Origin of the sequence: Sphingomonas sp. PvP018 (assembly GCF_017876865.1) — a bacterium.
GTDB classification, from domain to species: Bacteria; Pseudomonadota; Alphaproteobacteria; order Sphingomonadales; family Sphingomonadaceae; genus Sphingomonas; species Sphingomonas aerolata.
Map to the genome: position 1 here is coordinate 1 of NZ_JAGIOU010000002.1, position 57,671 is coordinate 57,671.

Consider the following 57,671-nt stretch of genomic DNA (forward strand, 5'->3'; position numbering starts at 1 on the left):
ACCACAAATAGTTGGGATGGAGAAGATAGCGGACATTGCTGGGTGAAAGTAAAATAGGCTTGGGGTACCATGCTGACATGCACCTACTCATCTCGAAAGGGCGATGCTTTGCACCTCGCCGGTTTCTTAGTTGCGCTCCTGCGCTCGCCTGAATGCTGATCGGGCTCGCTCTCACGTTTGCCGCCCAGGTGTCTTCATCTCTTCCAGTGCTGGTGAACGAGTTTCCCGCGACCAAGACGGACCAGGCGCTCACAAATTCAATCTCATGCAAGCCGAACGGCAACTTTTCGGTCAATCTGCGATGGCGCTTCCGACAGGGTGTGGTGAATGCCCTGGTCAAGCGCAACGGCGTAGCATTGCCGCAGAAGGAGAGCAGCAAGCTTGTCGCGGCTCTAACCAGGGCGACCGACCTGCTCTATGTTCAGATGGGTTGTTCCGGCTCACTCGATGCGCAGATTAACGTCGTATACGTGGGACGAGAGAGTGGTCATCCTTCGCCGATGATGTTGCCGGTAACCATCCGGGCAAACACCATCGAACTGCTCCCAACCGTTCAGGTGCCGTTGCTTTCATAACGGAGCATATGCGCACTGTTGGGCGTTCCCGTCGTTGCAAAAGTGACCGCTTTTGCGATGCGACACAGGCCGTCATCGGTCTTGAATGTCGCAAAAGCAGCGACATTCGAGACGTTCGAAACTCAGCACTTCCGCGACGAGCGGCAGTTCGCAGCCACAGCCGCTGTTTGGAAGGCAACCGTTGCCGCCTATCGTTCTCACTACGGTGAGGTACTAAAGGGGCACTGCTGCGGCGATTTGGAGGGAGGGCTACCGCCCATGCACACGTTGGATCGCCGCTTTCTTCAGCTGTGGGCAACCGTGACCGCGGGAGCGGGGTGCGCAATTTTCCTCGCGCCGATCCTAGTACTGCTCATTCTATCGATTATCGGCATACCGCTGGCGATGCTGCTCGGCATCCTGCCTGGAGTTTGGGTATATCTTACCCCCACTCTCGCTCTATACGGGCTGCTGCGAGTGTCGCGGAGGAGAGCCCGCCCGCTGTTGCTGCTGGTAGTCGCAGCCATACCGCCGCTTGCGGCCGGCTTCTTTGTTCCCTTGCTTGCCAACAGGGCAACAGAGGAGCGCGTCGGTGCGATCCTGGCGCAGGACCATGGCGAGCCACCAATGCTGCCGCGCGGCCTGTCGATCGTCTACGCTGTCGATCGGGGACTAGGATCTCCGGACAAGTGCTGGGACACCTGCCAGCGGCTGTTGTTCTCGCAGACCGCGGCCAGCTTTGCAGAGGTGTCTTTGAAGCATGTGCCGCTGCTCGCTTCGTTGCCGAAGCCTGTTCGTCGCTTCTCGCTTGGGCCGATAGGTACAGGGTGTGAAAACTCACGCATGCAGGCGACGTATGCGAGCGAGAAGGAGGTCGGGAGGATCCATCCGGCGCCGCTGCTGTGGGACAAACTACCCCAACTAGCACGGCAGGGATTGTGCCTTCATGATGACGCGGTGCGCGATGCGCGGCCTGATGTGCTAGTGATAAATCGGTGGAACTACGATCCCGCCTTTCGCGGCTTCCGCTTTGATGGGTCAGGCTGGCGTCTTTCGCTTCATCCCATCGCCCCCTTCCGGCGACGCGAAGTGTTTCGCCGCCGCACGCCGGAAGGTTGGACACGGCTGATGCGTCGTACGGAGGTCCAGTACGCGCGCCTTACCGCGCCACTTTGGCTTGTACCGGGATTTTCATTCGACACGGCCTCGCCGACGCATTGGCAATGGCGTAATCAGCGCACCGTCGGTAGCCCGATTGAACACTATCAACCGACGAATTGGAACGGGATCATAGCCAATGATCTCGCTGTGCAGGGACTGCGCTGACGAAAGCCGCTGCCTGTCGAAGGGGACCCGGACCGCGGCGATATGGCGCGAGCTAAAATCTGGGCATACGTGCGCGAACAATTGTTTCTTTTGCGATGTGCTTTGAAGCGGACCGGCAGGTTTCCGCCCACTCTCAGCCATCCCGCTGTCGCAAAATCGGCGACATGCGCGACGTCCGAAACTCAGCATTCTGCGGCAAGGCTGTGCCTACCCTCACTCAATCGCAGACGTCCGGTCGGCCGGTGACGCCGGCCTAACGTTGCTTGGGATAACCGGGCGAGGCGGTTGCTCCAGGCATGGGTGCGGGCTAGCCTCTGGGCGATACAAGGGGGCGAATATGCTGGCACGGTGGACAGGAATCGTGACGCTGGGTTTTGCCCTGATCGTGAGTCAGGGGGCATCAGCGCAGATCGCCAATCCGGTACTGACCGCGCGGGCCAACGGCATTCGGGACGAGGCCCATGCCCGGCCGCTGCAATTACGGCGGCTGGACCTGTCGGTTGAGCAACGCGGTGGCGTGGTCGAGACGACCGTCACCGCCGCCTTCGCCAATCCAGAGCGCGAACAGATGGAAGGCGACTTCCGCCTGACCCTGCCCGAGGGAGCGGTCGTGACCGGCTATGCGCTGGATATCGGTGGCCGGATGGTCGACGGTGTGCTGGTCGACCGGCCCCGCGCCAAGGCGGTGTACGAAGCGCGGGTCCGCCAGCGCGTCGACCCTGGCCTTGCTGAGGTCAGTGCGGATAATGTCTTTTCGACTCGTGTCTTTCCGATTTGGCCGGGATCCGGGCGGACGATCCGCGTGACCTTTGTCGCCCCCGTCGGTGCCAAGGGTTGGCGCCTGCCGGTGAGCTTCGATGCACCGGCCGAGGGGTGGTCGATGCGTGTGCATGCGACAGGCATGGCGGGTGCGCCAGTCGTGACGCTGGGTGATACGGCAATGGCGATGACGGCGCAGGGCGATGGCTTCCTGGCCGAACGCGCGGGTAAGGGCGCACTGCCGCCCGGTACCTTGGCGATCGCCTCCACGCGCATCGCTGATCTGGTAGAAAGCACTCATCGCAATGGCGAGCGCGACGTCCAGCTCGGTGGCGACCTTCCGGCCTCAGCCGCCAGTGCGGTGGCCCCAGCGCGGCTGCGCATCTATTGGGATCGTTCGCGCTCTCGGCTGAATGCCGACACTGCGCGCGAGATCGCGCTGGTCAAGGCGGCGATCAGCGACTGGCGGCCGGCTACGATCGAGTTGGTGGCGTTCAACAGCAGCGGGGCGCTTCGCCAAACAGTCGGCACCGCCGAACAGGCCGCTGCGTGGCTGGCCACGCTGTCCTATCGCGGTGCGACAAGCTTTGCGCCGATCAGCCGCGACGGCCTGGCCGATCGCTGCCTGATGTTCACCGATGGCCGAGCGACGCTTAATCGAGGTGCCAAGATAGGTGCATCCTGCCCGATCGACGTAGTTAGCAGCGCGAGCGGTGACGACCGGGCCTGGGCTGGGCATCTGGCCCGAGCGCAAGGCGGGCGTCTGATCCTACTGGACGGCGAACTGGCTGCGGCGTTGGCGCAATTGCGCGCGCCGGCCACGGGCGTGGCGGCGGTGATCGACCGCGATGGACGCCCGGTCCCCTTCATACCGCTGCCCGCCCCCGCCGGGCGCTGGTCAATCCTGACCCGTGCGCCCGCGTTCGGGCCGGTTATGGTGCGACTGAACGGTGGGCAGGCAATCGTCTGTGTGGTCGAGGGCAATGGTGTCGTCTTTGACGGTCCCGGTGCGCTGCTGGCGCAGGACCAGTTGGCCGAGCTGGGCGGCACCGACCAGCGTGAGGCCTATGTCGCGCTCAGCCGCCGTTACGGCATCGCTAGTCCCAGCCTGTCCTTCCTCGTCCTGGAAGGCGTGAACGACTATCTGGCGGCCAAGATCGACCCGCCCGCCACGCTACCCGCCGGGTGGCGCGACGATTATGAGCGGGCCCGCAAGGCGGCGGACAGCAACGACGCCTCGCAAGCACAGCGTCACCGCGAAACCCTCGTGAACGAATGGCGGGATCAGGTCGCCTGGTGGAAGACGAAGTTCGATCCGGCGGCGGTGCCCAAACGGATCGCTACCTCGCGCAGCTTCGATCGGACGGCACCGGGCGAGGCGCCACCACCTCCTCCTCCTCCTCCTCCTCCTCCGCCACCGGCCCCCGTGGGAACGGCGACGTCACCACCGGCCGTCTATGCACCCACTGCGCCGCCCGCACCCCCGGCCCCTCGGGGCAGCCCTGCGGCGGGCGACATCGTGGTGAGCGCCAGCAGGGCGGGTGCCGAGTCCGGCCCCGCCGCGCCGTCGGTCCAGATCGATGCCTGGCAACCCGACCGCCCCTATCTGGAACTGTATGACGGCAAGCCCGCCGATTTCGTCGAACGCTTCCGCGAGGCCGAGGCGCGGCATGGGACGCTGCCCATCTTCTACCTCGACACCGCCGCCTGGCTGGCGAAGCGCGGGCAGATGGCGGAGGCGCAGGAAATGGTTCTGTCGGCGCTCGAACTGCCCACCGCCGATGACACGACGCTGGGCATGGTCGCTGACCGGCTCGAGCGCTACGGCGCCTGGGACCCCGCGGTGGAGTTGCGCGAGCGACAGGCGGCGCTCGATCCGGATCGACCGCAGCCGCGCCGCCTGCTGGCGCTAACTCTCGCCCGCCGGGCCAAGGCGCAGCCCGCCACGGCGCGCGCCGATCTGACCCGTGCGATCACGCTCCTGTACGATGTCGCCATCACGCCACAGTCGGAACTTTGGGAGGGGATCGCGCTGATCTCACTAAACGAGGCCAATGCCATGCTGCCGCGCCTGCGCACGCTGGGTGGCACCATCGACATGGACCCGCGTCTGGTCGGGCTGCTCGACGTCGATGTGCGCGTTGTCATCGACTGGACCAGCGACGGGTCGGACATGGACTTGTGGGTCGACGAACCGACCCGCGAACGGGCGATCTACAACAACAATCGCACCGTGATCGGCGGACGGTTGTCGAACGACATGACGCGTGGGTACGGGCCGGAGGAATATATGCTCCACATCGCGCCAGCGGGCACCTACACCGCACAGGCCAATGTGTTTGCGCCCGACCGGATCGACCCCAATGGCGCGACCATCCTGACCGCGCACCTGTTCCGCAACTTCGGTCGTAAGAACGAAACTGTCGACAGCGTCGATATCGAGTTGAAGCGTGACGAAAAAGGCGCGCGGATGATCGGCCGGGTCGTGGTGCCTGCCAAGCAGGTGTCGACCAAACGATGACGGTGGCTGACGTTCGAGTTTGGTAAGGGATCGCACGTCAACGAGCGGCAAGGTAGCCACCTTGCTACCGCAACGCGGCCGCGCCGACTCCTAACCCAAAGCAGGCAGTCTGCTGTCGCAAAAGGCGGGACATACGAGACGTTCGAAACTTAGCAAATTCGCGACACTGGGCGGTGGTGGCCCTACTTGGACGACGAGTGCCGCTTTTAGCACGCACTGGTGGTCATTCATCCTGGCGCCTACCAACAGGATCGTACCATAAGGTCACGCTCCTGTTTTTAGGATGCAGGCGTTGCTGGAAGGATGTCCTTGCTCACGACTTTCGAGAAGCTTCTTGCCTCGCGCTTCCTGGTCCCTGGCGCAGGTGGGCGCTTAGCACTGCTAATTGCGGCGATCGGGTGCGCCGGCATCATGATCGGCGTCGCGTCGTTGGTTTTAGTCGTGAGCTTCATGAATGGCGCCGAGGTCCGACTTGCAGGGCAGATCGCGTCGGCGGACGGCCACCTGTTCGTCAGTGGTCCGAGGCTTCGAATTGCTCGCCCGGGCAAGGTGCAACGGACGCTTGAATCCATTCGCGGGGTGCAGGCGGCAACCGCATCGCTAGACGCTTCCGGTCTGATTACCGCTGGCGGAAGATCGTTTGCGGCTAACCTGCAAGGTGTGCAGCCGTCGCAGATAAGCGTCAGCCCCCTGTTTAACGGCTCAGCACACAGCATTGCAGGCGCTGCTCCCACGAGCTCAGGAACCATGGCCTTGGGGAGCGATCTCGCGGACAGGCTTGAGATTGCTCCTGGCGATCACGCAGCGATAACAATGGTCCGCTTCGATCGTGATGGACTTGCTGTCGATAACCACGATCTCGCCGTCTCCGGCGTCGTAAGCACGCAAGTACAGTCGTTCGACAGTCGCCGCGTCATAATGCCGATCGCCGACCTTCGAGCGATCCTGAGAACGGACAGTGTCGCCAGCAAAATCAATGTACGACTCAGCGATCCTGAACACCAAGATGCGGTCGTAGCGGCTATCAAGGAACGACTGGGGCCGGGCTATACGGTTGCTACCTGGCAGAGCATGAACGCAACTCTGTTCACGGCGCTGGCGCAGGAACGGCTGGCCATGACGTTGATCATATCGTTGGTAACGCTTATCGCTTTGTCGAACGTGCTGTCATCGATGGTGATGCTGGTTCGCTATAAGGTGCGCGAAATTGCTATTCTTCGGACGATGGGCATGTCGCGATACTCCACGGCGAAGGTGTTCATTGTCGTTGGCGTGGCAATCGGCCTCGTCGGCGAGCTGGCTGGTTTGGCACTCGGGTTCGGTCTGAAAGCCGCCAAAGATCCGATCACCGCCGGAATCAGTGCGATGATGGATCACCCGCCTATCGAGCTCGAAGTTCTGCTTTCTCTTCCCTTGGTAATCTCTCCCACCGAGATTGCCTGGATCGTAGCGCTGGTTTCGATCGGCGTTGTGACCAGCACAATTTACCCAGCTCTACGGGCAGCTGCTGTGGATCCAGCTTCTGTCCTCAGACACACCTAGCTCCGTCGCAAAAGGCGGGACATACGAGACATCCGAAACTCAGCACTTCTGCGACAGCGGCTTGGCACGGCGCAGAGCGAATGCAACATTCATTACGATAGGAGAATGTCTGTGGCGTTGAACTGGGTAAAAGCGCGTCGAGCTCCCTCCCGCTCGTGGTGTGTTAATCCGAAATCTATTAGCTTGATCGCCTCTGCGTTAACGGCGTCTCAGATTGGAGAAAGCGATTCCGCATCGGCCCAGTACAATCCTCAGTAGGAACGTCGAGTAATTAACCAGCGGATATCTCCTACTGGCCGCTACCGTAGTACCTGCCCGACTTTCATCCGTGGTGAACGGGTCACTGATAGAGAAATGGAAAGCTGACGCGGCAATACAGGCTGCGCAGACCAATTGCGCGAGTACGACAATAAACACCGTAAGCCGGTTAAAGAAGATTGCTAAACAATATTTTTCGTTCGTTATTGATTCATATTAGATATCCAGGCATTAAACTCGGCTTGACGGATCCAACGTGTTGCTATCCACTTAATACCGCCAGTAACCGGCAAACCAGCATGACGCGATAACAGATCCAGAGCGCCGTCTACCCCAGTGCTTGTGAATGCGATGATGTCCCCGGCACGGGGAATTATTCGGAGGTTGGCCAAAGGAAAGTCTGTCTCACCTCCACCGAACCCGTCGTTCAAGTACGCGATCGCCGTTACGGTCCTCTGGTTAGTTGCACCTGGCAGGGCGTCTGAATGCAATTTGTACTCCTGGCCAGTTGCATACTTCAATATCTGCAAAGGCTCACCATTCTGTAACGGTGTCTGGGTCAGTGCAGCAAAACGGCGGTTCAACGCGGCTACTGGCAACGTCTCCTGGGCCGGACCAATAGTTGCGCTGAAAGATGTCCGGATAGGATGCGCGATTGGGCGATGTGTCACGGGATCCACGACGACGCAGGGTTCTAAAAGAGGATGTCCTACACCTGCGATGTGGAGGCATTCGGCCGGGGTCACGGCACCTCGGAAACGGACCACATATGGAGATTGAGAAAGCACCTCGGCCGGAGGCAGTCGCCGCGGATAGCCGTCGGAACCCAGATTCATCGCATGGATGATCTCGATGTGTTGCCTTGCTACCGGATCCGTCTTCGCCGCGGTCTCCAATAGACCGAGTGCGCTATGCCAGTTGCAGGGACCGCCTGTGCCATTGGCAGTCAACGCTACTTCCAGAAGAGCCGCATCAACATGCCCGATCTCCACCGCCCGGCGCAACGCAATGCGAGCACGCGATAGATCACGCGGTATCAGGTCGCCACGTAGAAGCCATGTGGCCAGCTCAGCCATAGCAGAAGCATCGCCGAGCTGCCCGGCCTTCTCAAACGCCGCGATCGCCGGCTCAGGCTGACCGTTCTTAGCAAAGCGAAGAGCCGACGCGAATGTATCGGCATGCATCATGTCGTCACCAGTCGGTGAGGGGCGGGAAGAATCCCGCCCCTCTTCAGTTATCAGAATGTTGCCCGGACGCCGGTGAAGAAGCTCCGCCCAATGACTTCGTAGATGGCGCTATCAGCCCCAGTTGCAGTCGAACCCAGCGGTGGCTTTCGATTACCGAGATTGTCGATACCGACGAACCACTCCATCCCCTTACGATTTGCCGTATCCGAGCCGAGTTGCACCGAAGCGCGCACATTGTGGTACACTATGTCTGGATAGCGTCGGATATCATTTGCATCGACGTTTTGCGCGGGGTTGCCATTGATTGGGTATAGGTTGGCATAGGCAGTCGTAAGCATCGGTCCAATATAATGTGCGCCATACCCTACGGTGAACTGACCAACGGTTAAATCGGCGTTGAACGTGAACTCATCTTTGGGAGTGCCCAGCTGACCAAGAATACGCGTTTCAAAGCTAGGACGCGTCGGGTCGGTAAAATTGCTGTTTCGAAGCTGGTGGGTGTAGTAACCTCGAACGTTAAGGCGAGCAGCTTCGCCAATTGAATGATTATAGTTCGCCTGTACGTCAATACCGCGGCGCTTAAGCGACGCGAAGTTAAGACTTGCCTGGGTCAGTGATCCTTGAAGAATCTGCCCAGGTACCTCACCGTTTGGACCAGCTCCGCTCCCAGTGTAGCGCTGGAAGAGATTGCAGAACTGACTGTTGTCATAGCATAGATCAACAATCTGCTGCGCAGTCGCCGCTGTAATGACGTTTTTAACGTCGATGTCAAAATAGTCGATCGTCAAATCGAAGCCTGGCAGGAACCGGGGGGTAAGCACTGCACCCACCGTCAGCGACTTTGACGTTTCCTGCTCGAGCAATGGATTGCTGCCACTCAGGATCTCAAGCGAGTAGCCGAGATTGGTTAAGCCCTGGAATTCCGCGTTGTTTATCAAAACGCCGAGGGCAGCCTGGCAATTAGTGTTGCGCTGCGGAGTACCCGACCCAATACGACCTGCGTTGCATGGATCCAAGAAGCCAGGTGCAAAGTCCTGATTCGTTGGCGAAGCAGTGTCGGTATAATTGGGCGCACGAACCGCTTTGCCGTAGTTGGCACGGAAACGGATATCGCGGACCGGCGACCACTCACCGCCAAAGTTCCAAGCCCAAACGCTGCCAGTGGAGCCATATGCTTTGTTGTAGTGCGAATACCGTGCGGCACCACTCAGGCTGAGGCTATTGAAGAAGGGCATGTCCTTCAAGATGGGCACGTTCAACTCGCCGAAGCCTTCAGCGACTTCTAGCGTCGGTGGATCAAACGTCTGAAGCGCGTTTAGGAAGGTCAGCCCGTCTTGGACGTCCGGGTCCGCAACGAAGTTTGCATCCTCCCGGCGGTACTCGCCGCCGAGGACTACTGCGATAGCGCCGCCCGGAAGATTGAAGAAACCACCGCTGTCGACGTTCACAAAGCCAGTAGCGTCATACTGTGAAAGACGACCGCGGCTTCCTGAGTTGCTGACGATGTAATTGCGCGCGGCGGTGTTATCCAAGCCGCCGAACGCATTGTAAGGTACGCAAGCGGCGATGTCGCTAGCCAAGCGTGCAGCAGCAACGGCATTGCCGTCCAAGTCTGCAACCCCCCCTCGGGCCGCAGGGTCAAATTTGGAGCGACATTGAATGCCGGCGCCGGGGTTGTTCGGATCTATGCCAGCATCCTGCGCCAGCAGCAGCCGCTGCTGATTGACGTTACCAAGAATCGTGATCTTCTGATTTGCACGGCCGTAGTTGCCGGAAATCTCATAGTTCACATGCGGCGTTAGGTCCCCACGCACACCTGCAACGATGCGGTAAACCTCACGTACCGTGTCCTCGTCACGAATACCCAGGTCAGAGAAGTTTCGAGCGTTGGTAAAGCGATAGCTTCCGTCGGCAATCGCAGCGCGGTCTGCAGCTGAGAGCGCACCGGCACCGCCCGTCAAACTGGTATTACTTCCCGATGCGAGAATAGCGTTCGTGAGCGTCGTACGCGCCGCGCTGTTTAGGAACGGATTATCAAGGCGATAATTAGCTCGATAGTCGCTGAAGGTCTGGTTAAATCCCTGATTGAACGCCGGCCCCGAATTCGAGCCGACTGTATGCGCCCGAGCGTACTTAGCTTCAACGAAGAAATCAGCCGCATCGCTTACCTTAAAGTGTCCTAGCAAGTTTGCGCTGAAGCGTTCGTTCTTCGGCAAAACCGAAAGCAGACGATCCTCACGGTTGTTGTCGCCATTACCGCCAAGGAATGTACCGGTAGGCCCGGTGCTGATCCGGTTGCCGGTTTGCGGCACCAAATTACCGGCTGAATCAAAAAGATAATTACAATTGTAGTTAGTACGGGCTCCCGTGCCGCCAGGGATACCCGCGCCGCAGGGTGCTGCGGTGTTGCGGGTCTGTACGACTGGTACCAAGCCGAACCGAGCAATCGTTGAGGACCGTATGTTACGCCCAAAGACGACGTCCGGAATTCCGTCGCTGCCATTCGTCAGTCCGGCACCATCGACGTCGTTGGTCACAAAGCCGTTAGATTGACGGAAATACGGGATCTGCGAACCGAATAACCGATCCTGCTTCGAGTACTCCAATGCCGCCGTGAGATTGCCTCGGTCATCGGCAAAGTTCTTACCTGCAATACCGGATATGTAACGGTTGCCGCCCGACCCAAACTGAGGAATGCTGTTGCCCGCGCGTAATTGCAGACCGTCAAAATTGTTCTTTAGAACGAAGTTGACAACGCCAGCGATAGCGTCGGAGCCATAGACGGCCGAATTGCCGCCGGTCACGATGTCGATACGTTCGATTAGGTCGGTTGGGATGGTGTTAGTATCCACCGCCGCTGCCGTATTCTGGATATCCGACGGCACGTGCCGGCGACCATTAACCAGCACCAACGTGCGTTGCACCCCAAGCCCACGAAGATCGAGAAGGTTGAGGCCTGCAACGCCAATTCCCGAGCCAGGATTCTGCTGCGAGAATGTGCTGCGGAGCTGCGGAAGATCGTTTAACGCTTCACCGACGTTTGGATCGGCCCTGCTGTAGATATCTTGAGACCGGATAGAGGCAATTGGAACAGTTGATTCCAGGTTCGGTCGCCGGATGCGCGATCCCGTCACGACGATCTCTTTGCTTCCCCCGCCAGGAGGAGTTTCGTCTACGACTGTAGGGTCGCTACCAACTGCCGTGCTGACTTGAGTATCAGTAGCGCTCGCATCTGCAGCGCCGGCCGCGGGAGAGCCCGCGTTCTGCGCCTGCACATATGCTGGAAACAGGCTTAACGAGCTTACCAACGCCGTCGCTGTCAAAAACCGGATCATCACTACATCCCTGTAACGTACGACACCTTATGGTGCTCAGCCGCTAAGCTCGCCTAACCGCACGGGTTTATAAAGCTCGGAAAGTGCTGTCGGTAATTTATTCCGACCGGTGTCATCTAAATGACACATGTTGACCAAACTCGGCAACATCTCTTAATATCGTGACAATGCTGAGACACTTAGTGATGTTATGTAAGGAAAATCTGGTATTTTGTGTTAATTCGCTCAGGCACTGCCCACCTGCTCATAGCGAGCGTCAGAACGCTATACCAGAATGGCGATCATCCCGCCCCTTTCTAGGCCACTTTGAATGGATCAGGCCTGTTGAAGACGCATTGTGTTCATGTTGGACCATTAGAAGTACGCGACCCCTGATCGTAACCCAGGCTTGGCCAGGCATGGTTCTCACTTGTGTATCTTATGATAGTGTCGGGACGATTGGCCGAGCGTGGCGCCGTATTGATCGTTTTTGCGCGTGGGCTGCTCATTCTATCGCGCTGCAACGCCTCTCTGAATTAGAGAAATGTTCATGGAAAATCCGCGACTCGATGTTAAGTCTGTAGATGTTAATTTGCGAGACTCGTGTTCTAACCACGTCAAAACTGTGTTGATATGCAGTAAAGTGGACGATTGCGAGCTGCTTAAAAGCACATTAGGTCGATATGGTTTTATTGTTGAACATACCACGGACATATCATATGTTGAAAGCGTCGCTTACTCGTTAACAGTTGATATTATGATCGTCGACGGTCCGTCTCTATATTCAGATACGGCGTCGGTGATTGGGCGCCTGTTATTAGTCAACGATCGGCCCGGTATAATTGTGCGATCGAGTTCAAACGATGACGTAGATCGGATAGTTGCGCTCGATATGGGAGCGGACGATTGTGTCGATGTATCGTGCAGCGCTCGTGAGATCAGTGCGCGAGCAGCCGCCATTACTCGCCGGACCTCAGTAAGACCCGAGGTAAAGCGTAAATTGGGAAGCCTTGAGTTCGCTGGCTGGGAGCTTCAGGCGGACAGGCGACAGCTGCTTACGCCTACTAAAAACATAATACACTTAACAAGTGCCGAATACTCAATTCTAAGGTGTCTTTTAAGCAATCCTGGGTTCGTTCGAAGCCGGTCAGACTTACGTTATTTTCCTAATAAGAGTAATGATGATGACGGTCGTCCGCGAACTATGGACGTATTGGTAAGTCGTCTTCGTAAAAAGATGATGAGTTATGGTGATGAAAACGTCATTGAGACTGTTCGGGGACTTGGATACAGGTTGATTACGCGATAGCGGCGCATCGCTACATTTATATAGGCGGTGTTCGAAGAGGGGGTAAGCAAACTGCTTCGCTATTGATCATCTCCAAAATTCACCACGCAACCGACGAAGCATTGCCAGGCGTCAGTATTGATTCCGGTTGAGTGGGAAATAATATCTTAGACTCTGGGGCCGCCAGCCGATCCGGTCGAACTCGCGAGACATGCCTGCATCATCCAGCACGGCCTGTCTGGTTGCGAGAGCTGGCGCTTCACGCACGGTCAGACCGGTGCTGCCGTTGCCGTTTCCGCAAAGCTCTCGATCAACTCAGCGCCAGGCGTGCTGGCAGCGGCAGTTGCGGGCATGGGTATCGCGCTCGCGACTCACATCATGGCCGGCGAGCAACTGGGAACCGGGCAGCTCCCCCAGTTGCTCGAAGCCTGGCAGCTCGCGCCAGCCGAGGTCCATGCCATCTTTCCGGCTGGTCCACAGCTTTTAGCAAAGGTCATGGCGATCGTAGATCACCTCGGCGAGGCACTAAGCAAACCATGGCGTCTTGGCGAGGTGCCGCCTGAGAAAGGAGCGTACCACATTTCTGGCAGATGCTGCCTTTCTCGAAATAGCATCCTTTATGGCAACGCCGGCCGCGCTCGGCTACGTCAGCTATCCGCCTCCGCTTGCCCGAAAGCGGACGGACGGCTCTCCACTAATTCCGGTCATTCCGCTTACGCCCAAATCCGGGCGTTTGGGCGTGCGGTCAGATCTTCCGATAGCCGCCATCCGTTAAGCTAGCTTACGAGCAGTAGTAGAAATCGCAGCGAGCGTCGCGCATCCATACTATCGACGTCGCTGGGTTAAGACAAATATACTGTTTCTATGAGCTCCGATAAGCCGCTGACGGCCCAAGATTTGAAGGACGAATTGGAAGTGTTACTACAACTCGCGGACAACCTCGGCCTCACGGTCGTTGGTGCGTTGCTAGCGTCCGCAATCGACGTGATCCCGATCGTTCGACATTGATATCATTCCTCCCCATCTCGACCATTTCGCCTCTAACCAATAAGCTGTGTCGTTGATCAAACCGCCTTTTTAAGCGGCTCCGGCAATTTGTTGTCCGGGAGCATATTCCGCAAATGCTGGTGCACCATTTGCTTGTTGAACGGCTTGGAGATGAATGTGGCCTTTTCAGGCATCTCGCCCGCTTTTGGTAGAACATGACCGGACGCGATCACGATTTCGATCGCCGGCCAGCGTTCGGCGACATGCCGTGCTAACGCAAAGCCGTTGGTGTCGCCGGGCATGTCGACGTCAGAGAACAGCAGTACTATGCTTTCCCAATTGTTGGCTAAGACCCGCTTCGCCTCGTCGCCATCCATGGCCTCGTAAAAGCGGAATCCGGCGTCTTCGAGGATAGCAGTCGTATCCATCATGATGAGCGGATCATCATCGACAACGAGGGCGTAAGGTACGGTTGAAAGGGTCATGGAGTTCTAACCCGCCCGCCATGGGCCGAGTTGCGGCCCGCGAGGATTTCGGCTCGTTTTTCTCGGAATACAACCGCGGCCTAACCGTATTTGCGGGCCATACCGGCGTCGTTCGCAGGCTGTTAACCCAGTAGTTTTGTCGCAATAGCTATCTTAGCCTACTGACATTAAAGAGTAAAAAACATGCAGCGTCCAACGACATAAGGCCCGTTGAGCGCGCGAACGGAGTGACGTGTGCGAGATATCCAGGAAGAAGCGCGGATCGTCCGCGAACTGACGCGCGGCGATAGCGGGTCTGACCCTTTCGCCTCGGCGGTGCGTGCAACGCGCATGCCGATGATCATTACCGACCCGCGGTTGCCTGATAATCCTATCGTGTTTGTGAACGATGCCTTCGGGAAGCTGACTGGCTATGCCCGCAGCGAGATCATGGGGCGCAACTGCCGGTTCCTGCAAGGACCGAACACGGACATGGCCGATGTCGGCCGCGTCCGAGACGCGATACGTGCGCGGGAGTCGATCGAACTCGACCTGCTGAACTACAAGAAGGACGGAACGCATTTCTGGAACCGGTTGCTGGTTTCACCCGTGTTCAACGACGATGGGGTGCTGCTTTATTTCTTCGCCTCGCAGTACGACGTCACTCTCGAGCGCGAACGCCTCGTTAGCCTTCAGCGCGATCGCGATGCCCTCGAAGCAGAGGTGGAACGGCGCATTGCCGAACTCCAGGAGAGCGAGCAGCGGCTCCAATTTGCGCTCGATGCCGGCCGCCTGGGGTCCTGGAGCATCAATCTCGATACGTATAGGCTGACGGCATCTGCCGAATGCAAGAGGATATGCGGTCGTGCACCGAACGATCCTCTGACCCTCGACGAACTGCGAGAGTCGATCCATCCCGAAGACCGGCAGATGCAGGTCGACGGCATAGAGCGCGCTGTGCGAGACCGATCGCTGCTGGACCTCGAGTACCGCTTGCGGACGCCGGCAGGCGAGGAGCGCTGGGTACAAATCCGGGGACAGGCGAGCTACCGCGCCGATGGCACACCCTTGGCAATCGTCGGGACGACCCAAGATGTGACCGCACGAAGGCGCGCTGAGGAGCATCGGACCCTTCTGGCCAACGAGCTAAGCCACAGAGTAAAGAATACGCTCGCGTCCCTGCAGGCGATCGTCTCGCAAACGATGCGCCGGGCAACCTCTGTGCAGGAGGCCGGAACGACGCTGGAAGCACGCATACACGCGATGTCGGCTGCGAATGACTTGCTAATCAGTGGCCGGTTCGAGAGCACATCCCTGCATGCGCTGGTTGAGCGCACGCTTTCCCCCTTCGGGGTGGAAGACGGTCAACGGTTTAAGCTTTCCGGGGAGGACCTTCAGCTCCCGCCCCGCCTTGTTGTCGCATTCGCGCTTGCCCTCCACGAGCTTGCAACCAACGCGGCAAAATACGGCGCGCTATCGACCGCCGATGGCGTGATTGATCTGAGCTGGAAGGTAATGGACGGCTGGCAGCCGCATGATCTCCACCTCACTTGGGTTGAGTCAGGAGGCCCATTGGTTGAACCGCCAACGCAAACCAGCTTTGGCACAAAGCTCATTCAGCGTGTTTTGGCACACGAAACCGGTGGAACGGCTCGTATCTTATACCTTCCTGGCGGCGTCGTGTTCGAAGCCGTCGCACCGTTGGTCGACAGCGCCGACAACGACAACGAGCAGCGTAATAAAGCCGAAGAAAGGAACTAAGGGGCTGGCCTCTCACAAAGCACTAAGCACAGTGCTTTCGGCTTGGCGTTATAGCCCCTATCCGTTTTGCCACTGAGGGTGAACAACAGCCCGTCCCCACAGGGTAGCAAGAACGGACCGGCCACGGCCGGAGGACGACAGCGGCAAGGCATAAACGATACCCGTCATATTAGGCTCCGGCGGTTTTTGCCGTTTTGCTTCGACTTCCCAACCCGGCCATTTCCAAAATTCGATCCTCTTTGGGAAAGCCGACAGTTGCCCAATGTCTGCTATCGCCGCCCGCCTTCCCGAAAGCAGCCTGTCCGCTTTCCACCAGTTTTACCTAAATGCGGACAGTCCGCATGCAGCTTGATCACGCAGATGCCGTAAAAGCCGTACGTTCTTGCCGCTTCGACATCTGCCAGAACGCGGTGCTGTTCTTCATAGGACAACCCTCTTTCGCTTGAAGGTTAGCGAACCTCTTTGCCAAACGACCTCAGCCAATCGGCCGCTAGTGCCCCTGCCGCCTCCGCGACGTTTATGATAGAAGGCCACATGCTCAAGACAAGAATGAAGCGGGTCGCCGATCGCGGCGCTCACGCAGTGCGGCGCCTTGCCGATATCGAAGGCTCGATCGCGAACCTTTCTAACGAAGATCTGCTCGATTTGGCTGACATCTTTAAAGCCGAACCCCGTTCACCAATCGGGGACATGGCTTTCGTCGAAATGGCGCGGCGTAATATCAACCTTTGAAGGCCGCTCGGGAACGGATTAGCAGTATAATGGGGCCAAGCGAGGCACGTCGGTTACGCGCAGGATCGCCCGTAACTTTAATCGATCATGATTGAGTGACGATGCAGCGATGGTAGCGATTGGCACCCGTATCAATGGGATAGGCACTCTGGTCCGCGATGGCGGGGCCTTCTATCTTCGCCGCGATGTCGGTGGACGCTACGAGCTGGAACTACACCGTACCCCCGTAGACCTGGTAGAAAAACGCGTCCGGCTTATCAGCACATTGGTTGGCCCGGATCCGGTAAACGCTGACGGCCTTGCGCCAGCTTAGCGGATCAACAGTGCCTTTGGTTCAGTCGTCAGCCACTGGGCGCAATTCTGATTCAACCTGACTCATTGCCGTTGCGCACAAACCACGAACAGCCATCATCCCGGCCATGGAACAGCGGATCATTCACGCCTGCGGTCATGAGCAGGGTCATTATCTTACCGGTTTTGACAGCCAACAGGAACGCAAAGCCAAATGGCTGAAGACCACTACCTGTCGAGACTGCTTCGTTGCGGAAAAGCGAGCAGAGGAAGCCGCTGCCGCAGCGTTCAGCAGCGCTGCCATCTCCCACCTCGATCTTCCCCCGCTAGCCGGCACCGATCGGCAAATCAGCTGGGCGTCGACGATCAGAACCAAGCGGCTGGCAGCGCTAACCAATCCCGACAGCGACGCTAACTGTTACGCTTGCCTTCAGGTAACTGACGCCAAATGGTGGATCGATCACCGAGATTTGACGGACGTCGATCTGATGGCGGCAGCGGCGCAGGCGACCGACATCCCAGGCGTTACAGGGGTTACCGCTTAATCCGGATATGCCTCGGACGGTAATCGCTCACGTGGTCACCCGTTCCTAACCCGTTTCGCAAGTTCCACCAGGTTCAGGCAATCCGCTTCAGCTCGATAGCATATGGCTTGTCATAACATTGCTGTATCTCACGTCATTACCGCTCTTGCAGCATCGCGCTCCCGATGCTCGAAAGCGTCGGCGAAGCTATCAAGGTCAGCGCCGGTCATGCCAAGCGCACGTCCCTCGTCCTGCCAACCCGCGACGGCCTGCTCAATTTGCGACAGCATTTCCTTCGCGCGCGATTGTGTCAGCCGAAAGTAAGGTAGCACGGACATCAAAGCGTCGATCGTAGCTTCAGGGCCGACCTCTTCCGAGACCCAAGTTTTCAGCTCGCGCAGGCGCTCGGGGAACGGATTGATGTCGAAGGCGGGCGCCAGCCGCCACAGGCCACGGTCGACGTGCAGGAAGCCGTGGTTCATTAGATGGTCGTCGACGTTGGTGATCAGGATCGAAAAGGCGATCCTACGCCATAGCTCCTCGATATCAGCAGTGGGGTTGCTTCCGTTCACACGAAGCGCGTCCACGATCTCGGTGTAAGCGTGTTCCTGTGCGTCTCCTGGTTCCGCGCCAATCATCGTCGCCGCGGAAACGTACATCAACCGCCCGCCCCCGGCGGGCCGATCGAACCGCCGGATCAGCGCGACCGCGTCACCATCGCTGTCGATCAACCGGGCGTTGGCGGCGTCGATGCCGGCGCGACGGGCTAGCCGCATCGCCAGCACCTCCCCTCGCGTCACCGAGCGCTCGTCGGAGACGCTCGGAAACTTGCCGATCGACAAGCGCCCCTCGTCATCGACGACGGTACATTTTGGGCGCAGGCCGCCGAGCGACGTACCGCGACCACGTAGATAGGCAAGATCCGCTGCGGTTTCGGTGTTCGTTTCAACTGCCCGACTGGCGGCCAAGAGATGACCCAGCTCGATGAGGGGTGGTGTGGTGCGGCGACCATCCTCGGTTGCGCGCTGAGCGGTCCCTTGTTCGTCAACGAGACGCAGCGCGCCGACCCGGCTGACGTCGTCGACCGCCAACAGATAATCGAGGCCATTCAGTGCCCGAGCATCGACCTCCTCACCGCGGCGGCGGGCATCTTGCCGCCGCTTGGCATGGTCGCGTTGGATGACGCGCTTCCCCCAGCCGTCCGGTTCGGTGTCAGCGATGGCGGCATGGAAGACGGAGCCGGTGCCCACCTTGCGGTGAAACTGCGGGCCGGCAACGAGCGGCAGCGCGGGCTCAAGGGCGAAGCGGTCGGGGTTGGCCAGCCAGCCGTCATCATATTCGAACCCCGTACTCTCGCGGTTCCCTTGCTGATTGTAGTGCAGCAATCCGACGGCGCGCGCCTCGTCGCCAATCTGGATGCCGATCGTCCGCCTCACAGCGCGGCAGGCGGCTTGGGTCGGCGGACCCGCTGGGGCATGCGCTCCACGTCGAGCAACAGACCCTGCTCGTCGTTCCTGGCGTCGAGGATCTCTCCGAGGCTTTCACCGAACCCCAGGACGAAGAAGGTCATGGCGTATGTGCCCAGTGCGACGCTGGGATCGCCTTTCTCCAGTTTGAGATACGTGCTCTTGGCTACACCGATCCGTTCGGCCATCATGACGACCGTAAGGCTGCGCTTTTTGCGCGCCAGCGCGATATCGGCGCCTAGCTTCGTCAAGCTCCGCCTCACGCGCGGCGGAAGAGTATCACCGACAGTCGATCGCATCTAGCGTCTCATATAAGCGCCCATATGGACAATACGGTGTGTTATACACGACCTTGAGATGCCAGTCGAGATAGCCGGTTCGAGACGCGTTGCCCCGGGTTCTACAGGAGCGGATGCAAGCGCCTGCTCGGGCGGCATCGACAGAACCGACAATCTCAAACAGATCGTCGGCCGTCGCGGCTAGCTCTTCAGGTAGCCGGCGCCGCAGGCGTGGTACGTGCAAGTCGCAAGTCGCAAGTCGCAAGTCGCAGGGCGCGGGGCGCGGGGCTATTGTCGCTAATCTACCGATCATACCGCGCAACCTTCAAGAGGCAGAATGGAAGCTTTAGACGCCCTGAAGACTGCACCCCCCGAGGTGCGCGCAGCGGCGCTCGCCCTTCTCGATCAGGTGTCAGCGCCTCTGACCGAGCGACAACTCGCCGGCGCCTTTCGCGCGCATGGCATCGGGCTGCTCGATGCCAAACGCATGGCGCGAGCCCTGCGAAAGCTCGATATCATCGCGGTCGCACCTCGCGGCCCTTGAAGCTCGAGCATTGTGGGCTTCGGACTGGCACGGACGCGCCCTATCGGGCTACATTCACGATTGCGCTATGCCAAGAACCAGACGCGAGAAGGTAGACGATCATGACAGAAGCGACCTGGGGTGAAAGCGCGAAGACGCCCGAGATCAATTGGCGGATGAGCGCGTCGCTCGAAAACGTCTCGCGCGGCGATAGTGACGTCGCTGAAGTCACCAACCTCGAGCGAGCAGTTCGCGATTGGCGCGGATTGGACCCCGAGCATCAAGCCGCGGCCGTCCTGACGGTAGAGCATCCTGTCCAGATCGAGGGTGCCTCCAGCACGACATTTACCGGTGAGGGTATCGCAGCACTGGCGGAGCAACTGCCGGCTTCCAGCACAACCGAGGAGTAAGCCGGCATGGCCAATCCCAGCGTCCGTTTCGAGATGGGGGACTATTACTGGGTTGCCGAACGCGAGAGCGTCGGTTTCACGGGTACCACCAACTTAGGGGTCGTTGAGTTCCTCATCACCAGCGAGGCTCTGACACAGCTTCTCGATCCTGATCGCGATACGCTCGATTCCGAAACTGCCCTGGAGGTCTTCATCGAGTTCGAGAGCGACATTCACCGCATAGCACAGCGCGAGTTCGTCAAGCGGCTCGGCGGGGAGCCCCCGATCCTGCTGACTGCGGCCGACGTAGAAGGCTGAAGCCGTGGCGGAAGGAACCGCCAGCCGGATCGATCCGTCGCATCCAAACGGGCGCCACCCCCCGGCGTTTTAGCCGACGATGCGGGCGGCCACTCCTTCTCACTGATCGAGCACTTCCTCATATCGGCCCGCACGGCGCAGCTGACGGACAATGCCGTTGAACGCAGCGGTCACCCCCTGTGCCCTGCCGATCTCATTCTCCTGGCGCGCCGCATCCCAATAAAGCTCGAGCGGCCATCGCTCCGGGCAGTGCGGCAGCAGGCACCGAAGCGCCAAGCGAACCTCCGCGCCGTCCACGCGTGCGTCCGAGCAGCGGGCGACGCCGCTCCGCAGGATATGGACCGATAGCGCGATGACGACGCGCTGGTGGCGAGCGAGCTTCGCCATCGCTCAACGAAAGTCATGCGATTTGAAGCGCACCGCGTCCTCAGGGTCCATGCCCTCGGCGTGCGGCGGCCAGTAGCAGTTGCGCGGCTCCGGCTTCCAACCCGCGTCACCCCGGTCAGGCGATCCGGCATGCCTGGCCCCATCGCCGCGGCCGGTCCGATGAGGGAATGACATCTCGCCCACGCGGTGCAGCAGGTCACCATGGTCGACGATCCGGTCGCAGATGACGTGGATCACCTCGCCCTCTTTCTGCACCCTGCCCTTCATGCCGACCATCGACGCGGACATGAGCGTGCGGCGTTGCCGCTCGAACCGGTCCGGCCACAGGATGCCGTTGGCGATTCCGGTCTCGTCCTCGATCGTGATGAACAACACCCCCTTGGCAGACCCGGGCTTTTGCCGGACCAGGATGATGCCGGCGACCTCGACGTGCCGGCCATCCCGGATGTTCGTGAGTTCCGCGCATTTGGTCACGCCGCGTCGCGCAAGTTCACCCCGGACGAACGTCAGCGGATGCGCCCGCAGCGACAGCTGCAGCGAGCGGTAATCCTCGATCACCTCGCGCCCGTCCGTCAACGGACGGAGAGCGACGGACGGTTCGATCCCTTCGGCGCTGATCGTCTCTGCAGCGCGATCCGCAGCCGCGAACAGCGGCAGCGGCGCCTCGCCAAGCCCCCTTACCTTCCACAGCCCCTGCCGGCGATCGGCACCGAAGGCGTGAAACGCATCGGCATCGGCCAGCTTCTCGATCGCCGCGCGCTGGACACCTGACCGGCGCCAAACGTCCTCGACCGAGTCGAACAATGTCGTGCTGCGCGCGCCTACGATCGCAGCCCCGTCGGCGTTCGACAGCCCACGCACCTGGCGCAGGCCGAGCCGCACCGCGAGGTAGCGGCCGCCTGTCGGCTCCAACGTGCAGTCCCAGCGGCTCGCGTTGATGCACGGGGGCCGAACCTCAACATCGTGTGCCTGGGCGTCGCGCACGATCTGCGCGGGGGCGTAGAACCCCATCGGCTGCGCGTTCATGAGCGACGCGCAGAAGACGTCGGGATGGTGATGCTTCATCCAGCTCGAGGCATAGGAAATCTTGGCGAAGCTCGCCGCGTGGCTCTCCGGGAAACCGTAGGAGCCGAAGCCCTCGAGCTGACAGAAGGTGCGCTCGGCGAAGTCGCGAGGATACCCCCGCGCGACCATGCCCTCGACGAGCTTTTCCGAGAAATGCGACACGCCGCCGGTGACCTTGAAGGTCGCCATGGCGCGGCGCAGCTGATCCGCCTCGGCCGGCGTGAAGCCGGCGCCCACGATGGCGACCTTCATCGCCTGCTCCTGGAACAGCGGCACGCCGAGCGTCTTTTCCAGCACGGCGCGCAGTTCGGGCCGGGGATATTCCGGCTTCTCCAGCCCCTCACGCCGGCGCAGATACGGGTGCACCATGTCGCCCTGAATTGGGCCTGGCCGCACGATCGCGACCTGGATCACGAGGTCATAGAATCGGCGCGGCTTCAGCCGCGGCAGCATCGACATCTGCGCACGGCTTTCGATCTGGAAGGTGCCGAGCGTGTCGGCTTTCTGGATCATGGCGTACACCGCCGGATCGTCATCCTGAAGGTCGGCCAGACCGATGCGGATGCCCTTGTCCTGCTCCAGCATGTTGAAGGCGCGGTTCATGCAGCCGAGCATGCCAAGGCCGAGCACATCGACCTTCATGAACTTCAGGGAGTCGATATCATCCTTGTCCCACTCGATGATCTGCCGGTCGACCATTGCGGCAGGCTCGATCGGCACAAGGTCGTCGAGCCGGTCGTGGGTGAGCACGAACCCGCCAGGATGCTGCGACATGTGGCGCGGCACGCCAATCAGCTTGCGGGCGAGTTCGAGCGTAAGCCGCAACCGACGATCGCCCATATCTAGGTTCAGTTCATTGACCTGCTTCTCGCCGACGCCGTCGGCCGACCAACCCCAGACCAGACCCGCCAACGACGACGTCAGGTCCTCGGGCAACCCCAGCGCCTTGCCGACGTCGCGCACGGCGCCCCGCGCGCGGTAGCGCTGCACCACAGCCGTCAGCGCGGCGTGGTTGCGACCGTAGGTTTCGTAAATCCACTGGATGATCTCTTCGCGCCGCTCATGCTCGAAATCGACATCGATATCGGGCGGCTCACAGCGCTCGCCCGAGACGAACCGCTCGAACAGCAGTTCGTGCTTGATCGGGTCGATCGAGGTGATCGCGAGCACGAAACATACGCACGAGTTCGCGGCAGACCCCCGCCCCTGGCACAGGATTCCGCGGCGCCGTGCTTCACGCACGATCGCGTAGACGGTCAGGAAATAAGGGGCGTATGCAAGCTCTGCGATGAGCTTCAGCTCGTGTGTGATCTGATCGGTGTACGCCTGGGGCACCGCCCCATCGAACATCCGGTCGACGGCCTCCAGCGCCAAGCGCTCGAGCGCTTCCTGTGCGCTCAGCCCCTCCAACAGCCGCTCATGCGGGTATTGGTACGCCAGCTCGCCGAGATCGAAGGTACAGGCGCGCGCAATATCGACGCTGGCGCGCAGTGCGTCCGGGTAGGCCTTGAACCGTCGAACCATCTCGGCCGGCGACTTGAGCGCGCGGTCGGCGTTCACCTCTCGGCGATAGCCGAGTTCGTCGACAGTGCACTTCTCTCTGACCGCAGTGACGACGTCCTGCATCAGCCGCGCCTCGGGCGCGTGATAGAGAATGTCGCCGGTGACGACCGCGCGTACGCCTGCGGCCGCGGCTTGGCGGGCCAGTGCATCGATACGGACCGCGTCGTTCGGCCGGCGCCGCTGGTACAGCGCCATATAGCCGCGCTTGCCATACACCGTTTTCAGCTCGGCGAGCGCGACCGCATTATGGTCGCTGGCTTCCCCGGCGAGCAGGATAGCGACCGTTCCTTCGGACCAGGCCACGAGATCGTGCCAGTGCAGCTCGCACTTGCCCTTGCCCGCTCGCTTCTTGCCGACCGTCAGCAGCCGAGTAAGCCTGGACCAGGCGGGCCGATCAGTCGGATAGAGCAGCAGCCGGCGCCCACAGGCGAGATCGACACGGGCACCGGCGATCATCCGCACGCCGGTCGCCTTCTGCGCCTCCCAGCCCCGCACGACCCCGGCGACGGAACCGATGTCCGATAGCCCCAGGGCATCCAGGCCGAGCAGATTCGCGGCCGCGAACAGCTCGTCCGGGCTCGACGCGCCGCGCAGCAGTGAGAAATGCGTGAGCACCTGTAGTTCGACATAATCGGTCATGCGAACACGCCGTGCATCCACCAGCTGAGATCGCCGGTTTCGCTCTCGAAGCCATCACCGCGTCGGAACACCCAGTAGCGGCCGCCCTTGTCATCCTCGACGCGGTAGTAATCGCGCACCGCCCAGACTTCGGCGTCGCGTCGCCACCATTCGCCGTGAATGCGCTCGGGGCCGTCGCCCGCGACGATCATATAGGTCGTGCCGCGCCATTCGAAGCGCCGGGGCGGCTGATCCGGCAGCAGGGCTATCACGCGCGCCAGCGGCTCTGGCCTTGCGAACAACCGAACGGGGCGAACCCATTCTGGCCAGCCGCCGGGTGCGTCGACAGGGTCCGAGCGAATCACTGCGCGCTCGGGCACATGGCTTTCGACGGGCGAGAGGCGGTACACCGCGCTTGCGCCAATCCTGCCGGCGACGACGTCGACCAAGCGGGCAGGATCGCGCACCAATGTCTCGCCTGCCAGCACGGCTCCCAGGTTGATGGCATCAAGCGGTTCGGTGTGGGGTGCGACCAGCGTGAACTGCTCAATGCCGAGCCCGGGATCGATCCGGTCGATGCGAAGCTTCAGAAGGCGTAGGAGATGCAACACTTCCCGCGTCGGGCGGGACGTGCCGACAGCGACCACTTGCTCGCCTCCATCGATCCGCAGCCCTACCAGCCGTAAGGCGCGAGCGCCGAGCCCTCTCGCCTGCAGCACCTCGGCGAGATCGGCGAGCAGGTCTCCCATGACGCGCTCTATCGCCTCCGCGGTGCAGATGGGCTCCAGCAGGCGCCGTTCGACGATCGGCACCTCGGCATCCTGGCGCGGCGTAATTGGCTCGGCGACGCCGCCCAGCGCCTGATCGAGCCGCATGATTGCGGCTAGGCCGAGACGGCGCGCTAGCGGCCCCCGGGCGACAGGCAGAAGATCCGCGACCGTCTCGAACCCGAACTTGCGGCCAGCGGTCAGCGCTATGCTGTTCAAACGAAGTGCTGCGATCGGCAAAGGTCCGAGCGCTTCAACGGTACGCCCCGACGGCACGATCGTGAGAGCGGCGCGCCCAAAGCGAGCGACCGCGTGCGCGGCGCCTGGCGTGTCCGCTACCGCAACACGGGCCGTGAAGCCGGCGCGCTGGCAAAAAGCGCGCAGCCGCTGGCAGAAGCGCTCCTCGCCGCCATGAAGATGCTCGCAGCCGGTCAGGTCGAGCCACAGCCCGTCGGGTGGTGTTGCCGCAGCGATCGGTGTCCAACGACGCACGGCGCGCAGAGCCAGATGGTCGAGTAACGCCGCATCTGCTTCCGGCTCAGCGGGACGGAAATCGAGGTCCGACACCAAAGCGCGGGCGTGCGTTGCAGCCATGCCGACGACGATCCCGAGGCTTGCAGCCGAAGCGCAGGCTGCCACGACCTCTTCCCGCCGACCGACCTTACCGATCAACGCGAGCGGCGACGCATGGAAGGCGGCGACCGTTGCTTCTACCGACATGGCTTGATCTGCTGGCGCATCGCCGCGGTACGGGTGGACCGCCGCTTCCGAGCGCCGGCCGAGTTCGCGCATCGGCGGTTTCGCATGTGCCGGGAGCGCTGCGATCTGACTTTCGACGTCGGTGCTCTCCGGCGCGTCCGTACGGGCCCAGCGCGCACCGGGTCGCCATCCGTCACCACGCGGAACGGAACAGGCGCCGGGATTGTCGTCGACAGGAAGCTGGAGCGCGATGGGCCTAGGCCGCGGCATAGCGTGCCGGTCCAGCCGTCTCAGCCGTTCGATGGCCAAGTGCGGCAGGAACAGCGAGACAACCCGTCTCATCGCACCCCTCCACGATCATAGAAAACGATGTGCCACTACGCTGGCGGGCAAGCTCGATCGACCAACGTGGCCGCCCTACCCCGGCGACGCTCAGGCGTTCGGACGGCGCACTGGCAATCCGCCAGCGGGTCCACGCGGCCGACGGCTCGCCAAGCGGATCCTGCTCGCGACCGCGTCGTCGCCGAAGGAGGAGCACAGGAATGTCTGCGTCGGCCGCAACCAGTTGAAGCCGGCGCGTCGCCACCATCGAGACCTGCCGTGCTTCCGCGATAACCGCAGACGGTGTGCCGTCACGCACCGCGTCTTCGATGACGGCCAGCAGCGCTGCGTCATCGAGCGGCTGCGCATAGATCACGTTCGCGGAAAGCAGGCCTGCCTGATCGAGGCCGGGGGCGTAAAGATCGTTACGGCAACTTGCCCACAATACCGGCCCGCCGGTTCGGGCTGACTCGCGTGCTGCAATGCCGGCGAGGAACAGCGTGGTCGCTGCGTCGTCGACCAGCGAGCAGCTATGCGCTGCGGCCTCGTGGAGCGCTCCCGTGCGCAGGCCCCCGCCACTCAGACGGCTATCGATGCTCTTGATTTCGAACGGCAACACCCGGTAGTCGGCGACGGGAACCGCAATCGTTCGCAGCTGCGCGAGACTTTGCTGAAGGTTAGTGGGCGCGGCAAACATAATAAACTCAAACTCGATTCGTTCTCTCTATGTTCCGCTCATGGTAGCGCTCCGTCAAGGCGATTCCGGCAAGCGGTTAGACCAAATCGGGATTCGACGGATGACTGCGGGACGGAACGGCTGCGCAACATACGGCAAACAAATCAGGAAGATTTCTCTTTCGTTCTGCCACCGGCTGACTCATAGAATCGAGATGCCGATCCGCCCCGAAAACCGCTGGCTTTACCCGATCGATTGGCGGCAGCTATCCGACGTGATCCGGTTCGACCGAGCCGGCGCGCGCTGCGAGCATTGCTCGAGACCGCACATGCGACGGGTCGCCCATCTCGGCGACGGTCGTTGGTGGGACGCAGAGGCCGCATGCTGGCGATCAGCGCGTGGCAAGCGGATCACGCTGAAGGGCGACTTCATCCTCAAGTCGGTGCGAACGACCTATGTCGTGCTCGCCTGCGCGCATCTCGATCACGATCCGGGCAACAGCATGCCCGGCAATCTCGCGGCGCTCTGCCAGCGCTGCCATATGATCCACGATGCGGCCGAGCATCGATGGCAGCGCTGGTGGAACGTCTTTCGCCTGCGCGCGATCCGCGACCTGTATGAGGATCCGCGCGTCACCCGGGAGCGGGGTGCACGGTAGGTGGCCACGCCAAGGTTTCGCGTCTGCCGAGGCGCCCGTTGGGCGGACGCTCCTGTCCGCACGCAGTCCGATATTCTCGACGACGTGATGATGTGCCAACGTTCGAACAGTCGAGCGAAAGACCGCGACGTCGGCCGCGTTGCGCAGCGTCGTTGAAACGTTGCTCGTCATGGCTAAGGTCGTGTGAGTTTCACAAGGGAAGTACACGAGCATGAATATGGGTGAACTGGTCAAGGCCGTCGCTGGTACGACGAGCACGAGCGAGGCAGAAGCCAAGGCCGCGATTGCCGCCGTGTTCGAGCATATCGCAGGCGCAGCCGCAAAGGGCGAAGAGGTCTCGATTGCCGGCTTCGGCAAGTTCTCAGTCAAGGATCGTCCCGAGCGCCAGGGCCGGAACCCGTCGACTGGCGAGGCGATGACGATCGCGGCGTCCAAGAAGGTCTCGTTCACGCCCGCCAAGGGCCTGAAGGACAAGCTCTAAGACCAGAGTGTCGGCGGGCAAGCTCGCCGGCACCACGATAGGGTGCTCGGATGTGCAATCGATACAGGCTGACGGCGAAGCAGGCGGAGATCGCCGCGACGTTCGGCATCAGGCCGCCTTATGAGCCCGACGAGACCTATCCAGCCCCCGACATCTTTCCGACGGGCAAGAAGACGCCGTTTTACGGCCAGGTGGTCGTCCAAGACGGCGCCGACCGGAAGATCGAGCGGATGGAGTGGGGTGTACCGACGCAGGTGCCGAGCAAGCGCGATCCAGCGGTCAAGCTCACCAAGTACGTGACCAACGTGCGCAATCTCAACTCGAGCTTCTGGCGGTCGATGCTGACAACGCCGGCGCGCCGTTGCCTGGTGCCGGTAACAGCGTTCTCCGAGTTCGGGATCGCGCCTGGCGAGGACGGCAAGAAGCCGCTGCACTGGTTCGACGTGCCTAGCCGCTCGATTTTTGCCTTTGCCGGGATCTGGCGACCGACCGAGCGCGGGAATGCCTATGGGTTCTTGACCACCGAGCCGAATGCGATCGTCGCGCCGATCCATCCAAAGGCGATGCCGGTGGTCCTTCACGACGACGACTATGATCGCTGGCTATCGGCACCATGGGACGATCTGAAGGGGCTCGTCGCCCCCTACCCTTCCCAGTTGATGCGGCTCGGCTGACACGCCCATGATCCGCATAATTCAGCTGCCGCAGTTGCGGTTTCATGCGCTCCGCTGGTGCGCGCGCCAGGCGTCGTTCCAGTCGTCATGATGCTCGGGCACGCGACTGATGAGCTCGCGCCCGTTCGCTGCCAAGTGATCGCGTGCCTTTTCCAGCAGGCGGTCGGCCGCGCGGCCTCGGTCACCGTAAACGATCACCCGGCGGACCTTCTCCGGGATCGCGACGAAGGCTAGCCGTTCTACACCGCCCAGCGCCCATGTCGGCGTCCCGAACCATTGCGTCGCCGATCGGGCGTCCTCGATCCCTTCGGCAAGGCCCAGCTCGTCGGTCGCAGACGCAAGACGGATCGCTGCTGTGCCGAGCAGTCCGAGCGCAACCTTCGGCTTTGGGATGGGCTTGCGCAGCACATCGACAGGATCGAGGAAGGTCCGCTGGACAGCAACCAGTCCGACGTCGTTTTCGACTGCGGCGATCATCGCGGGCATTACGCGTCTGTCGGCACCGGAGCCGAATATGGTCGCCGGGTTGAAGCGCAAAGCTTTGGGATAGGGCGCGGAGAGGCCGCGGGCGACGAGATAGGCTTCGGCGAGCGTGCCCGCGACCGGCACGCTGGCATTCCAAAGACGCAGGGCGAGCGCGCCCATGTCGCGCTTTGGTTTTCCCTCCGGCATTGCCACCGCAGAACGGTCGTGGAGCTTTTGGCGCTGAAGCGCCTTGAGCACCTCGGGCACTGTACAGCCAGCAAAACAGTGGAAGAGGATCGCCGAATCGCCGAGGCGGACGGACAGGCTGGGTGAGCCATCGTCATGGGCCGGGCAACGGCATTCGCCGCGAGTGCCACGCCATACCCCGCCGAGCTGTTCGACAATGTTCCTTGCTCGAACTTCGGCATCGAGCGGTAGTCTCGCCATCGGCCACGTCCTGTGAAGCTGATAGGTTTCGGTCACTTTTGGCCTCCGGAAAATATCACCGAAGGCACAGGCGGCATCCTCCACTCTGGATGGTCGGCAGGAGCCGATCGGCAGCGCGCTGCGCGATGATCTCTTTCGTCCGGGTGGCGACCCAAGCGAGGATCGTCACCCAACCGGGCCGAGACTGCTACGCGGGCTGGATCGCAACGCGGCGGAGGTGGAGCCGTGCCGCCAACCCGCTCCCGCCCCCAATCAGCTATGCTCGGCTTCGGCCTTGGTCAGGATCGAGAAGGTTTCGGCAATCAGCTCGGTGCGGTAGGAAACCTCGTTGCCTTCGCCGTGGTTGCTCTCGCGGACCCGGCCGGTGACATGCACCAGATCACCCTTCCCGGCTGCTTCGACCTGGGGTCCGACATTGGAGAAGCACACGACGCTGTTCCACAGCGTGTCGGTCTTCCAGTCGTCGCCGTCGCGGCGGTTATAATTGGCGGCGACGCTCACATAGGTGACCTTCTCGCGCGCCGTGATTTTGCCGATGCGACCGATGATCCGGAACTCGGCAATGTTCTGTGGCATGATTTCCTCCTTCGTTGATGTTCGGATCGGATCCGGCGGGCCTGTGCGCGCCTAGTCGCGCTCCTCTTGGCGGTGCGCAAAGTGGTAGCGCGCCACATTCTCGGGCGTCGCGTATGTGTCGTAGGCCTTCGTCCAGTCGCGCCGGATGGCCCGCTGCGCCATCCGAAGTGCCACGCGGCGCTCGCAAACCAGTCGCCACAAGACATAGGCCAAGGCGTTCTTGTCGGCCGCGTTCGCCTGGCCGCGCCGGGGCTGGAGCCACAGATCACGCAGGTCGAGCGGCGCGCCGCCAAGCGAGATCGGGATCAGATGGTCGAGTTCGTAATCAGCGAAGGACTCGCCCGGATGCTGCGCGTCCATCAAGCGCCGTTTGACGGGCGCGGTAACCGCGAAGGAGGGGCGGACCGATCGCGCATAGCCGGGTCGGCAGATCGTCGTGCCGATGTTCGCCTGAGTGATAGAGGGATCGACGGCCCCTGGCGTATCGCGGGGCGGCAGGATGCTGGTTCGGTCCACCCGCAAGAAGGGATTGCGGAGCGCCGTCGATAGGCCGGAAACGGCATCGCAGAAGTCATGGGTCGCAGCGACGCTGCAGGCCGAAACCTCACCGCGCCTCCCAGCCCGCTTGTCGTCGAACGGCCGATACCAGAAGCCGATGGCGATCAAGAGCGCCAACCCGCCCGGTATAGCTTGCAGCTTCAAGAGCGCATGGCCCGTATATCCACCATCGTCCCAGTCCACTCGAAACCACTCGACAACTGAATCAGCTAGGTGCTGGCCTAGCTAACAATTGCCTAAAGCCGTTTGAAACGAATCTCCCGTGATCATGGTGCAATACCGCACCTCTAGCCGCAATAGATTACGCCTTATCACTCCATAATAGCGAATGGATCGCTCCAGATGTATTGTTGTTTGCCTTATGCTTCAGGTTTAGTCTTTTGATGTCGATGTCCTCTAGTCGCTGACATCTGCTTTGGTTCAATTCAGCAATGGTGCATTGGTGTGCTTCCGGCGAGTATCGTAGCGAAGGCAATTCAACTCTGTGCCGCCGGGCTAGCCGGGGCCGGAACGCCATCTCCCGCGTCGCTCGCAATCTCCGTTCGTTCGGGTGCGGTCCTCGCTCGGCAGCCCGGCAACGCAGCTGACGCAGAGGCGACGGTGCGTGATCTGATCGCGTTGGGCGCGGACTTCGAGGCGGGGCCGCTGGCGATCCGCGGCCGTGATTTCGCGACTTACGGTATCACGCTGGCAACGGTTTTTGATGCCTGCGCGCTCTCGCATATCGACGACGACCGGTCTTCTATCGGCTCCGTGGGCGCGCTCTCGGCGTCGAACGTCGCAGCCCTCGTTCGTCGCGCCTTTGGCTCGCGGATCACCGATACGATCCGCCCGATGAACGCCAGCTACGGCGCGCGGTATAGCTGGCACAAATTCGGCCAGGCGGTCGATTTCGTTCCCGCAGGCGGCGTCCACGCGATCGACCGCGAGCAGATTCGCGCCGTCATGGCACACAGCGGTATCCGTATCATAGAGCTGCTCGGGCCGGGCGATCGCGGTCACGCGAACCACTGGCATGTGGCGTTCGCGAGGCCCGGCCAGATCATCGACCGGAGCCGACCAATCGAAGGCGACGAGGACTGGCTCATAACCGTCGCCCAAGGCGACGGGCCGTCCTCGCCGACGCCGGTCAGAGCCGAGGCGTCGACCGCGCCCGCGTCGACCCTCGCCTTTGACGCGAAAGCCCCGCGGCAATGGGACGTGTTCGCAACCGAGGAATGGCGGGCAGCTCATGGAGGTGGCTCATGATCCGACATTTGATAACCAAGTGGGTCGGCGCTACTGGCACCATCGCGCTGTGCGCGGCCGGCGTCGTGGCGGTTGCGGCCCCGCAACCCGCCTACGCATCGAACTGGGGGTGTCAGGTGGTCCTCTGCCTCGCGACGCCCGGTTCGCCGACGAAATATGCCCAGTGCGTCCCCCCGATCACGAAACTCTGGAACGCGCTCGCTATCGGCGGCTCATTCCCGACCTGCTCCGGGGTCGGCGTCAAAACGAAGAAGGCCAAGCACGGCTACGACCTGACCGTGACACAGGCCAATGGCAGAACGTCGCGGTACACGCTCGACACCCGCTCTCAGACGGTGACGCCGCAATGATCCACACCGTCGCCGCGATCACCATGTTTGCGCAGCAATGCGCGCCTGAAATCGCGGCCGAGGCGGTTGTTCCCCTCGTCGTGACCGAGAGCGGCGGCAATGATCTTTCGATTAATATCAACAAGGGGCCGCGCGTCCGCGCCGCGTCTATCGCCGATGGCGCTGCGCTGGTGCGCCGGTATATGGCGGCAGGCTATACGGTCGATGTCGGCCTGGCGCAGGTGAACTCGGCCAATTTCGCGCGATTGGCTGTCACCGTCGAGCAGGCCTTCGACCCTTGTACGAACCTGCGGCTCGCATCCTCAATACTGCGGGCGGGATATGGCCTCGCGATCCAGCATTATGCGGGGCTGGACGCGATCTCTGCGACCTACTCGCTCTACAACACCGGCACGTTGACGCGCGGTTTCCGCAATGGTTATGTCGGTCGCATCTGGTCGGCCGCGAGCCACATGGGGACGATCCAGACACCCCCGCCCATCCCGGGCTCGGCGCCGATCGCCACACCCGCCCCGCCCAAGCAAGCGATCTCCGAAGCTAGCTGGGTGTTGGGGCAGATCGATTCCAGCGCGGTTCAGGTCTTCAAATGAGCGCGGATAACAGCGTTGCGCGAGCCGGCCTCGACGCGGAGGCGCAAGCCGGACAGGCGGCGTTCCAGATTCCGCCAGAGCTGGCGACACGTTATCAGGTGCGGATCATCGAGCCGTCCGACGGCAGCGAGCGCCGCGTCGGCATGTTCCTGCCGACAGATCGTGAGAACCCGTCGATCGAGATCGCCGGCGATCGCATCATTGCTCGAAACGAGGATCCCGAGACCGTCTCGGCCCTCGTCACGATCGCCAAGCACAATGGCTGGGAGGGGATCGACGTCGAAGGTTCGCCAGAATTTCGTCGGGCCATGTGGACGGCTGCGTCGCGCGAAGGCCTGACGGTGCGCGGCTATCAACCGAGCTTCGACGAACAGGCGCGAATGGAGGAGATGCGTCGCGCCGAAGCTGCACGACGCGACCGCGGCGTGGCGGAGAAGCCGGCTCCGACCGTCGAACCCGTCGCTCCGCCGGCGGCTATCGGAACGGTCGCCTCGACTATCCTGGCGCCGACTACCCAAGCGGACAAGTGGGCCGCGCCACCGGCGTTGCAGAGCGAAAACAGCACCGAATTGTCCGACGCGGACAAGCGGCTCCTGTTGACGGTGAGCGTCCACACGCAGGATCACAAGGCACTCCACGCGGCGGTCGGCGAGGACATGGAGCCCTTGCGGAGGGAGGTTCAGGCCGAGCGCATCGATCTGAACAGGGATGCGCTGAACGGGGCGCTGGAGCGAGCCTTGGAAAGCCCAACGCTGGTCAGCGCCTTCTCCAGGTCCGGTTATGAACCCGACGATCTGCGCCAGATGGCGGGCGATGGCGCGTGGGACGGCGAGATCGCAGACGCGATCTACCTCGTCCGTTCCGGGCTCAGCCGGCACGAAGTCGCCCGCGAAACCGGTGGGAGCGTGCCGCTGGACGGCGCGCTCGCCCCCACGCCCGAAAACCGCCTGGCCGGCGAAGCGACGGCTGCGCCCGAGCGACAGCCCGAACAGGAACCCCATATCGTTCGGGAGGAGCGCCTTCATCAGGCCGCGCCTGAGCGACGTAACGAAAATGACGAACTGGCCGAGCTGTTCCTGCATGGCGGGGCGGAGCGGATTGCCGCCGAACCGCGCCTCGCCAATGCGCTGCAGGCGCAGGCGGCGATGGATCAGCATCTCGGTGCGGCTTTCGAAGGGGACACGGACCGGATGGCGTCCGCAAGCGTCGAGAGCCGCCACATGATCTCGGACGTGCTGCGGCGCGGCTTGGATGTTTCGGTCCGCGAGCCGGCGCCTGTTCGCCAGGTCGAGCCGATCCGCCCCACCCACGATTTCGAGAGGTAACCTTAAGCCATGGAGACCCGTATGAAGTTCACTCAAGGCACGGGCCGGATGTTGTCCGACGCCCGCGCCCGGCAGGTCATCGGCTTTGTCGGTGCGCTCGCCCTCATTTCAATCGCTCAGCCTGCTTTTGCCGATGGGACCGCGATCGAAGGCGGCCTCAACACTATCAAGACGTGGATGACCACGGTTGCGTCCGTGGTCGGCGTCATCGCCGTCATGGCGGTCGGCTATGCCAAACTGACCGGTCGCATGGACTGGGGAAAAGCGGTCACGGTGCTGATCGGTATTGGCATCATCTTCTCGGCCACTACGATCGTCGGCTGGATGAGCAGCTCGGGTGGCTGACGCGGAGAAGCTCGCCGAGGATAAGGTGTTCCTCGCCCTGACCAGACCATCAGTGTTCATGGGATTGCCGCTCGAGGCGATCCTGCCGATCATCATGGTCTGCATGGTGATCTGGGGGATCTTCCACAATCCGTTCTACCCCCTCGCCTTGTTCGGAGCGCTCTACTTCCCGGCGCGCATGATCTGTCACTACGACTTCAATGCTTTCCGGCTGTAGGGCCTGTGGTTCCAGACCGGCTTCCTATCCAAGAACCGCAGGTTCTGGGGTGGCGGGAGCTACTCTCCGGTTCGCCTCGCCAAAGGCGTGAAGCGGAAGCATTTCGGCAATGACTGATTTCAAGCTGAGGCATAAGAAGATCGTGGTTCGCGAGACGGATGACATCAAGTTCATTCCCTACACGCGGCACGTCGACGACACGCTGGTTGCGCTCGAGGACGGCTCGCTCATGCGCATGTACCGCGTCGATGGGCGGCCGTTCGAGACCAGCGACGTCGGCGACCTCAACACCTGGCATAACAAGCTCAACATCGCGTGGCGCTCGATTGGCGACGATCGCGTCGCGCTGTGGACCCATCTCGTGCGGGCAGCGACCGACCCCGTTCTCGGCGGCGACTTCCATTCCGACTTCGCGCGAACCTTGCAGGAAAAATACGCCGACACGCTGAAGGAGAAGGTTCTCTACCACAACGAGTTCTATGTCACAATCATCGTCCGGCCGTCGAGCATGGCCGGCGAGCAGGTGACGCGGCTTTTCTCGAAGCGGAAAGCCAACGCCGCGATCGACGATCGCGCGCTCACGATCATGGCGGACAAGTGCCGCGACTTCGAAACGCTGCTCGCTGATGTCGCGCCGGAACCGCTCTCGATGTATGAGCACAACGGCATCCTGTTTTCGCGACCGATGGAGGTGCTGCACTTCATCCTGACCGGCGACCGCATCCGCATGCCGCTGCTCGATGGCAGGCTGGGTCAAGCCCTGTATGCGTCACGGGTGGTGTTCGGTCGCGAGGCGGCCGAGATCCGTCTGCCGCACACGTCGCATTACCTCGGCATGTTCGGCGTACGCGAGTATGTCGCTAGCACCAGGACCGGTCAGTTCAACAGCCTGCTCACCCTCGACTTTCCGTTCGTGCTGACCCAGAGTTTCGCGCCGTTGGTGAAGTCGGTCGCGAGCGAGCGGTTCACCAAAAAATACAAGCAAATGGTCTCCTCGGACGATGCCGGCGTCAGCCAGGCGGAGGAGCTGCTCGACGGCGTCGACGATCTGATGGCGAACCGCTTCGCCATGGGCGAGCATCACCTCTCGATCGCGGTAATCGACGAGAACCCGAAGCGGCTGCTGGAACGCTTGTCGATCGCACGATCGGCAGCGGCCGATACGGGCATGGTGATGGCGCGCGAGGACGTCGCGCTGGAGGCCGCCTTCTGGGCGCAGCTTCCCGGCAATTTTCGGATGCGCGCGCGCCCCGCGGTCATCAACACGCGCAATTTCGCAGGCTTGAGCCCGTTCTACACCTTCCCGGCAGGCCGCAAGTCTGGAAACCACTGGGGCGAGGCGGTAACGCTGCTCAAGACGCGCGCGGGCTCGTCCTTCTGGTTCAATTTCCACCGGGCCGACATCGGCCACACGCTAATCATCGGGCCAACGGGTGGCGGCAAAACGGTGCTGCAGAACTTCCTGCAAGCGCAGCTCGAAAAGACCGGCGCAAAACAGGTGTTCTTCGACAAGGACCGCGGTGCCGAGATCTTCGTGCGCGCCTGTGGCGGCACCTATCTGGCGCTGCGCGACGGCGAGCCCACCGGCTTCGCGCCGTTGAAGGGTCTCACCCCGTCTCCGCACGACATCGCGTTTCTGCGGCAGTTCATTCGTGTCCTGGTACGCCGGGACAACCGGCCGCTCAGCGTCGCGGAAGAGCGACTGATCGACGAGGGTATCGAGGCGGTGATGCGGCTGCCAGCGCCGTCGCGCTCCTTCAGCGCCCTGCGCGAGATGCTCGGCTACGCCGATGCCGAGGGCATCGGCGCCCGGCTGGAGCGCTGGTGTCTGGGCGGCCCGCTCGGCTGGGCCTTTGACGGTCCCCAGGACGAAGTGTCGATGTCGGCGCGGTTCATCGGCTTCGACATGACGGACTTCCTGGAGAACCCTGAGATCCGCACTCCCACGATGTTGTACCTCTTCCACCGTGTTGACGAGTTGCTGGACGGGCAGCGTGTCGTGGTCGACGTCGACGAGTTCTGGAAGGCGCTTCAGGACGAGGCCTTTCGGGCGTTCGCGCAGGACGGTCTCAAGACCTTCCGTAAGCGCAACGCCTTCATGGTATTTGGCACGCAGTCCCCGGCCGATGCGCTGCGCTCGCCGATCGCGCACTCGATCATCGAGCAGACCGCAACCAAGATCCTGCTTCCAAACTCGGACGCCAAGCGATCGGATTATTGCGACGGGCTCGGCCTGACGGATGCGGAGTATCGGCTGATCCGTGAAGACCTGACGCCGGAGAGCCGGACCTTTCTGGTCAAGCAAGGGCATACCTCGATCGTTGCGAAGCTCGATCTCGGCGGGATGCCCAATGAGCTGAAAGTGCTTTCTGGCCGCGAGGAAACCCTCGTCGCCATGGAGGAGGCCATTGCCCTGGCGGGCAACGATCCTGCGGCGTGGCTGCCGCATTTCTATGCCAACCAAAGGAGAAGCTGACATGTCGCTCAAGCGCATCATCTTGGTTGCAGCCGCGCCGGTCGCGATCGTCGCGTTTACGTCGCCGGCCGCTGCACAGGGCATCCCTGTGTTCGACACCTCTACCTATGTGCAAGCGCTCGCCCAGGTCCAGAACACGATCAAAATGATCCAGCAGGGCGAGCAGCAGATCCAGACGGCGACGACAACGCTCAGCTCGCTTCAGAAGCTGACCAACGTCAACGCGCTCGCCCCGCAATTGCTCAACGCGCAGGTGCGCAACATCCTGCCCAACACGACAATCGACGCCTCGACGTTGCTCAGTGGCGACCTGTCGAAGATTGGTTCGCTCGGTTCGCTCGCATCAAGCATCCAGTCTCGTTACGCGCTGCCGGCAACGTCGTCCTCCGACGCAGACCTAGCCTACAACCAGGCGCTCAAGGATGCGACCAGCTCATCGGCCGCCACGGCCGCGCTGGGCGAGAATACGCTCAGCATCGCCCAGACCCGGATGCAAGGCCTCGACCAGCTCCGCGAGCAACTGTCGTATGCCAAAGATCCCAAGGACGTGATGGACCTCCAAGCCCGAATCTCGGTCGAACAGGCACAGCTGCAAAACGATATGCTCAAGATGCAGGCGATCCAGATGGCGCAGGCCGGTCAGGCGAACATGCAGATCAGCGCAGCGCAAGTGGCGGCCGGTCGCGATGAAGCAGCATTCTTCAGTGCCAACACGATCAGGAAGTGATCATGCGCAAGATACTATCCCTCTGCTCGTTGCTCGTCGTCTGCGGATGCCAACAGAACGTCGTGGTGCCTACCGCCAAGGAGCTGATCGCCAGTCCTCAACTCCTCTCGCAGTGGCAGGCGAAGTGCGATGCGGGGGAGTACAGCCATCTCCCTGCGGATCAGAAGGCCAAGATGTGCGCGACGACCGGAGACGCGACCATCTCGGTCGCTCAGACCAAGGCCGGCAACGAAGAGGCGGACTTCTTCAAACAGAACACGATCCGCAAGAAGTAGATTTAATCGCTGCGCTTTGATCGCCGAAGATCGGAACCTCACTCAATGGCTGCCGGCCCACCCAACATCATGACGCTGTTCACGACGATGTATTCGTATGTGGAGACCGCCATAGCGACCTCGGTTGCGAGCTTCGGGGCGGGGCTCGTCAGTTTCGTTGCAGCGCCTTTGGCCCTGGCGGCGATCATCTACTTTCTGTTGCTCGGCTTTGCCGTGCTACGAGGGGCTATCCAGGCTCCACTTCGCGAGCTTGTATTCCAAGCCGGCAAGGTCGGGTTCGCCCTCGCGGCTGCCAGTGCGGTTGGCTATTCGGCGTTTGTGGTGAACGTGGTCACCAACTTGCCGAGCGAAATCATCGCGGCTGGATCGGGCACGCCCGTCACCAACCCGGGAACCACCTTCGATACCTATGTCGCCGATACCGGCAAGCTCTCGGAAAAGTTGGTCAATGCGAACCTGAAAGTTCAATCGCAAGAGCAAAAGGGCATCACAGACTTTCGCACACCCGTGATCCAGCTCAGCGCCACCCTGATCACCTATCTGTGCGTTGCCGTCCTCTACATCTTCGCGTTTATGTCGGCGTCGATCGGCTTTTGCATCGTCATTTTTGCCAAACTGTCGGTTGCGATCTGCGTCGCGCTCGCGCCGCTTGCGCTGGCGTGTCTGCTTTTCAACTCCTCCCGCTGGCTATTCGACGGCTGGCTAAAGCAGACCGTCAATTTCATCCTGCTGATGGTCGTCATGGCGATCATGACCAAGTTCATCACCGGCCTCCAGGAAGCCGCCATGGACGGCATCATGGGATCGATCCCCGAAGACGGCTCCTCCTTCGTCATGGCGCAGAACGGCTATATCGTCCTGAAAGCTGCCGTAATGCTCGTAGCGACGATCGCCTGCGCGGCGATCTACATCGTCGGCACGATCTTCTTCTTTCAATCGCCGGCCATCGCCGCGGGTATCTCGGGGGGTGCGTCCTCTGGCGGCCATGGCTTCCTGCAGACCGGGGCGAACATGCTGACCAACCGGCTGATGTTCCGGCGCGCGACGCAGGCGAACCGTCCCCCGCCAGGAGGGGGCGCCACGGGCGGCTCGGCCTCTCGGTCCACTTGAGGACCGCCGGCGCGTCCAAGACCATGAACCACGGAACCGCCGGGCGCGGGACCTTACGAACGGAGACGTCATGAAAAGGCTGACCATCGTGGCGATCGGCACGCTTGTGCTTGGCGGCTGCACCGGGACTCATATCAGACCTGTCTCGGTGTGCGACGGCAAACACCGGCGTCCCGCCAACCTCTACGGGTCGATCCTGCCGAGCTTGCCGGTGCCACTGCCGGCGTCACAGCAGGGCGCAGGGCAGTCGATGGTGGCGCCGCCATCACGCGAGCTAGCACCGGCGCCTCTTCCCGCACCGACCCCTACGCCCGGTGCCGGAGGTACGCCTGCCGCCCCCATCGGACCTGGGGCCATGAATATCCCGCGATCGGCGCCACGCACGTCCGCGCAGGACGTCGCGCCGACCTACTCCTCATGCTGAAGGGATCGACGCCATGGGCGCGGTGAAGGCCGAATATAAAGAGAAATACTACGAGACATCGAGGACGTGGGAATATGACCGTATGCGTGCGGCGATTCAGTCCAAGCGACTCGCCTGGGGCGTTGCGGCGGCTGCGTGCACGCTCGCTGTGGCGTCAGTTGCGGCAGTCGCGATGCTTAGCCCGCTGAAGACCGTCGAGCCCTATGTCATCAGGGTCGACAAGAGCTCGGGCGAGACGCAGGTCGTGACCGCGCTCAAGGGGCCGCAGCCGCGCACCTATGAGGATGCGGTCAACCGCTACTTCATCTCGCAATATGTGCGGTTGCGCGAAGGCTGGCTCAACGATGCCGCGCGCGAGAACGCCTATACGGTCATGCTCACCAGCGATTCCGCCGAGAGCGCTCGTTACCTGAACAGCGTTCAGGCCAACAACAAGAACGCGCCTTCCAACGTTTACGGCGGCAAGGGCTTCGTCTCGATCTCGATCCGGACGATCAGTTTCCTCAGTCCTACCGTGGCGCAGGTCCGCTTCACGAAGATCATCACCTTCGGGCAGAACACGCCGATCGCGCAAAATTGGAACGCGATACTGACCTTCAGATACACGACGGCGCCGGAGCATGAGAAAGATCGGAATCTCAATCCGCTCGGCTTCCAGGTCGTGAACTATCGTTCAGACCCGGAGGCGTGACATGAGCGATCAGCCGAATACGTCGGACAGTGGCGACCATGTCCCCGTCCCCTTCCTGCCAGCGCTGCGCCAGAAGTTGGGTCTTCGTCTGTCACCGCCGGCAACGGCGTTGGTGCTGACAGAGGATGGCGCCAGGAATCGCTTCTGGCGCGGGGTCGGGGCGGTGTGGCACCGCCTCGTCGCGTTCTCGGTTCTGGGTGCCGTGGCAGTCACGCTCGCGCCACAGCCTGCGTTCGCGTCGGAAACCCCCGTCCCCGGGGCCAAGGACGCCCGCGTTCGCAACGTCAACTACGATCCGGATCAGGTGGTGACGATCGTCGGCAGTTTCCGGCATGCGATCGAGATCCAGTTCGGGCCTGGCGAAACGGTAACGCAGGCCGCCCTGGGCGATACCGTCTCCTGGCAGATCGCGCCCGTGGGAAACATCGTCTTCCTCAAACCCCGCGAGAAGGCTGGCGGCACCAACCTGATCGTCGTCACCAACGCCGGCGGCGTGCCGCGCACCTATCATTTCAACCTCGCGCTGGGAACGGGCGCCACGATGTACGGCGTGCGGTTCCGCTATCCGCGCGAGGAACGGGCGATGGCGGCGCTGCAGGTGCAGATTGCCCAGGCCCAGGCCGCCAAGGCGATCGAGACGACCATCACCACCGCCGCGCTCGACCATGCCGTGATCGAGGGCACCCGGAATATGAATTATACCGTGCAGGGCGACGTCGCACTGCAACCCACCGAGATCTCCGACAACGGCGAGTTCACCGTGCTGCGCTATCCGGGCCACGCCGACATTCCCTCGATCTTCGCGGTCGACGTTGACGGGACCGAGACGATCGTCCCCTACGATGTTCGCGAGGATTTCGTCGTGATCCATGCGGTCTACCGTCAGCTGCGCCTCAGGCGCGGGGCGAGCGTGCTGTGCATCTACAACGAGGCGCCGCTGCGGAACGATCGCGGCGATCGAACGGGCACCGTCTCCAACGTCGTCGAACGTAAAGTGAAGGGGCAGTAACATGGTCGGGACCGTGATTGACCGCGGGGGCGATGTCGCTGCCGACACCGTTGCGCCAGGCGAGGTCGATAACCCGGTCGCGCGTAGCGGCGGGTGGGGCAACCTCGCCTTCATCGGTGCGGGGATCGGACTGCTCGGTGCCATAGGCGGCATCGTGATAGGCTATGGTGCGTTTCACCAATCGGCCAGTACCGCGGCTGCCGCGCAGCCCGCGAAGGCCAGTGACCGTGCCGTGGACGACGTGATGGGATCGCCAAACGCGCAGCGAGCGGCGCTCGCGGGTCAGCTCGGCCAGCCCGACGCGGCGCAAACCGACATCTTCGGGCGGCCGATCGCCGCAGCCCCGGGGCCGCAGGTCGCCGATGCCAACGGAAATCCGGTGCCGGCAACGAGCGGGACAACCTCCCCAACGGCGAACGGACAGCAATCTCCCGAGCAGCGACGTGCCGAGCAGGCACGCGCCATGGCCGATGCGGCGCGGCGGTCGCCGATCATGGCCTTTGGCAACACCGGGCTGGCCTCGGCCGCCCTTCCCGCCTCCGCGCCCGGTGCGGACGCACAACAGGGGACCGACCTCGATGACCGGACGCGCGGCGGCGGACAATCCACCGTCGCGCGACGGGGCCTCGGTGCCAGTGGCTTCGGAGCGCGGGGTGAAGAAAGTCCAGCCGAGGCGGGCAAGGGCTCGACCGACTTCAGCGATCAGCTCGGCCATGCCGCGATCCAGACGGTCCGGGCAACGATGGTCGCGGACCGCAACCTTTTGCTGAGTGCCGGCACGGTCATCCCCTGCACGCTCCAAACGGCGATCAACTCGACGCAGGCCGGCTTCGTGTCCTGCGTCATCAATCACGACGTCTATTCCGAAAACGGCCGCATCGTCCTGCTCGACAAGGGGACCAAGGTGCTGGGGCAATATTCCGGTGGCATCACGCAGGGGCAAGCGCGCCTGTTCGTACTGTGGACGCGCGCCCTGACGCCGCGTGGCGTCGCCATCGACCTCGGGTCGCCGGCAGCGGATAGCCTTGGCCGGGCCGGGTTGCCAGGCGGCGTCGATACCCAGTTCTGGGCACGTTTCGGCGTCGGGCTCGTCATCTCGGTGCTGGAGGATGCCTCGCAGATCGCCGGTCGGGCGGTTGCCAATGAGGGGAGCAACACCACGCAGGTTCCCGGGCAAACCGGACAGACCGTCCTGCAGCAGACCATGAACATCAAACCGATCCTGAAAAAGAACCAGGGCGACACCGCGGCGATCTTCGTCGCGAAGGACTTCGATTTCCGCTCGGTCTATGACGTGGGATTGAGGCGTTAAGGCCGTGGCATCCAGTCCGACGTCGCTGATCTACGAGCATAATGCCGAGCCGATCCGACGGCACCTTCTGCGCGACGATGTGACCGAATTGGTCATCAACGAGCCGGGGATAATCGGCCTCGAGACTCGGAATGGCTGGGAGTGGCATGAGGAGCCCGCACTCGACAATGCGGCCCTCATGACGCTGGCGAAGCTGATCGCGGGGCTGACCAAGCAGGACATCAATTCCGAATATCCGATATGCTCCTCGGTCCTGCCGGGCGGCGAGCGCGCGCAGGTCGTCGTTCCCCCGGCGGTCGAGCAAGGCTTCATCTCGATCACGATCCGCAAAGCGTCGGGCGTGACGATGAACATCGACGATTTCGAACGTGCCGGCCTGTTCAGTGAGGTCCGCGCGCAAGGCCTTTACGAGGAGGTCGACCCCGATCTGCTGCGACTGCGCGAGGCGGGCGACTGGCGTGCCTTTTTCAAGCTGGCGGTCGAAGCCCGCAAGAACATTCTCATTTCCGGCGCGACAGGCTCCGGCAAGACGAGCTTCTCGAAGGGACTCATCAAGTTGATTCCGGACTATGAGCGGATCCTGACGATCGAGGACACACGCGAGCTCGTCGTTCCCCAGCGCAACCACGTCCACATGATGTACGCCAAGGACGGGAAGAGCCTCCAGAAGGCGGGCGCCAAGGAGTTGCTGGAATCGGCGCTGCGAATGCGGCCCGATCGCATTCTTCTCCAGGAACTGCGGGACGGCACCGCCTTCTTCTACCTGCGCAACGTCAACAGCGGTCATCCCGGTTCGATCACCACGGTCCACGCAAATACGGCCGAGGGCGCGCTCGAGCAGCTGACGCTGCTGGTGAAGGAATCGGAAGGCGGCAACGATCTCGACCGCCACGACATCCGGGCGCTGCTGCGTTCCCTAGTCGATATCGTCGTGCAGATGCACCGCCTGCCACCCGGCGAGGGCCAACCCGCGCGCTATCGCATGACAGAAGTATGGTTCGATCCGGCGAGCAGGCCGACCGACTGAAGAGGGTGCCGGCATGAACGGGAAGTGGGTGCGAAGCGACGAAGGGTCGCAGCCGGGCGCGATCGCGTTCCTCGGCATCATCGGCCTGGCGGTGAGCACCATGATCGGCGCCCTTGCCGTCCTGTGGCATGCCCACCTCCTCAACGTCCATACCCCCTGGCGGAAGGTGCCGGCCGCGCTCTGGGCATTGAAAGGCTACCCGATCGTCTACCAGCCGTTCCTGAGCGGCTTCGGGATCGGCATGGTTCTGACGGTCATCACGATCGTCTCCACACTGTTCAAACGGCAGAAGCTCCACGGCGAGGCACGCTTCGCGCGGGTCGGCGAGGTCCGCAATGGCAAGATGCTCGCCCCGGCCGGCATCGTACTGGGCAAGTTCGGTGGCAAGGTGATGCGCTTCGGCGGGCCCGAGCATGTGATGCTCGAGGCCCCGACACGTGCCGGCAAAGGCGTGGGCGTCATCATCCCGAACCTACTCGACTGGCTCGATTCTCTCGTCGTACTCGACATCAAGCAGGAGAATTACGACAACACGGCAGGCTATCGGCTGAAGGTGCTTGGGCAGCAGGTACTGCTCTTCAACCCGCTCGATCCCACCGGCCGCACCGTGCGGTGGAATCCGCTGAGCTACATAAACCGGCGCGACCCGGTGGAAGTCATAAACGAGCTTCAGAAGATCGCGGCGATGCTCTACCCCGATCCGCTCACGGGAGAGAAGTTCTGGGCTGAAGGCGCACGAACCGCGTTCCTAGGTATCACCGCCTATATCGCCGCGACCGTCGATGATGGAGAGGACGCACTCCCCTTCACACTCGGCGAGGTGTACCGCCAGTTCGCAGCCGGTGATGCGCAGCGGCGTTTCCCGAAAATTATTGCTGATCGCAAAGGAGATGGAAAGCCCCTGTCAGAAGGGTGCGTCTCGGCGATCAAGGATTATACCGGCTCGTCGGCGAACACGTTCTCTGGATTGCGCCAGTCGGTTACGTCCAAGATCAACGGCTGGCTGAATCCTTATGTCGATGCGGCGACCTCGACGAGCGATTTCGACCTAAGCGATTTTCGGGACAAGCGGATCTCGCTCTATCTCGGCGTGTCGCCGGATGACCTCGAGCGGGTTGCGCCAATCTACGGCCTGCTTTTCCAGCAACTCATCGATCGCAACGTCCGCGAACTGCCGAAGGGCGACAAGCATCAGATCAAGGTGCTGCTCGCCCTGGACGAGTTCGCGAGCCTCGGCAAATGCACCGTGCTCGCGAACGCCTTCAGCTATGTCGCCGGCTACGGGTTGCGGATGCTGCCGGCGTTCCAGTCGCTCGAACAGATTCAGGGCGTCTATGGAGACAAGGTGGCGGCGGACATCGAGCGAAACTGCGCAGTGCGGCTCGTGCTTCGTCCGGCCGGTTTGGCCGAAGCGAAGAAGATTTCGGACCAGCTCGGCAGCTACACGTTTAAGGCTCGCTCGCGCTCGATGGGAACGTGGGGTGGCGGGGGCGGCTCCACTTCGGACTCCGATCAGCGCCGGCCGCTGATGCTCCCTCAGGAAGTCGAGTTGCTGCCGGAGGACGATCTGATCGTTTTCCGGCGAGGCATGTACGCGACCTATGGAAAGAAGGTCCGCTACTATGACGAGAAGAAGCTCTCGGCGCGGACCAAGATACCGGCCCCCGAGATGCCCCAGATCCGCGTCGACCCGGCGGTCGCTGCTAACAGCCTCCGCGTGATCGAGGCCACGCAGGCCCCCGATGACTTCAATCCCGCCCCGTCGGCGCCAGGCGCCGCGTCGACGTCGGGATCCGTTGCAACCGACAAAGCAACTGCAACGGGTCGGCGTGGGTTGAACCAGGCGGCGATCAACGCCGCCTTGGCCGTTCCGCCAAACGAGCGTCTCGCCAAGCTCTTCGACGGCGTCCTCGTGGTGCGAGGCAAACCTGCGTAACCAATGGGAATGCCGTCTCATCGATTTTTAAAGTGGGAACGAGTGAGGTTGCCCCGAAGGGGGTTAAGTGGGACATTTTTGCCGTTGACCACGTGCTCCATAAGTGACGGCTATTTCCAGAAGCGGTCGGTGGGGTGCCGCATGACGCTCTCCCAGCTCCACATTGATCCGGCAACCAGTTGTCGTGATCTACGAGTGGTCCATGCAATGAGCGAGCAACGTCGGTGAGCCGGGGTCGAGTTTGTCTTGCCACCGCAGGAGCATCAGGCGATCTACGCTGAATGCGCTTGTCCGACGATACCGCCGATATTCCGGATCGATTGATTGCCCTCCAAGAGAGGGGCGAAGTTATATTCCTATGCGGCGCTGGCATTTCGCAACGGTACGGCCTTCCATCATTCTACAAGCTCACCACGGACATCTACGCTGATCTTGGTGAGAGCTGGGAAGGATACGCCGCCGAAGAAGACGCGATGGGTCTCGACAAAGACGGCGAGGTGAAGGGCCCCGCGGCACTTGATCGCGCTCTTTTTGCTCTTTCCAAACGTTTACGGGGCACCGACACGGCCTCTCGGATCCGAGCCGAAGGGCTGCTGACGACGACGATCGAGAAAAACTTGCAGCCGCCGCTTGGTCCCTTTCCAGCCCATCAGGACGTGTGGACCCTCTCGCGCGATCCCGAGATGCGGCGACGCATCGTCACGACCAACTTCGACACCCTCTTCGAGCGGGCTGGTCCTGCGGAAGTCGCGAGTCGCGCGGGCGCCGATCTGCCTCCCCCGCTTGGCACTGACTTTACCGGCGTCCTTCATCTGCATGGCCGAATTGCCGATGGTGACCTGGGCCTCTCGCGCACCTCCTTGGTACTGAACAGTGCTGAGTTTGGTGAAGCCTATCTCCGTTCAGGCTGGGCGGCGAGATATGTCTATGACCTCGCACGCGCGACAACCATCGTGATCCTTGGCTATGGGGCCGACGATCCCCCGATGCGCTACATCCTTGAGGTGCTAACGGCGGACAGAGAGCGTTACCCCGATATCCGCGAAATCTTCGCGTTTGTTCCCTCGGCCCCAGACGGTCCATGCAGGGAACGGATTGCTGCGATCTGGGAGGCCAAGGGCGCGACGGCGATCACGTACGACTCTCGCGATTCCAAAGATCACGACGCGCTCTACGAGACGATATCGACGTGGGCCGGGTTCGCGGCAGATCCAACCGGATGGCGCCTGGGGCACGCCAGCCGGATACTGGGGCAGGATCCAGACGAGGTCAGCGAGGGTGATTGGCAGCGGCTCCGCTGGTTGCTGAGCGGCGGCGATGCAGGAGAGCTCCTTGGCGAGATAAACCCGGATCCGAAATGGGCAGCGCCGCTCGTTAAGGCAGACGTCTTTCGAACGAACGCTATCTCGCCGTACCGTTGGATCGTTGCGCGATTGAACGATCGTAACATGCCGGCTGCGACAGCCGAAAATCTTCCCCTCTCACCAGAGACTCTGGGCGCCATTGAACGGATCTTGGGCTGGCGAAATCGAAAATCGGTTGATCTGCATCCGGTGCTCCATCGCGCCTGGCAGCTTATCGTTCGGGTTGCCACGCGGCGCTATGCGTTCAACAGTGATGTGGGTCTTCGCTGGTTTCGGGCGAAGGCAGCCATTAGCGAGGGCGATTTCTCTCTAAGTACGAAGCGCGACGTCCTGTCGTGTCTCCGGCCACAGATCGGGATCGGTCACGTCTTTCGATGGCCAGGCCTGAAGGACGAACCTACCCCCGAAACGCTGGCTTTGCGACACGTCCTGCGGATCGACTGGGGCCCCGGATCGCTCGACAAGATCGACGAGTTGGTTGCGCACTGGCCCGATGATGGCCGCTCGAGCCTGATCCGCGCGCTCATGCGTGAGCTGGAGGATGCGCTCGAAGAGGCGGCAGATACGGACACCCTTTATGCGGCGAGCAGCGACGTCAAATCGGTTTCACGCCATTTCCAAGACCAGCACCCCGACGGGTTTTATTCGATCGTACGTGCAGTGATCGACATTTGGGATAGGGAGGCCGGTGTTCGACCAGTTGCAGCAAAAGCACTGGCAACTGAGTGGCTGGCATCGTCGTATCTCCTGCTCCGACGGATGGGGCTTCACGCTTTGAGACAGCCATTCTTCTCGTCGTCGGACGTTGCGGAGCATCTGCTGACATTGTCCGACGAAGACTTCTGGCTCAGCGACGCCCGGCGCGAAACCATGCAGCTTTTCGTCCATCGGTGGCCCAGCGTTGTCGCCGCGGATCGGGCGAGGGTGGAGGAACGTATCTGCGCCGGCTTGCCACGCGAGCTCCTGATAGCTGACGGCGATTCTGACCAGATCGCATCGGTGCGAGACAATGCCGTGTTCATCCGCCTCGCCCGGATCGAGGGTACGGATGTTGGTATGTCGCCGCTTGCGGCAGACGCATTAGCGCAACTCCAAGGCGAGCATCCTACCTGGAAGTCCGATGGCGAGGAGGACGATTTCCGGGTTTGGTCGTCCGGAGTCCGGACAGTGGGTCACCAAGGAGACCTAAGTTTGCTCGCCGACACGCCCGCCGACGAGGTTCTTAATCGGGTCGAAGAGGTCGTCGGTCGCGACCCGTTTGCACAAGGCGATCTATGGCGACTGTACTGCGATGCCGAGCCTCAGAGTGCCCTGTCTGCTCTCCTCGCGGACGATCCGACGAGCAGCAATCGCGCTGGCGCATGGCAGTCGTTTTTCTGGTCCATCACCGCAACACCGAGAGAAGACATCCAGCAACTGGCGCTGGACGCGATAACCCAGCCGGATTTTCAATTCGAGCCGTATACTGCGGTCGCGGATTGGCTCCTTCGAAAGCGCGATACCCTTTCGATTTCGACGACATCACTTCTTTCGGTCTGGGATCGCCTGTTTGCAGTAGTCGAGAATCATGCGGGACCGGTCGAGGATCAGTCGCGACGGGACGTCGTCTTCAGCATGCTAAACAGCGCGGAGGGTAAAATTGGAACGCTGCTGCTCGAAGAATACGAAAGGGTGCGGGAGGGCGAAGCAGCCGATGACCAGCTTGCCATCCTGGCGCGGCTTGAGCGCCTAGTCTCCGCCGAGGGTGAGCTCGGTTTCCTTGGAACGGCCGCCGCGATGGACGGCGTGAGGGCTCTGTTCAGTGAACATAGGGCGTGGACGACACAATGGTTGCTCCCTTTGACGGTTTGGACGTCTCCATATGCGCCAGCGGCTTGGTCCGTGTTGCTGCGCGGACAGATTCCTCAACCTGATCTTTATACAGCCCTGAAGGCAGGTCTGCTCGAAGCCGGCAGCCATTTGGAGCTCGATCGCTCGATCGATTCCGTCGCCCAGTGGATGGTAGCACCGCTGCTATGGGCTCAGGTCGCAACCACGCCCGTTCCCGAGATTACCAGCGTCGAAGTCAGGCGCGCGTTGGCCGGATCAGCAGAAGAGGTTCGCAGCAGTGCTGCATATTGGCTCTCTGAGGCGATCGAGAAGATGGACGGTAGCGCTGCGGATCTTTGGCGGGAGCGCATTGGCCCGCTATTTAAACAGATATGGCCGCTAGATCCGGCCAGCCGATCGGCCGGCGCCAGTCTGCATCTTGTGAGGTTGGCGCTCCATACGGCCGGGGCTTTTCCCGAAGCCGCCGATGCCATAGCGCCGGCCTTGGGCCCCCTCGACACGTGGGAGATCGAAAGCTACCTCGGCCGCGACGAAGATGCGAAGGCGTTCTATGAAACCGCGCCGGGCGCCGTGCTGACCCTTCTTGACGCCGTTGTTGCCGAAGACGGTGTCCCGAGTTCGCTTATATCCATGTTGCGAAGTCTCGCGGAAAGCAAAACGGCGTTGGAAACCGATCCGCGTTTCATGAAGTTGATGGGGTGGGCCCGTCGGCAGGCGGCCGCGTAGAGTGGGTTTTCTCCCGCGCGGTGACCGAGCCCGCCGCGCGGATTTGCCCGCAGATAGCAAGCTGGTCTCGGTCGTGGTGATCGCGCTGGCGCGTGAACCGGCTTATTGTCCTCAACAAGGAGGACCTTGTGCATATCTTTATCGATGAGTCGGGGACGTTCACTGGAGTGGGGGCCGACGCGCCGGCGGTCTCGACACTCGGCGCTCTCATCATGCCCTCACACCGCCTGCCCAAGCTGTTCAAGAAATATGGGCGGCTCCGCTCGAACCTGCCCACACGAAAGGGCGAAGTGAAAGGTAGCCTGCTCGACGAGCGCCAGGTTGCGGCGGTGATCGAGCTTCTGCGCATCAGCGGCGCCCTGTTCTGCGCCTCGATGATTGACCTCGCCGACCACAGCCCCGAGGACATCGCTAAACACCGCGAGAGACGCAGCACTGGCCTCGCTGCCAACCTCACCGATGGCCATACCCAGGAACTGCGCGATAGCGTTGCCGCGCTGCAGGCGCGCATGGCCGGGTTTTCCGACCAGCTCTATATTCAGGGCGCGGTAACGATCGACCTCCTCTACAACGTCATGCAAGACATGATCGTCTACCACTGCCAGCGCTTCCCGAAGGAACTCGGCGAATTCCACTGGGTCATCGACGCCAAGAATCCCGGTGCCGTCACCAACTGGGAGGACTGGTGGTCCAGAACGCTAGTGATCTGGCTGCAGGCCATGTCGCTGGTGAAACCCGGCGCGATGCTCCCCGGCGGCGATTACCGCCATTTTCGTCGCTTCATCTTTGACGACCTCCCGGAATATCTCCGCGACGTCGCGCCGCCCGCTGATCGCAGCCGGGGCGCCGGCATTGACCTGCAGAAGATGTATGGCGAGAGCTTTCGCTTCTCGAGCGAACCGGAGCCCGGGCTCGAGTTGGTCGATATTGTGACAAACGCGCTACGCCGCGGTTTGATCGGCAATCTCGGCGAGCCCGGATGGCTGCCGCTGCGCGGCCTCATGATCCACCGCAGCGACGTCTATGTAAGCCCCGTTGGGCTCCTTCCCCCCGATCGCAAGCTGGCCCGTGCGCTGCTGCCTACAATGAATAAATTCCGTATAGGCGGTCGGATCATGGCGACGCCCAACATTGTCTGGGCCGAGGACGAACCGGCCGCCGCCAAATAGGCCGGGAGCTCGCCGACGGATCTGGTAACGTGCCGCATGAACAATTCCGGCTCCTCCTTCTCCGATCGCTTCGGCTACCAAGCTCCAGAAGCCGAAATCACGATCCGCGAAGACGCGCCGACTGCGGTCCGCGACGGAATCCTGATGACGGGATACGGTGCTGAGCTTGGCCCCGGCGTGATGCGCGACATTCTGTGCCAAGTTCTGCTGCGGCGGCCCAACCAGAACAACTGGTCGGCGAGCAATGTCGAGTGCGAGGTGTCGGGGCTTATCGACCAAGCGCCATGGTATCGCGTGTATGACTTTGCCGAACGCCTCTACGCTGAAATCGGCACGCGCGACTTTACCGGCACGCAGCAGGCCCGCTTCGAAGCGCAGCTCAACCAGCTTTTCCGCGAGCGGGGTGTGGGCTGGGAGATGAAGCACGGGACGTTGATCGCACGCGGATCAGAGGCCTTCGCGCTCGCCACCGGACATGCGACCGAGGTGATGCGGCAGCACGGCGCGCCGACCGCGGCGAACGAGGTTCATGAGGCCTTGCGCGATATCTCGCGCCGCCCCCATGCCGACGTTACCGGCGCGATCCAACACGCCATGGCGGCGTTGGAATGCGTCGCGCGCGAGGTGGGCGGGACGACAGACACACTCGGGCCGGCCATCAGGCGGCTTAACCTACCGGCGCCGCTCGATCAGGCGGTCGAGAAGCTCTGGGGATTCACGTCGCAGCAGGGGCGCCACATCCTCGAGGGGCGCCAACCGCAATTCGAGGAGGCCGAGCTGGTGGTCACCGCCGCCAGCGCGCTCAGCGTCTATCTCCTGCGTCGTCGAGATGGGTGATCCTGCCCCTCAACCGACTTCGACACCATGCCTGCGGAGCAGCGGGACAATGACCGAGCCGATCTTCTCCTTCGCCCAAGCAGCCAGCCCCGGAATGGCTGAGGTTCGAGCGCATTGAGCGCGTTGTGGACGCGGACCGTCAGCTGCAACCAAACGTCCACGGTAATCCGGTCGAGAAACGCAATGATCGGGGTGCAAGCCCGTCCGGCAGCTTGAATGCGGACTATGACCGGTTTCGGCGTGACCGGACATTTACGCGTTGGACGCGGAATGACTTGGAATGGTCGGAAGCCGCCGATCCAATCTACCGGACGCCCTCTAACGGTCCTTGCTGGCCTCGACCGTAGTCGCACGTTCGTTGCTGTAAGCCGGGCCACTGTCACCAATGCGCGGCCGATCGCCTGCCTCGATGCGGGTTGCTAGATCGCTGTGAAGCGCAACGAGCTCGGGTGGAAAATCCACACCAGCCGCAGACCCCAGTCTGCGCTCCGCATCGTCGAAGAGATCTATTGCGCCTGCCAGTTCGGGTTCGCTGTACAGCGCTGCGCTCTCCCCTGCTCGCCATAGGCCGGCAAGTTGGTGGGAGCGGATCATGCAAGCCGAGGCCGTTCGATCGACCGCAACCGTGGTGTCCGGTAGTCCTGGCGGCGCGGCCCCCCTCCCCTTGATCTCGGCCCGCGTAATTGCCACCAGGCGGTAGCGCAGGACCCGGGATTCCGGGGTATCCGTTGGCGAGGGCTGCTGCTGATGGTTCAGGAAAGAAATAAGCTCCGCGGTGGTGGTGGCCGACGCGGCGTTGCGCCAGTCCGTCAAAGCCCGTTCCTTCGATTTTAGATCCGCAGGCTGGGTCAGGATAAAGCGCTCGAGAAGTGGATCGCTGGCTACTGCGACCGGCAGCGGTGCCCCGTTACCATTAGCCGCGGCATGGGCAAAGCCGATCGCCGCCGCAATCGTACCAAGCTGCGCCTTCATGATCTCACGATCGTCGATCGATCGCCCTAGGATCATCTCGAGGATCGGCGTCAGATCCGTCACCGCGGCTTGGCCTGCGTCGATCGTGTCGAGCCTATGGATGATCTCTCTGTTTGTCGCCTCGATGCGCTGGCCGCTTTCGGTCAGCGCATCGAGCTGCTCCTGCACGAGCGTCAACGCGTCCAGAACGCCTGCCAGGGCAACGCTTACCTGGTCCGTGCTCATCGTTCTGGCCCATCCCTATCGGGTGAACGCGCGTGGTCGCGAGTTGCGCGATCACGATCCAATATCTCGCGAAGGACCTCCTCCGGCTTGCTTGGCGTCGGTGCCGTGGCCTGCCGTTCAGCCTCGTCCATAAGCGAGCGAAGGCGCTCGGATACCCCCGAAGGTCGGCGTTCATGCCGCGTGTCTTCGGTCCGCTCGGGACTCTCCCGGAGTGCTTGCTTGGCCTCCAGCTTTCCACGCATGACGCGAGAACGCTCCAGCGCGGCGGCGATCGGATCAGGCCCGGGATCCGCAACAGCGGGGCGCGTCCGAACATCAACGATCGCGCCGCGCTTGCGGGACGGTGAAGCAGCACGCATTGCCCGAGCGGAGTTGGGCTCGGGCGGCGGCAATGCCGCGACGAACCGCCCGAGGCTCTGTGCCACCACCTGATCGGCAAGGGAAGGCGAAGCCGACAGCTCCGCGACGGATCGCATATAGGTCGCGCGAACGATGGCCTGCCGACTTGCAAGAACGGCCTCGACCGGGTCGGAAATACCCTGGTCGCGAAGGCGCCGGGCGCGCTCGGCGCGGCCCGTATCGATCTGCGGAACCTGCCCTTTGTCGCGCATCTTCCGTACCGCGATGTGTTCATGCGCGGGGTCGATACCGCGCGCTCTGGTCGGCGTGGCGTTGGCCTCGACGCCGCGTTCGCGGAGTTTCTCGGCGAAGCGTTGCCGCCATCGAAACAGATCATCCCGGTCCGGATGAAAGCGGCGCCCGTCGAAATCGCGACGTGCGATCGTGAGGTGAACGTGGGGATGATCGCGATCGACGTGGAGACCGGCAACCCACGACCGGTTCGCGAACGCCTCGCGTGCGAAGTCCAGGGCTGCCGCTTTCAAACGCTCCGGTTCGGTCCCCGTCGGCATCGAAAGGATCATGGATATGGACGTCGCACCTTTGCGTCGGGCGTCCCCGTCCATCTCGAAGTCATGCCAATCCTTCGCGAGTATCTGCATGTCGCGTCCGTCGCGCAGCACGACGCCCTCGCTCGTTTCAAGCCCGAGTTCTTCGTCGGGACCGTGACCCAGCCTGCTGATGTAGGCAAAGTTGGCAAGGACGTGTCCGCCGCCATGCTGGCGCCCCGTGATCCGCACCATGACCTCTGGAACGCGACGTGATGTGCGATCCGCGGTCATTATGGCACGGCCGTTCATCCGGGCCTGCGATCCGCCCCCGAAAGCGTGCTTCGCCTGCGCACTGGGACGGGACGTGGCCGGGGAGGATGCGGCCTTCGGGAACATCGACGCAACGGCCAGCCCGAGCATCGTGCCTCCGGTTTTCGGACCCTTGGCATTACCGCCCCCGGTCCCGAGGCGGTACTTCTTGGGAGGCGCGAAGACGCCCGCCATGGAGTCCATCGTCCCGGAAGAGAAGCGGAAGCTCACGTTCCTGACGCTCGGTAGGTTTCGGTCCAGTACCTGACCTCTGCCCCGATCGTGGCCGAGAGCGTCAGCCGGGTCTTAAACAGCAGCGCGTTCAGCTCTTCACATTTTTCGATGAACGGACCGGCGATGCGGGCAATGTCGAGCGAGCTTTCAGGCTGGTTCGCTGCGTTCATCGCATGGACCGCCTGGTTGATGTTCCGGCCGATCAGAAGCACCTGCTTGCGCAATTTGACGATCTCAGCCTGGGTGGCCGGAGCCAGCCTCAGCACGCCCGCCTTGTCCCAAAGCTGCCAGCGAAGCGTGCGTTTGATCCATTCGTTTCGCGTCATCTTCATCGGCGCCGCTACGGTGTCGATGCCTTCGACCTCGCTCCGGTCGAGCCGGACGGTGACGCGAACGAGGTCGTCGGGATGCCCCCTGCCCTGAATTGGCAGCACCGGGATGTCATCGTTCCCAGGGGCCAGCACGGCGTTGGCCAGCACGCTTGCCATCCAGCTGCTGCGGTTCTGCCCGTTCGCTGCGGCAACGCGGTCGATCTCGGCGACCAACTCGTCCTTCAATCGCAGGCCTACATTCATCCCAAAAGCCCCGTGCAGCGGCGCCCCACAAGCCAATGTTAAACATTGGTGCCGTGAGGCATATCCTGCCATCCCTAGTAATTGGCTATCCTCATGAAACAACAATCTCTTTGGAGCTAAATCACTCCAGACGCGGAGGTGAAAAGGGATTGACTGTGCGCTTGCGACAAGTAGCTTTCGGCCTTGTGGTGGCGGTGCAAGGCGTTTGCACGATTAGGCACCGCTAACTGCTATTTCCTGGATTGCCCGCAACCTCCTAAGTTGTTCTCTATTGGAACCGGATTCGAAGAATGGCCCGAACGAGAAACGCCGTCGATCTCGCAGCAATCGAGGCTCGGCGGGAAGCTCTAAAAGCGGAACTTGCTCATCTGGACGAACAGGCAAAGGCGGCGGAGCAGACGGCTCGGGACGCTGGTCGTCCGGTTCTAACCGCAGCGCTCGAGCGCGTTAAAATTGCAGCGATCGACAAAGCGGATGCCCGGGCAATCGCGACGGCTATCTCGAAACACGGCGGCAAAGCGGTGGCAAGCCAGCTTGCGTCGCTTGGCTAGGCTTCCCGATCAACCCTCCAGACGAGAAGCCGGCGTTGGCCTGGCATCCAGATTAGGGCAGCCTCGTCGGATGCCTCAACGCGTGAACCTGACCGCTCTCCTTGTCGACGAATATGACACCGCGCTCTCCTTCTTCGTTCAGAAGCTTGGCTTCGAACTGCGTGAAGATACCGTGCTGACTGATGGCAAGCGGTGGGTGGTGGTCGCGCCGCATGGTGCGGCGAACGGACTGTTACTAGCGCGAGCGGTTGGCGACCGGCAACGTGAGGCGATCGGCGATCAAAGCGGCGGTCGCGTGTTCCTGTTTCTCGAAACAGACGACATTGCCCGTGACCACCTCGCTTACACTCAGCGGGGCATCCGTTTTGTCGAAGCGCCTCGCCATGAACCATATGGCACGGTGGCGGTCTTCGAAGACCTATACGGAAACCGATGGGATTTGATCGAACCTAGCGTGGGCAAGGGATGACCTTCGATCCGCCATTCTATGCGGTAAGGGCATTGGCTGGGATCGAACGCAGCGGTTCCCCAATCTCGGCAGCCACGGCCTGTCTGGGTGTTGCACCGACGGGGGCGGACGGCCGGCGCTCGCTTCAGCGCGGCCGAGCAGGATACCCGAAAGCAGATTGACGGCGCCAGATCAGGCTGCCCCCCTCCCCTGCACACCGGCCATAGCTTGCGCCGTGTTGGCGGCCGGGGCTCGCCCCTGCGCCGCGGCACACGGGCACGGCTCGTATGGTGTTTCGGGCGCCGTCTCGGTCGTGCCAAGCGGGGTATCACGCCCTATCCATCGATTGTGGGGCCGCCTTAAACGAGGTTCTGCGCCGCGCGGGCGGTCAACCAGGATTGCGTTGCGTCGCCGCGCTAACGGCCATGCAAGGCCCCTGCCCTACCTATGGAGCAGCCCCGCCAATCTCCTGCTCGTAAAGCAAGAGCGCCGCATCTGCTACGACGTCGGCGAGCACGCGCTTGCGTGCCGGGTCCGCGTCGCGAAGAGCATAAAGTCTCGCAGCGGTTTCGGGATCTACCCTCACGTTGATCGCGATATTGCGATTGCCGGTTACGCGTGGCGGCCGTTGGAATGTCCCGGCTTGGGGACGCTCTTGAGGCACGGGCGCCGCTACAGGCGGGGCCGCTACAGCCGGAACAGCGGGACGCGACGGAAAGCCGGCCCCGTCGCTGATCTCGCGTAGCTTGGCTGGATCCTTGTTCGGGGGCGTATCATCGAACCCCGAGAGATCGAGCCGGGACCGGGTCATGCTGCCTCCTTCACGGTACGCGCCTTACGCAGCCTTGCGATCACCGCTGCCGCGTAAGCCTCGGCGTTCTCGAGCGCTGCCTTCATGTTACCGACGCCTTTGTCGTTGATTGTGCGAAGCGTTCCACCGGCGGCGAACATCGCGCGATAGGCCTCGCGATTGTAGATCATGACCGGAAGGACCGGAATTTCAGCATCGTTGAACTGCTCCGCGATGTCCTTCTGATTGTTCGAGCGCAGCGCTGGCGGGATTTGGCTGAACAGGATCGCATAGTCGATCTCTGTCTTGGTGCCTCTCGCCGTCTGCTTGACGAGCTTGATAGCGCGGGCAGCCTGGGTGGCATCCAGATGCGACCCCTTGCAAGGAATGATCACCAGATCGCTTTGCGCGATTGCGAACGTGACGGTCGCGGTTGCCGCGCCTTCGAGGTCAACGAGTGTGAAGCGCGCCTCCGACGCGCCCCGCTCGATTTCATCGATGATCGCGTTTTCGTCGCGGCACCCGACGACAGTTATCGCATCCGGTCGTCCCGGTAACTGGCCCCAGTCGACCAGCGGAAGGTTCGGGTCAGCATCGATCAGGCGTACGGTACCCCCCGCCTCCGCCAACTCTCCGGCGAGCAACAATGTCGCGGTGGTCTTGCCCACCCCGCCTTTCGGCGACACGAAGCTGATGACTGGCATGCTGCTCTCCCGTTGCGGCCAGGTTGCTACCATGTAGCAGCCAGCGTTTATGAAGCTGCTATATCGCAAGCTAGCAGCTGGCGTCTAGCGACTTTGGCGCAATCTGACAGCGACTAGCCTGCGATATGATTGCGATTTACTCGCAACTAAACCGCTAGCTGATAGCAAGTTTGTCGCGCGGCGGTTGCAGCTTAGATGCGGCACCGTTGCCGCTAGGTCGCTACGTGCTCGCGTTCTGGTTGGTAGCCGATTGCTGGTTGCTACCAACCAGCAATACACCCCGCGCGATACGGTCGAGACGCGGTTGGGAAGGCGCGAAAGGCAGGCCAGCAACCGTGTATGAACATGCTACGTCATAGCTGTCGGGTTGCTACCCGAACGCAATCGGCTATCAGGTCGCTACAATGTCGCTAGCTCGTTGCTACCAAGCAGCTACCAAACGAAGGAGCAATTCCCCTCAGTCCCCGTATCGCCAAGGCAATTGATGAATCCACAGTGCCAACCCACGAATCGACAAGAGATTGAGACGCCGAACGCAACAAACGCGA

At 61.9% G+C, this 57,671-nt stretch carries 51 protein-coding genes; 35 read left to right on the forward strand and 16 right to left on the reverse strand.

Translation table 11 applies throughout. The features are described 5' to 3' along the window. Window positions 1-152 precede the first annotated feature (152 nt). The 4 genes from J3A66_RS18120 to J3A66_RS18135 all read left to right on the forward strand — a co-directional run bounded on the left by J3A66_RS18120 (window position 153) and on the right by J3A66_RS18135 (window position 6,702). Entirely contained in the window at window positions 153-575 is a 423-nt protein-coding gene (locus J3A66_RS18120) for a hypothetical protein (protein ID WP_056409580.1), read from the forward strand. A gap of 18 nt (window positions 576-593) precedes the next feature. Beyond that, on the forward strand, window positions 594-1,880 hold the full coding sequence (locus J3A66_RS18125) for a hypothetical protein (RefSeq protein ID WP_235516547.1): 1,287 nt from the start codon (window positions 594-596) through the stop codon (window positions 1,878-1,880). 361 nt (window positions 1,881-2,241) lie between these two features. Continuing rightward, window positions 2,242-5,160: a VIT domain-containing protein gene (locus J3A66_RS18130; protein ID WP_209570582.1), complete on the forward strand. Its 2,919-nt coding sequence runs from the start codon at window positions 2,242-2,244 to the stop codon at window positions 5,158-5,160. A 303-nt stretch (window positions 5,161-5,463) separates the two neighbouring features. Then, on the forward strand, window positions 5,464-6,702 hold the full coding sequence (locus tag J3A66_RS18135) for an ABC transporter permease (RefSeq protein ID WP_209570583.1): 1,239 nt from the start codon (window positions 5,464-5,466) through the stop codon (window positions 6,700-6,702). A gap of 461 nt (window positions 6,703-7,163) precedes the next feature. Here the strand turns inward: J3A66_RS18135 and J3A66_RS18140 are convergent, their stop codons facing one another. Both J3A66_RS18140 and J3A66_RS18145 read right to left on the reverse strand, forming a co-directional pair. Further along, window positions 7,164-8,147, reverse strand: coding sequence for a 2OG-Fe(II) oxygenase (locus J3A66_RS18140; RefSeq protein ID WP_209570584.1), 984 nt, complete (start codon window positions 8,145-8,147; stop codon window positions 7,164-7,166). 50 nt (window positions 8,148-8,197) lie between these two features. After that, window positions 8,198-11,482 carry a TonB-dependent receptor gene (locus J3A66_RS18145; protein WP_209570585.1) on the reverse strand — a complete coding sequence of 1,095 codons (3,285 nt, stop codon included), beginning with the start codon at window positions 11,480-11,482 and terminating at the stop codon, window positions 8,198-8,200. A 1,501-nt stretch (window positions 11,483-12,983) separates the two neighbouring features. Here J3A66_RS18145 and J3A66_RS18155 point away from each other — a divergent pair. Further along, window positions 12,984-13,529 carry a LysR substrate-binding domain-containing protein gene (locus J3A66_RS18155; RefSeq protein WP_245337161.1) on the forward strand — a complete coding sequence of 182 codons (546 nt, stop codon included), beginning with the start codon at window positions 12,984-12,986 and terminating at the stop codon, window positions 13,527-13,529. Window positions 13,530-13,813: 284 nt separating this feature from the next. Here the strand turns inward: J3A66_RS18155 and J3A66_RS18160 are convergent, their stop codons facing one another. Continuing rightward, window positions 13,814-14,221 carry a response regulator gene (locus tag J3A66_RS18160; RefSeq protein WP_209570587.1) on the reverse strand — a complete coding sequence of 136 codons (408 nt, stop codon included), beginning with the start codon at window positions 14,219-14,221 and terminating at the stop codon, window positions 13,814-13,816. Window positions 14,222-14,455: 234 nt separating this feature from the next. Here J3A66_RS18160 and J3A66_RS18165 point away from each other — a divergent pair, with 234 nt between their 5' ends. From J3A66_RS18165 to J3A66_RS18175, 4 genes are all read left to right on the forward strand, one after another. After that, window positions 14,456-15,961, forward strand: a complete 1,506-nt coding sequence (locus J3A66_RS18165; RefSeq protein WP_348634093.1) for a PAS domain-containing protein — start codon at window positions 14,456-14,458, stop codon at window positions 15,959-15,961. A gap of 549 nt (window positions 15,962-16,510) precedes the next feature. Further along, entirely contained in the window at window positions 16,511-16,693 is a 183-nt protein-coding gene (locus J3A66_RS18170; RefSeq protein ID WP_245337146.1) for a hypothetical protein, read from the forward strand. Between the two features lie 109 nt (window positions 16,694-16,802). Beyond that, the gene (locus tag J3A66_RS19375) at window positions 16,803-17,006 is read left to right on the forward strand and encodes a DUF5818 domain-containing protein (protein ID WP_245337163.1); all 204 of its coding nucleotides are present in this window, start codon (window positions 16,803-16,805) and stop codon (window positions 17,004-17,006) included. Window positions 17,007-17,112: 106 nt separating this feature from the next. Further along, window positions 17,113-17,529, forward strand: coding sequence for a hypothetical protein (locus J3A66_RS18175; protein WP_209570589.1), 417 nt, complete (start codon window positions 17,113-17,115; stop codon window positions 17,527-17,529). Between the two features lie 128 nt (window positions 17,530-17,657). On the opposite strand, the gene J3A66_RS19565 is transcribed toward J3A66_RS18175, so the two are convergent. Together J3A66_RS19565 and J3A66_RS18185 are read right to left on the reverse strand one after the other, a co-directional pair. Next, entirely contained in the window at window positions 17,658-18,944 is a 1,287-nt protein-coding gene (locus J3A66_RS19565; protein WP_209570590.1) for a type II toxin-antitoxin system HipA family toxin, read from the reverse strand. Further along, a complete protein-coding gene (locus J3A66_RS18185; RefSeq protein WP_209570591.1) occupies window positions 18,941-19,225 on the reverse strand; it encodes a helix-turn-helix transcriptional regulator in 285 nt (94 codons plus the stop codon). The genes J3A66_RS19565 and J3A66_RS18185 overlap by 4 nt, the downstream gene beginning before the upstream one ends. Window positions 19,226-19,589: 364 nt before the next feature. Here J3A66_RS18185 and J3A66_RS18190 point away from each other — a divergent pair, with 364 nt between their 5' ends. From J3A66_RS18190 to J3A66_RS18200, 3 genes are all read left to right on the forward strand, one after another. After that, complete coding sequence (locus J3A66_RS18190; protein ID WP_209570592.1) at window positions 19,590-19,796, forward strand: hypothetical protein; 207 nt, start codon at window positions 19,590-19,592, stop codon at window positions 19,794-19,796. A gap of 101 nt (window positions 19,797-19,897) precedes the next feature. Further along, complete coding sequence (locus tag J3A66_RS18195) at window positions 19,898-20,185, forward strand: hypothetical protein (protein WP_209570593.1); 288 nt, start codon at window positions 19,898-19,900, stop codon at window positions 20,183-20,185. A 6-nt stretch (window positions 20,186-20,191) separates the two neighbouring features. Next, entirely contained in the window at window positions 20,192-20,482 is a 291-nt protein-coding gene (locus tag J3A66_RS18200) for a DUF1488 family protein (protein ID WP_121905614.1), read from the forward strand. A gap of 99 nt (window positions 20,483-20,581) precedes the next feature. On the opposite strand, the gene J3A66_RS18205 is transcribed toward J3A66_RS18200, so the two are convergent. From J3A66_RS18205 to J3A66_RS18220, 4 genes are all read right to left on the reverse strand, one after another. Beyond that, on the reverse strand, window positions 20,582-20,869 hold the full coding sequence (locus tag J3A66_RS18205) for a hypothetical protein (RefSeq protein ID WP_209570594.1): 288 nt from the start codon (window positions 20,867-20,869) through the stop codon (window positions 20,582-20,584). A 3-nt stretch (window positions 20,870-20,872) separates the two neighbouring features. Then, on the reverse strand, window positions 20,873-24,136 hold the full coding sequence (locus J3A66_RS18210; RefSeq protein ID WP_209570595.1) for an error-prone DNA polymerase: 3,264 nt from the start codon (window positions 24,134-24,136) through the stop codon (window positions 20,873-20,875). Beyond that, window positions 24,133-25,674 (reverse strand): DNA polymerase Y family protein, encoded by a 1,542-nt coding sequence (locus J3A66_RS18215; RefSeq protein WP_209570596.1) that lies wholly within the window; start codon window positions 25,672-25,674, stop codon window positions 24,133-24,135. The genes J3A66_RS18210 and J3A66_RS18215 overlap by 4 nt, the downstream gene beginning before the upstream one ends. A 163-nt stretch (window positions 25,675-25,837) precedes the next feature. Continuing rightward, on the reverse strand, window positions 25,838-26,599 hold the full coding sequence (locus J3A66_RS18220; protein WP_209570597.1) for a protein ImuA: 762 nt from the start codon (window positions 26,597-26,599) through the stop codon (window positions 25,838-25,840). Window positions 26,600-26,906: 307 nt separating this feature from the next. Between J3A66_RS18220 and J3A66_RS18225 the strand changes: the two genes are divergently transcribed. From J3A66_RS18225 to J3A66_RS18235, 3 genes are all read left to right on the forward strand, one after another. Then, on the forward strand, window positions 26,907-27,236 hold the full coding sequence (locus J3A66_RS18225; RefSeq protein ID WP_245337147.1) for a hypothetical protein: 330 nt from the start codon (window positions 26,907-26,909) through the stop codon (window positions 27,234-27,236). A 211-nt stretch (window positions 27,237-27,447) separates the two neighbouring features. Further along, entirely contained in the window at window positions 27,448-27,717 is a 270-nt protein-coding gene (locus tag J3A66_RS18230; protein ID WP_209570599.1) for an HU family DNA-binding protein, read from the forward strand. 50 nt (window positions 27,718-27,767) lie between these two features. Beyond that, complete coding sequence (locus J3A66_RS18235) at window positions 27,768-28,391, forward strand: SOS response-associated peptidase family protein (RefSeq protein WP_192003447.1); 624 nt, start codon at window positions 27,768-27,770, stop codon at window positions 28,389-28,391. A 42-nt stretch (window positions 28,392-28,433) separates the two neighbouring features. Here the strand turns inward: J3A66_RS18235 and J3A66_RS18240 are convergent, their stop codons facing one another. The 3 genes from J3A66_RS18240 to J3A66_RS18250 all read right to left on the reverse strand — a co-directional run bounded on the left by J3A66_RS18240 (window position 28,434) and on the right by J3A66_RS18250 (window position 30,620). Then, window positions 28,434-29,303 (reverse strand): toprim domain-containing protein, encoded by an 870-nt coding sequence (locus J3A66_RS18240; protein ID WP_209570725.1) that lies wholly within the window; start codon window positions 29,301-29,303, stop codon window positions 28,434-28,436. Window positions 29,304-29,555: 252 nt separating this feature from the next. Further along, on the reverse strand, window positions 29,556-29,879 hold the full coding sequence (locus tag J3A66_RS18245) for a single-stranded DNA-binding protein (RefSeq protein ID WP_209570600.1): 324 nt from the start codon (window positions 29,877-29,879) through the stop codon (window positions 29,556-29,558). A gap of 51 nt (window positions 29,880-29,930) precedes the next feature. Beyond that, window positions 29,931-30,620 carry a hypothetical protein gene (locus J3A66_RS18250; RefSeq protein WP_348634094.1) on the reverse strand — a complete coding sequence of 230 codons (690 nt, stop codon included), beginning with the start codon at window positions 30,618-30,620 and terminating at the stop codon, window positions 29,931-29,933. A gap of 435 nt (window positions 30,621-31,055) precedes the next feature. Here J3A66_RS18250 and J3A66_RS18255 point away from each other — a divergent pair, with 435 nt between their 5' ends. The 18 genes from J3A66_RS18255 to J3A66_RS18340 all read left to right on the forward strand — a co-directional run bounded on the left by J3A66_RS18255 (window position 31,056) and on the right by J3A66_RS18340 (window position 51,425). Beyond that, on the forward strand, window positions 31,056-31,685 hold the full coding sequence (locus J3A66_RS18255; protein ID WP_245337148.1) for a muramidase: 630 nt from the start codon (window positions 31,056-31,058) through the stop codon (window positions 31,683-31,685). Then, a complete protein-coding gene (locus tag J3A66_RS18260; RefSeq protein WP_209570602.1) occupies window positions 31,682-32,035 on the forward strand; it encodes a hypothetical protein in 354 nt (117 codons plus the stop codon). Before J3A66_RS18255 ends, J3A66_RS18260 begins: the two co-directional genes overlap by 4 nt. Further along, window positions 32,032-32,625, forward strand: coding sequence for a lytic transglycosylase domain-containing protein (locus J3A66_RS18265; RefSeq protein WP_209570603.1), 594 nt, complete (start codon window positions 32,032-32,034; stop codon window positions 32,623-32,625). The genes J3A66_RS18260 and J3A66_RS18265 overlap by 4 nt, the downstream gene beginning before the upstream one ends. Further along, window positions 32,622-33,950, forward strand: a complete 1,329-nt coding sequence (locus tag J3A66_RS18270) for an LPD7 domain-containing protein (protein ID WP_209570604.1) — start codon at window positions 32,622-32,624, stop codon at window positions 33,948-33,950. The genes J3A66_RS18265 and J3A66_RS18270 overlap by 4 nt, the downstream gene beginning before the upstream one ends. 21 nt (window positions 33,951-33,971) lie before the next feature. Beyond that, on the forward strand, window positions 33,972-34,295 hold the full coding sequence (locus J3A66_RS18275) for a TrbC/VirB2 family protein (RefSeq protein WP_209570605.1): 324 nt from the start codon (window positions 33,972-33,974) through the stop codon (window positions 34,293-34,295). After that, window positions 34,288-34,512, forward strand: coding sequence for a VirB3 family type IV secretion system protein (locus J3A66_RS19380; RefSeq protein WP_348634095.1), 225 nt, complete (start codon window positions 34,288-34,290; stop codon window positions 34,510-34,512). Before J3A66_RS18275 ends, J3A66_RS19380 begins: the two co-directional genes overlap by 8 nt. A gap of 109 nt (window positions 34,513-34,621) precedes the next feature. Next, entirely contained in the window at window positions 34,622-36,988 is a 2,367-nt protein-coding gene (locus J3A66_RS18285) for a VirB4 family type IV secretion/conjugal transfer ATPase (protein WP_209570606.1), read from the forward strand. 1 nt (window position 36,989) lies between these two features. Continuing rightward, entirely contained in the window at window positions 36,990-37,715 is a 726-nt protein-coding gene (locus J3A66_RS18290) for a type IV secretion system protein (protein ID WP_209570607.1), read from the forward strand. 2 nt (window positions 37,716-37,717) lie between these two features. Beyond that, entirely contained in the window at window positions 37,718-37,990 is a 273-nt protein-coding gene (locus J3A66_RS18295) for a hypothetical protein (RefSeq protein WP_037533493.1), read from the forward strand. A 69-nt stretch (window positions 37,991-38,059) separates the two neighbouring features. Continuing rightward, the gene (locus J3A66_RS18300) at window positions 38,060-39,100 is read left to right on the forward strand and encodes a type IV secretion system protein (RefSeq protein ID WP_209570608.1); all 1,041 of its coding nucleotides are present in this window, start codon (window positions 38,060-38,062) and stop codon (window positions 39,098-39,100) included. A gap of 437 nt (window positions 39,101-39,537) precedes the next feature. Next, complete coding sequence (locus J3A66_RS18305; protein WP_209570609.1) at window positions 39,538-40,215, forward strand: type IV secretion system protein; 678 nt, start codon at window positions 39,538-39,540, stop codon at window positions 40,213-40,215. Window position 40,216: 1 nt separating this feature from the next. Further along, the gene (locus J3A66_RS18310; RefSeq protein ID WP_209570610.1) at window positions 40,217-41,224 is read left to right on the forward strand and encodes a TrbG/VirB9 family P-type conjugative transfer protein; all 1,008 of its coding nucleotides are present in this window, start codon (window positions 40,217-40,219) and stop codon (window positions 41,222-41,224) included. 1 nt (window position 41,225) lies between these two features. Then, a complete protein-coding gene (gene virB10, locus J3A66_RS18315; protein ID WP_107959494.1) occupies window positions 41,226-42,536 on the forward strand; it encodes a type IV secretion system protein VirB10 in 1,311 nt (436 codons plus the stop codon). Between the two features lie 4 nt (window positions 42,537-42,540). Beyond that, a complete protein-coding gene (gene virB11, locus J3A66_RS18320; protein WP_209570611.1) occupies window positions 42,541-43,563 on the forward strand; it encodes a P-type DNA transfer ATPase VirB11 in 1,023 nt (340 codons plus the stop codon). 13 nt (window positions 43,564-43,576) lie between these two features. Beyond that, complete coding sequence (locus tag J3A66_RS18325) at window positions 43,577-45,499, forward strand: type IV secretory system conjugative DNA transfer family protein (RefSeq protein ID WP_209570612.1); 1,923 nt, start codon at window positions 43,577-43,579, stop codon at window positions 45,497-45,499. A 281-nt stretch (window positions 45,500-45,780) separates the two neighbouring features. Then, window positions 45,781-49,419 (forward strand): SIR2 family protein, encoded by a 3,639-nt coding sequence (locus J3A66_RS18330; RefSeq protein ID WP_209570613.1) that lies wholly within the window; start codon window positions 45,781-45,783, stop codon window positions 49,417-49,419. A gap of 128 nt (window positions 49,420-49,547) precedes the next feature. After that, the gene (locus J3A66_RS18335) at window positions 49,548-50,588 is read left to right on the forward strand and encodes a hypothetical protein (RefSeq protein WP_209570614.1); all 1,041 of its coding nucleotides are present in this window, start codon (window positions 49,548-49,550) and stop codon (window positions 50,586-50,588) included. Window positions 50,589-50,624: 36 nt separating this feature from the next. Continuing rightward, window positions 50,625-51,425 (forward strand): hypothetical protein, encoded by an 801-nt coding sequence (locus tag J3A66_RS18340; protein WP_209570615.1) that lies wholly within the window; start codon window positions 50,625-50,627, stop codon window positions 51,423-51,425. A gap of 318 nt (window positions 51,426-51,743) precedes the next feature. Here the strand turns inward: J3A66_RS18340 and J3A66_RS18345 are convergent, their stop codons facing one another. From J3A66_RS18345 to J3A66_RS18355, 3 genes are read right to left on the reverse strand one after another with little or no spacing between them, the layout of a single operon-like run. Continuing rightward, the gene (locus tag J3A66_RS18345) at window positions 51,744-52,622 is read right to left on the reverse strand and encodes a hypothetical protein (protein WP_209570616.1); all 879 of its coding nucleotides are present in this window, start codon (window positions 52,620-52,622) and stop codon (window positions 51,744-51,746) included. Then, complete coding sequence (locus J3A66_RS18350; RefSeq protein WP_348634096.1) at window positions 52,619-54,052, reverse strand: relaxase/mobilization nuclease domain-containing protein; 1,434 nt, start codon at window positions 54,050-54,052, stop codon at window positions 52,619-52,621. The genes J3A66_RS18345 and J3A66_RS18350 overlap by 4 nt, the downstream gene beginning before the upstream one ends. Then, the gene (locus tag J3A66_RS18355) at window positions 54,049-54,612 is read right to left on the reverse strand and encodes a hypothetical protein (RefSeq protein WP_348634097.1); all 564 of its coding nucleotides are present in this window, start codon (window positions 54,610-54,612) and stop codon (window positions 54,049-54,051) included. Before J3A66_RS18355 ends, J3A66_RS18350 begins: the two co-directional genes overlap by 4 nt. A gap of 308 nt (window positions 54,613-54,920) precedes the next feature. On the opposite strand from J3A66_RS18355, the gene J3A66_RS18360 reads away from it, so the two are divergent. Next, a complete protein-coding gene (locus J3A66_RS18360) occupies window positions 54,921-55,181 on the forward strand; it encodes a hypothetical protein (RefSeq protein WP_209570617.1) in 261 nt (86 codons plus the stop codon). Window positions 55,182-55,251: 70 nt separating this feature from the next. Continuing rightward, complete coding sequence (locus tag J3A66_RS18365; RefSeq protein WP_209570618.1) at window positions 55,252-55,650, forward strand: VOC family protein; 399 nt, start codon at window positions 55,252-55,254, stop codon at window positions 55,648-55,650. Between the two features lie 786 nt (window positions 55,651-56,436). On the opposite strand, the gene J3A66_RS18370 is transcribed toward J3A66_RS18365, so the two are convergent. Beyond that, window positions 56,437-57,123 (reverse strand): ParA family protein, encoded by a 687-nt coding sequence (locus J3A66_RS18370; RefSeq protein ID WP_209570619.1) that lies wholly within the window; start codon window positions 57,121-57,123, stop codon window positions 56,437-56,439. Window positions 57,124-57,671 lie beyond the last annotated feature (548 nt).

Bases quoted from the DNA above. Each gene is read 5' to 3' on its own strand.
- J3A66_RS18120 (WP_056409580.1), top strand. From the start codon at position 153: ATGCTGATCGGGCTCGCTCTCACGTTTGCCGCCCAGGTGTCTTCATCT.
- J3A66_RS18195 (WP_209570593.1), top strand. From the start codon at position 19,898: ATGACAGAAGCGACCTGGGGTGAAAGCGCGAAGACGCCCGAGATCAAT.
- J3A66_RS18310 (WP_209570610.1), top strand. From the start codon at position 40,217: ATGAGCGATCAGCCGAATACGTCGGACAGTGGCGACCATGTCCCCGTC.
- J3A66_RS18290 (WP_209570607.1), top strand. From the start codon at position 36,990: ATGTCGCTCAAGCGCATCATCTTGGTTGCAGCCGCGCCGGTCGCGATC.
- J3A66_RS18225 (WP_245337147.1), top strand. From the start codon at position 26,907: ATGCGACGGGTCGCCCATCTCGGCGACGGTCGTTGGTGGGACGCAGAG.
- J3A66_RS18200 (WP_121905614.1), top strand. From the start codon at position 20,192: ATGGCCAATCCCAGCGTCCGTTTCGAGATGGGGGACTATTACTGGGTT.
- J3A66_RS18270 (WP_209570604.1), top strand. From the start codon at position 32,622: ATGAGCGCGGATAACAGCGTTGCGCGAGCCGGCCTCGACGCGGAGGCG.
- J3A66_RS18175 (WP_209570589.1), top strand. From the start codon at position 17,113: ATGGAACAGCGGATCATTCACGCCTGCGGTCATGAGCAGGGTCATTAT.
- J3A66_RS18345 (WP_209570616.1), bottom strand. From the start codon at position 52,622: ATGAGCACGGACCAGGTAAGCGTTGCCCTGGCAGGCGTTCTGGACGCG.
- J3A66_RS18235 (WP_192003447.1), top strand. From the start codon at position 27,768: ATGTGCAATCGATACAGGCTGACGGCGAAGCAGGCGGAGATCGCCGCG.
- J3A66_RS18215 (WP_209570596.1), bottom strand. From the start codon at position 25,674: ATGCGCGAACTCGGCCGGCGCTCGGAAGCGGCGGTCCACCCGTACCGC.
- J3A66_RS18275 (WP_209570605.1), top strand. From the start codon at position 33,972: ATGAAGTTCACTCAAGGCACGGGCCGGATGTTGTCCGACGCCCGCGCC.
- J3A66_RS18325 (WP_209570612.1), top strand. From the start codon at position 43,577: ATGAACGGGAAGTGGGTGCGAAGCGACGAAGGGTCGCAGCCGGGCGCG.
- J3A66_RS18260 (WP_209570602.1), top strand. From the start codon at position 31,682: ATGATCCGACATTTGATAACCAAGTGGGTCGGCGCTACTGGCACCATC.
- J3A66_RS18370 (WP_209570619.1), bottom strand. From the start codon at position 57,123: ATGCCAGTCATCAGCTTCGTGTCGCCGAAAGGCGGGGTGGGCAAGACC.
- J3A66_RS18285 (WP_209570606.1), top strand. From the start codon at position 34,622: ATGACTGATTTCAAGCTGAGGCATAAGAAGATCGTGGTTCGCGAGACG.
- J3A66_RS18170 (WP_245337146.1), top strand. From the start codon at position 16,511: ATGAAGCGGGTCGCCGATCGCGGCGCTCACGCAGTGCGGCGCCTTGCC.
- J3A66_RS18230 (WP_209570599.1), top strand. From the start codon at position 27,448: ATGAATATGGGTGAACTGGTCAAGGCCGTCGCTGGTACGACGAGCACG.
- virB10 (WP_107959494.1), top strand. From the start codon at position 41,226: ATGGTCGGGACCGTGATTGACCGCGGGGGCGATGTCGCTGCCGACACC.
- J3A66_RS18140 (WP_209570584.1), bottom strand. From the start codon at position 8,147: ATGATGCATGCCGATACATTCGCGTCGGCTCTTCGCTTTGCTAAGAAC.
- J3A66_RS18300 (WP_209570608.1), top strand. From the start codon at position 38,060: ATGACGCTGTTCACGACGATGTATTCGTATGTGGAGACCGCCATAGCG.
- J3A66_RS18295 (WP_037533493.1), top strand. From the start codon at position 37,718: ATGCGCAAGATACTATCCCTCTGCTCGTTGCTCGTCGTCTGCGGATGC.
- J3A66_RS18265 (WP_209570603.1), top strand. From the start codon at position 32,032: ATGATCCACACCGTCGCCGCGATCACCATGTTTGCGCAGCAATGCGCG.
- J3A66_RS18365 (WP_209570618.1), top strand. From the start codon at position 55,252: ATGCCTCAACGCGTGAACCTGACCGCTCTCCTTGTCGACGAATATGAC.
- J3A66_RS18340 (WP_209570615.1), top strand. From the start codon at position 50,625: ATGAACAATTCCGGCTCCTCCTTCTCCGATCGCTTCGGCTACCAAGCT.
- J3A66_RS18245 (WP_209570600.1), bottom strand. From the start codon at position 29,879: ATGCCACAGAACATTGCCGAGTTCCGGATCATCGGTCGCATCGGCAAA.
- J3A66_RS18210 (WP_209570595.1), bottom strand. From the start codon at position 24,136: ATGACCGATTATGTCGAACTACAGGTGCTCACGCATTTCTCACTGCTG.
- J3A66_RS18145 (WP_209570585.1), bottom strand. From the start codon at position 11,482: ATGATCCGGTTTTTGACAGCGACGGCGTTGGTAAGCTCGTTAAGCCTG.
- J3A66_RS18305 (WP_209570609.1), top strand. From the start codon at position 39,538: ATGGGCGCGGTGAAGGCCGAATATAAAGAGAAATACTACGAGACATCG.
- J3A66_RS19375 (WP_245337163.1), top strand. From the start codon at position 16,803: ATGGTAGCGATTGGCACCCGTATCAATGGGATAGGCACTCTGGTCCGC.
- J3A66_RS18220 (WP_209570597.1), bottom strand. From the start codon at position 26,599: ATGTTTGCCGCGCCCACTAACCTTCAGCAAAGTCTCGCGCAGCTGCGA.
- J3A66_RS18190 (WP_209570592.1), top strand. From the start codon at position 19,590: ATGGAAGCTTTAGACGCCCTGAAGACTGCACCCCCCGAGGTGCGCGCA.
- J3A66_RS18360 (WP_209570617.1), top strand. From the start codon at position 54,921: ATGGCCCGAACGAGAAACGCCGTCGATCTCGCAGCAATCGAGGCTCGG.
- J3A66_RS18240 (WP_209570725.1), bottom strand. From the start codon at position 29,303: ATGGCGAGACTACCGCTCGATGCCGAAGTTCGAGCAAGGAACATTGTC.
- J3A66_RS18135 (WP_209570583.1), top strand. From the start codon at position 5,464: ATGTCCTTGCTCACGACTTTCGAGAAGCTTCTTGCCTCGCGCTTCCTG.
- J3A66_RS18205 (WP_209570594.1), bottom strand. From the start codon at position 20,869: ATGGCGAAGCTCGCTCGCCACCAGCGCGTCGTCATCGCGCTATCGGTC.
- J3A66_RS18330 (WP_209570613.1), top strand. From the start codon at position 45,781: ATGCGCTTGTCCGACGATACCGCCGATATTCCGGATCGATTGATTGCC.
- J3A66_RS18160 (WP_209570587.1), bottom strand. From the start codon at position 14,221: ATGACCCTTTCAACCGTACCTTACGCCCTCGTTGTCGATGATGATCCG.